General features: G+C 60.6%; 50 protein-coding genes and 1 tRNA gene (1 of these 51 cut by a window edge). 25 read left to right on the top strand and 26 right to left on the bottom strand.

The annotated features are described in order from the left end of the window. Positions 1-178: 178 nt before the first annotated feature. From RNA01_RS07850 to RNA01_RS07840, 3 genes are all read right to left on the bottom strand, one after another. Positions 179-664, bottom strand: coding sequence for a CoA-binding protein (locus RNA01_RS07850; protein WP_147179408.1), 486 nt, complete (start codon positions 662-664; stop codon positions 179-181). 135 nt (positions 665-799) lie between these two features. Further along, the gene (locus RNA01_RS07845) at positions 800-1,231 is read right to left on the bottom strand and encodes a VOC family protein (protein WP_147179407.1); all 432 of its coding nucleotides are present in this window, start codon (positions 1,229-1,231) and stop codon (positions 800-802) included. Positions 1,232-1,410: 179 nt separating this feature from the next. Further along, on the bottom strand, positions 1,411-2,220 hold the full coding sequence (locus RNA01_RS07840) for an enoyl-CoA hydratase (RefSeq protein ID WP_147179406.1): 810 nt from the start codon (positions 2,218-2,220) through the stop codon (positions 1,411-1,413). An 88-nt stretch (positions 2,221-2,308) separates the two neighbouring features. Here RNA01_RS07840 and RNA01_RS07835 point away from each other — a divergent pair, with 88 nt between their 5' ends. The 8 genes from RNA01_RS07835 (at position 2,309) to RNA01_RS07800 (ending at position 8,326) form a co-directional block, all read left to right on the top strand. Beyond that, positions 2,309-2,734, top strand: a complete 426-nt coding sequence (locus tag RNA01_RS07835) for a PaaI family thioesterase (RefSeq protein WP_147179405.1) — start codon at positions 2,309-2,311, stop codon at positions 2,732-2,734. Between the two features lie 284 nt (positions 2,735-3,018). Next, positions 3,019-3,483, top strand: coding sequence for a 50S ribosomal protein L13 (rplM, locus tag RNA01_RS07830; RefSeq protein WP_147179404.1), 465 nt, complete (start codon positions 3,019-3,021; stop codon positions 3,481-3,483). Between the two features lie 2 nt (positions 3,484-3,485). After that, complete coding sequence (rpsI, locus tag RNA01_RS07825) at positions 3,486-3,956, top strand: 30S ribosomal protein S9 (protein ID WP_147179403.1); 471 nt, start codon at positions 3,486-3,488, stop codon at positions 3,954-3,956. 235 nt (positions 3,957-4,191) lie between these two features. Further along, positions 4,192-4,782, top strand: coding sequence for an outer membrane protein (locus RNA01_RS07820; RefSeq protein WP_147179402.1), 591 nt, complete (start codon positions 4,192-4,194; stop codon positions 4,780-4,782). Between the two features lie 175 nt (positions 4,783-4,957). Further along, positions 4,958-5,911 (top strand): agmatinase, encoded by a 954-nt coding sequence (gene speB / locus RNA01_RS07815; protein WP_147179401.1) that lies wholly within the window; start codon positions 4,958-4,960, stop codon positions 5,909-5,911. 69 nt (positions 5,912-5,980) lie between these two features. Further along, entirely contained in the window at positions 5,981-6,916 is a 936-nt protein-coding gene (gene argC, locus RNA01_RS07810; protein WP_147179400.1) for an N-acetyl-gamma-glutamyl-phosphate reductase, read from the top strand. A 40-nt stretch (positions 6,917-6,956) separates the two neighbouring features. Next, entirely contained in the window at positions 6,957-7,346 is a 390-nt protein-coding gene (locus RNA01_RS07805) for a VOC family protein (protein WP_147179399.1), read from the top strand. Positions 7,347-7,498: 152 nt separating this feature from the next. After that, complete coding sequence (locus RNA01_RS07800; protein ID WP_147179398.1) at positions 7,499-8,326, top strand: DODA-type extradiol aromatic ring-opening family dioxygenase; 828 nt, start codon at positions 7,499-7,501, stop codon at positions 8,324-8,326. Between the two features lie 9 nt (positions 8,327-8,335). Here RNA01_RS07800 and RNA01_RS07795 read toward each other — a convergent pair whose 3' ends face one another. Then, positions 8,336-9,439 carry a COX15/CtaA family protein gene (locus RNA01_RS07795; protein WP_147179397.1) on the bottom strand — a complete coding sequence of 368 codons (1,104 nt, stop codon included), beginning with the start codon at positions 9,437-9,439 and terminating at the stop codon, positions 8,336-8,338. A gap of 127 nt (positions 9,440-9,566) precedes the next feature. Here RNA01_RS07795 and RNA01_RS07790 point away from each other — a divergent pair, with 127 nt between their 5' ends. Beyond that, positions 9,567-9,776 carry a DUF2842 domain-containing protein gene (locus RNA01_RS07790; protein ID WP_147179396.1) on the top strand — a complete coding sequence of 70 codons (210 nt, stop codon included), beginning with the start codon at positions 9,567-9,569 and terminating at the stop codon, positions 9,774-9,776. Between the two features lie 240 nt (positions 9,777-10,016). Next, a complete protein-coding gene (locus RNA01_RS07785; RefSeq protein WP_147179395.1) occupies positions 10,017-11,192 on the top strand; it encodes a GNAT family N-acetyltransferase in 1,176 nt (391 codons plus the stop codon). On the opposite strand, the gene RNA01_RS07780 is transcribed toward RNA01_RS07785, so the two are convergent. After that, positions 11,193-13,415 (bottom strand): exopolysaccharide transport family protein, encoded by a 2,223-nt coding sequence (locus tag RNA01_RS07780; protein WP_147179394.1) that lies wholly within the window; start codon positions 13,413-13,415, stop codon positions 11,193-11,195. Positions 13,416-13,616: 201 nt separating this feature from the next. Between RNA01_RS07780 and RNA01_RS07775 the strand changes: the two genes are divergently transcribed. After that, positions 13,617-14,192 (top strand): polysaccharide biosynthesis/export family protein, encoded by a 576-nt coding sequence (locus RNA01_RS07775; RefSeq protein ID WP_147179393.1) that lies wholly within the window; start codon positions 13,617-13,619, stop codon positions 14,190-14,192. A 3-nt stretch (positions 14,193-14,195) separates the two neighbouring features. Next, complete coding sequence (locus tag RNA01_RS07770) at positions 14,196-15,338, top strand: glycosyltransferase family 4 protein (RefSeq protein ID WP_147179392.1); 1,143 nt, start codon at positions 14,196-14,198, stop codon at positions 15,336-15,338. A 28-nt stretch (positions 15,339-15,366) separates the two neighbouring features. On the opposite strand, the gene ftsH is transcribed toward RNA01_RS07770, so the two are convergent. Continuing rightward, positions 15,367-17,193 carry an ATP-dependent zinc metalloprotease FtsH gene (ftsH, locus tag RNA01_RS07765; RefSeq protein WP_147179391.1) on the bottom strand — a complete coding sequence of 609 codons (1,827 nt, stop codon included), beginning with the start codon at positions 17,191-17,193 and terminating at the stop codon, positions 15,367-15,369. A 224-nt stretch (positions 17,194-17,417) separates the two neighbouring features. On the opposite strand from ftsH, the gene RNA01_RS07760 reads away from it, so the two are divergent. The 5 genes from RNA01_RS07760 to RNA01_RS23660 all read left to right on the top strand — a co-directional run bounded on the left by RNA01_RS07760 (position 17,418) and on the right by RNA01_RS23660 (position 21,939). Continuing rightward, positions 17,418-18,980, top strand: coding sequence for an undecaprenyl-phosphate glucose phosphotransferase (locus tag RNA01_RS07760; protein WP_147179390.1), 1,563 nt, complete (start codon positions 17,418-17,420; stop codon positions 18,978-18,980). Beyond that, positions 18,977-20,227: an O-antigen ligase family protein gene (locus RNA01_RS07755; RefSeq protein WP_147179389.1), complete on the top strand. Its 1,251-nt coding sequence runs from the start codon at positions 18,977-18,979 to the stop codon at positions 20,225-20,227. The genes RNA01_RS07760 and RNA01_RS07755 overlap by 4 nt, the downstream gene beginning before the upstream one ends. Positions 20,228-20,232: 5 nt before the next feature. After that, positions 20,233-21,378 carry a glycosyltransferase family 4 protein gene (locus RNA01_RS07750; protein WP_147179388.1) on the top strand — a complete coding sequence of 382 codons (1,146 nt, stop codon included), beginning with the start codon at positions 20,233-20,235 and terminating at the stop codon, positions 21,376-21,378. Between the two features lie 43 nt (positions 21,379-21,421). Continuing rightward, a complete protein-coding gene (locus RNA01_RS07745) occupies positions 21,422-21,718 on the top strand; it encodes a hypothetical protein (RefSeq protein WP_147179387.1) in 297 nt (98 codons plus the stop codon). A gap of 71 nt (positions 21,719-21,789) precedes the next feature. Further along, a complete protein-coding gene (locus RNA01_RS23660; protein ID WP_170253392.1) occupies positions 21,790-21,939 on the top strand; it encodes a hypothetical protein in 150 nt (49 codons plus the stop codon). A gap of 114 nt (positions 21,940-22,053) precedes the next feature. Here RNA01_RS23660 and RNA01_RS07740 read toward each other — a convergent pair whose 3' ends face one another. Further along, positions 22,054-23,070, bottom strand: a complete 1,017-nt coding sequence (locus RNA01_RS07740) for an extracellular catalytic domain type 1 short-chain-length polyhydroxyalkanoate depolymerase (protein ID WP_147179386.1) — start codon at positions 23,068-23,070, stop codon at positions 22,054-22,056. Between the two features lie 213 nt (positions 23,071-23,283). Continuing rightward, positions 23,284-23,360, bottom strand: a tRNA-Pro gene (locus tag RNA01_RS07735). 318 nt (positions 23,361-23,678) lie between these two features. Between RNA01_RS07735 and RNA01_RS07730 the strand changes: the two genes are divergently transcribed. Beyond that, positions 23,679-24,005 carry a hypothetical protein gene (locus tag RNA01_RS07730; RefSeq protein ID WP_147179385.1) on the top strand — a complete coding sequence of 109 codons (327 nt, stop codon included), beginning with the start codon at positions 23,679-23,681 and terminating at the stop codon, positions 24,003-24,005. Between the two features lie 92 nt (positions 24,006-24,097). On the opposite strand, the gene RNA01_RS07725 is transcribed toward RNA01_RS07730, so the two are convergent. The 6 genes from RNA01_RS07725 to RNA01_RS07700 all read right to left on the bottom strand — a co-directional run bounded on the left by RNA01_RS07725 (position 24,098) and on the right by RNA01_RS07700 (position 28,451). After that, positions 24,098-24,634 carry a MerR family transcriptional regulator gene (locus tag RNA01_RS07725; protein ID WP_147179425.1) on the bottom strand — a complete coding sequence of 179 codons (537 nt, stop codon included), beginning with the start codon at positions 24,632-24,634 and terminating at the stop codon, positions 24,098-24,100. A 129-nt stretch (positions 24,635-24,763) separates the two neighbouring features. Further along, the gene (locus RNA01_RS07720) at positions 24,764-25,102 is read right to left on the bottom strand and encodes an integration host factor subunit alpha (RefSeq protein ID WP_147179384.1); all 339 of its coding nucleotides are present in this window, start codon (positions 25,100-25,102) and stop codon (positions 24,764-24,766) included. Positions 25,103-25,210: 108 nt separating this feature from the next. Next, the gene (locus RNA01_RS07715; protein WP_147179383.1) at positions 25,211-26,182 is read right to left on the bottom strand and encodes a beta-ketoacyl-ACP synthase III; all 972 of its coding nucleotides are present in this window, start codon (positions 26,180-26,182) and stop codon (positions 25,211-25,213) included. A gap of 20 nt (positions 26,183-26,202) precedes the next feature. Further along, the gene (gene plsX, locus RNA01_RS07710) at positions 26,203-27,249 is read right to left on the bottom strand and encodes a phosphate acyltransferase PlsX (RefSeq protein WP_147179382.1); all 1,047 of its coding nucleotides are present in this window, start codon (positions 27,247-27,249) and stop codon (positions 26,203-26,205) included. 91 nt (positions 27,250-27,340) lie between these two features. Further along, positions 27,341-27,904, bottom strand: coding sequence for a YceD family protein (locus RNA01_RS07705; RefSeq protein WP_147179381.1), 564 nt, complete (start codon positions 27,902-27,904; stop codon positions 27,341-27,343). 1 nt (position 27,905) lies between these two features. After that, a complete protein-coding gene (locus RNA01_RS07700) occupies positions 27,906-28,451 on the bottom strand; it encodes a ubiquinol-cytochrome C chaperone family protein (protein ID WP_147179380.1) in 546 nt (181 codons plus the stop codon). A gap of 266 nt (positions 28,452-28,717) precedes the next feature. Between RNA01_RS07700 and RNA01_RS07695 the strand changes: the two genes are divergently transcribed. Then, the gene (locus RNA01_RS07695) at positions 28,718-29,212 is read left to right on the top strand and encodes an outer membrane protein assembly factor BamE (RefSeq protein WP_147179379.1); all 495 of its coding nucleotides are present in this window, start codon (positions 28,718-28,720) and stop codon (positions 29,210-29,212) included. 104 nt (positions 29,213-29,316) lie between these two features. Here the strand turns inward: RNA01_RS07695 and RNA01_RS07690 are convergent, their stop codons facing one another. The 10 genes from RNA01_RS07690 to RNA01_RS07645 form a co-directional block, all read right to left on the bottom strand. Continuing rightward, complete coding sequence (locus RNA01_RS07690; RefSeq protein WP_147179378.1) at positions 29,317-31,455, bottom strand: sodium-translocating pyrophosphatase; 2,139 nt, start codon at positions 31,453-31,455, stop codon at positions 29,317-29,319. Positions 31,456-31,604: 149 nt separating this feature from the next. After that, positions 31,605-32,831 (bottom strand): MFS transporter, encoded by a 1,227-nt coding sequence (locus RNA01_RS07685; protein WP_147179377.1) that lies wholly within the window; start codon positions 32,829-32,831, stop codon positions 31,605-31,607. Positions 32,832-32,847: 16 nt separating this feature from the next. Then, complete coding sequence (gene nusB / locus RNA01_RS07680) at positions 32,848-33,327, bottom strand: transcription antitermination factor NusB (protein WP_147179376.1); 480 nt, start codon at positions 33,325-33,327, stop codon at positions 32,848-32,850. Positions 33,328-33,333: 6 nt separating this feature from the next. Then, positions 33,334-33,792, bottom strand: a complete 459-nt coding sequence (gene ribH / locus RNA01_RS07675; RefSeq protein ID WP_147179375.1) for a 6,7-dimethyl-8-ribityllumazine synthase — start codon at positions 33,790-33,792, stop codon at positions 33,334-33,336. A 188-nt stretch (positions 33,793-33,980) separates the two neighbouring features. Beyond that, the gene (gene ribD / locus RNA01_RS07670; protein ID WP_147179374.1) at positions 33,981-35,108 is read right to left on the bottom strand and encodes a bifunctional diaminohydroxyphosphoribosylaminopyrimidine deaminase/5-amino-6-(5-phosphoribosylamino)uracil reductase RibD; all 1,128 of its coding nucleotides are present in this window, start codon (positions 35,106-35,108) and stop codon (positions 33,981-33,983) included. 3 nt (positions 35,109-35,111) lie between these two features. Then, complete coding sequence (gene nrdR / locus RNA01_RS07665; RefSeq protein WP_147179373.1) at positions 35,112-35,588, bottom strand: transcriptional regulator NrdR; 477 nt, start codon at positions 35,586-35,588, stop codon at positions 35,112-35,114. Positions 35,589-35,597: 9 nt separating this feature from the next. Further along, complete coding sequence (gene glyA / locus RNA01_RS07660) at positions 35,598-36,887, bottom strand: serine hydroxymethyltransferase (RefSeq protein WP_147179372.1); 1,290 nt, start codon at positions 36,885-36,887, stop codon at positions 35,598-35,600. A gap of 289 nt (positions 36,888-37,176) precedes the next feature. Next, positions 37,177-38,508 carry a L,D-transpeptidase family protein gene (locus RNA01_RS07655; protein WP_147179371.1) on the bottom strand — a complete coding sequence of 444 codons (1,332 nt, stop codon included), beginning with the start codon at positions 38,506-38,508 and terminating at the stop codon, positions 37,177-37,179. 368 nt (positions 38,509-38,876) lie between these two features. Further along, positions 38,877-39,386 carry a transcriptional regulator LdtR gene (gene ldtR / locus RNA01_RS07650; protein ID WP_147179370.1) on the bottom strand — a complete coding sequence of 170 codons (510 nt, stop codon included), beginning with the start codon at positions 39,384-39,386 and terminating at the stop codon, positions 38,877-38,879. A gap of 129 nt (positions 39,387-39,515) precedes the next feature. Continuing rightward, a complete protein-coding gene (locus RNA01_RS07645) occupies positions 39,516-39,899 on the bottom strand; it encodes a DUF6163 family protein (RefSeq protein ID WP_307725726.1) in 384 nt (127 codons plus the stop codon). Between the two features lie 185 nt (positions 39,900-40,084). Between RNA01_RS07645 and hemB the strand changes: the two genes are divergently transcribed. From hemB to RNA01_RS07630, 3 genes are all read left to right on the top strand, one after another. After that, positions 40,085-41,101 carry a porphobilinogen synthase gene (gene hemB, locus RNA01_RS07640; protein WP_147179368.1) on the top strand — a complete coding sequence of 339 codons (1,017 nt, stop codon included), beginning with the start codon at positions 40,085-40,087 and terminating at the stop codon, positions 41,099-41,101. Between the two features lie 75 nt (positions 41,102-41,176). Continuing rightward, entirely contained in the window at positions 41,177-41,635 is a 459-nt protein-coding gene (locus RNA01_RS07635) for an RDD family protein (RefSeq protein ID WP_147179367.1), read from the top strand. 151 nt (positions 41,636-41,786) lie between these two features. Continuing rightward, complete coding sequence (locus tag RNA01_RS07630; RefSeq protein WP_147179366.1) at positions 41,787-42,587, top strand: arginyltransferase; 801 nt, start codon at positions 41,787-41,789, stop codon at positions 42,585-42,587. 101 nt (positions 42,588-42,688) lie between these two features. Here RNA01_RS07630 and RNA01_RS07625 read toward each other — a convergent pair whose 3' ends face one another. Then, the gene (locus tag RNA01_RS07625; protein WP_235916487.1) at positions 42,689-43,792 is read right to left on the bottom strand and encodes an Acg family FMN-binding oxidoreductase; all 1,104 of its coding nucleotides are present in this window, start codon (positions 43,790-43,792) and stop codon (positions 42,689-42,691) included. Positions 43,793-43,990: 198 nt separating this feature from the next. Further along, complete coding sequence (gene parC / locus RNA01_RS07620; RefSeq protein ID WP_147179365.1) at positions 43,991-46,267, bottom strand: DNA topoisomerase IV subunit A; 2,277 nt, start codon at positions 46,265-46,267, stop codon at positions 43,991-43,993. 206 nt (positions 46,268-46,473) lie between these two features. Here parC and RNA01_RS07615 point away from each other — a divergent pair, with 206 nt between their 5' ends. The 3 genes from RNA01_RS07615 to RNA01_RS07605 all read left to right on the top strand — a co-directional run. Then, a complete protein-coding gene (locus tag RNA01_RS07615; protein ID WP_147179364.1) occupies positions 46,474-47,667 on the top strand; it encodes an aq_1923 C-terminal domain in 1,194 nt (397 codons plus the stop codon). 149 nt (positions 47,668-47,816) lie between these two features. Continuing rightward, positions 47,817-49,232, top strand: a complete 1,416-nt coding sequence (locus RNA01_RS07610; RefSeq protein ID WP_147179363.1) for a cytochrome P450 — start codon at positions 47,817-47,819, stop codon at positions 49,230-49,232. A gap of 4 nt (positions 49,233-49,236) precedes the next feature. Next, positions 49,237-49,618, top strand: the 5' end (the start) of a protein-coding gene (locus RNA01_RS07605) for a lysophospholipid acyltransferase family protein (RefSeq protein WP_147179362.1). 626 nt of this gene lie beyond the right edge of the window; only the first 382 of its 1,008 coding nucleotides appear in the window; its start codon is at positions 49,237-49,239; its stop codon lies beyond the right edge, outside the window.

Here is a 49,618-nt window from a genome sequence, read left to right as displayed (position 1 = left end):
ATTCTCCACCAACGCCATGCGACTCTCACGAACACGTGGCCCGCACCTACCTTCACGCCGATGATAGTCTGCCTTGTCCAGTATTGGCCTGCGGGCTCCTCAGGGGCCAAGACTTCCCATGTCGCGGATTGGGGCCGTCGAGCCAGCCAACCAAATTCGGAGGATGCAAAAACTCTTATCAGGTAGCGTTCCATCCGCGCCCCGGAAGCGCCCCTCCGGCGGCATTGCCGTGGGTCAGTTCGTAGACCAGCGGGTATTCACTGACCAGCGCACGGTCCATCACGACGTTGATACCGGCCGCCTCGGCGCGCGCGGCTGCGGCTTCATCGCGCACGCCAAGCTGGCCCCAGATCGCGATCGGCATTTTCGGCAAGCGCAACACATCCTCGACCACTTCGGCTAGATGCTCGGCGCGGCGAAACACGTCAACCAGATCGACCGTTTCGGGAATATCCGCCAATCGGGCATGGACAACCTGGCCCAAAATTCTCTCACCGGCGTGATCCGGATTGACCGGAAAAACATGATAGCCTTTACCAAGAAGAAAGCCGGTCACCCAATGGCTGGGCCGGCTATCCCGGACCGAGGCGCCGACGACCGCAACCGTTCGAACGCGCCCCAGAATCTGAGCAATATAGGCATTGGAATAGCTGTCGTGCGCCATGAAGTCCTCCTCCCGGTCAAGCCGGATGAATGCCCCAGCCTTCGCTCCAGCAACAGCTATATAAGACCCATCTTAAATGAAGATGAAGGTAAAGCGGCAAATGCTGTGCTTTTGTCGCAAGCGCGTCTGGCACGCCTAGTCCGGCAGGACCACGTGCCCATGCTCGTCCATCGGGAAGAAGGGATTGTGGGCGACTTCCCACAAGTGACCGTCCGGATCGGCAAAATAGCCTGAATAGCCACCCCAGGCTACTTTTTGCGGCGCCTTGACCAACCTGGCACCGCAGGAGACCGCGAACTTGATCACCGCATCGACGCCTGTCGGGCTCGAGACATTATGCGCGAGCGTGACACCGGAGAAGCCCGGCGACGATTGATCGACGCCGGCGTCCCTGGCCAGAGCCTCACGGCCGAAAAGTGCCAATACAGTCCCCTTCATCTGAATAAAGGTTACTTCGTCCTGGGAGACGGAAGATTTCTTCCAGCCCAGCCGCTCATAGAAGGCGGTGCTTGAGGCGACGTCAGCTACGCCGAGCGTGATGATTGATACGCGCCTCTCAAGCGACATGCCTAGCCCTCACAATTAGGAGTAAAACCACTTTTGTTCACGCTATGAAATCCGTTCGTTCACGTCAATATCAGCATCACCTCATGATTGCATTGACGTAAAATACAATCATTTTAGGGTGAAGCTAACACTCTTGCGCGCGATTTGATCCCGATATTCAGCCGAGAGCGCCACGAGGATTACTCACCCGTCCAGGTCGGATGCCTTTTTTCCAAGAAAGCCCCGATGCCTTCCGCCGCATCGCGCGCCAGCATGTTCTCCACCATGACGCGGGCGGCGTAGCCATAGGCCTCCTCGAGGGGCATATCGACCTGACGATAGAAGGCCTCTTTGCCGATCTTCAGCGTCAGCGGTGATTTTGATGCGATATTGGACGCATATTTATCGACAACCTGGGTCAGATACTGCTTCGGCACAATACGGTTGACGAGGCCGAAGTCCTTCGCCGTCGAGGCGTCTATGACTTCACCGGTCAAGAGCATTTCCATCGCCTGCTTGCGATGGGCGGCGCGACTGACCGCCACCATGGGCGTTGAGCAAAACAGCCCGATGTTGACCCCGGGCGTGCAGAAGGTGGAGGTGTCGGTACAGATTGCCAGATCGCAGGAAGCGACGAGCTGACAACCGGCCGCAGTCGCCAACCCGTCGACTTCGGCGATCACGGGCTTCGACAAGCGGGTGATCTGGAGCATAAGGTGGGAGCAGAGACGTAAGGTCTTCTCGAAGAAGGCGCGACCACGGTCCGGGTCCCCCCGGTGCGAGGTCATCTCCTTCAGGTCATGACCGGCGGAGAACAGCTTACCCGCAGAAGCCAACACGACAACGCGAACGTCAGGATCCTCCTCGGCCTTGGCAAGTTTTGCCACTAGCGCCTCCATCAGCGCGATGGACAGAGCATTGGCCGGCGGATTGGCAAGCGTGAGGCGCAATACGCCATGGTCGAGCGACGACAGCATCGGCCCCCTGTTCAACGAAACGACTTCCGCCATCACCCATCTCCCTTGGCGTTTGCACTCGGCTCAAAGCCTGCCATAAAACGGGCACGCTTTGAAAGCCCATTCCAACAGAGATGTCGCCATGCAGCCGATCATGACCGCCGCCGAAATAAATGCCTTCCTCGATACGGATTTCCCGCAGATCCACACGGATGGGCGGGTTTTCCATGTAGCCGAGGTGACGGCCGGGCGTGTCACGATGACCTTCGATCCGGCCGAGCGACACTTGCGCCCCGGAGGCACGGTCTCTGGTCCGGCCATGTTCACGCTCGCCGACGTCGCAGCCTATGCTGCCGTTCTGGCCCATATCGGCCCCGTTGCGCTCGCCTTCACGACCAACCTCAACATCAATTTTCTGCGCTTGCCGAAGGCGCAACTGATACGTTGCGAATGTCGCGTCCTGAAGCTCGGGAAGCGCCTCGCGGTCGTCGACGCCCTCCTTTTGCAGGGCGACAGCGATGATCCGGTCGCCCAGGCGACCGCGACCTATTCCATTCCGCCCCGTTGACGAGAAGGCCTCTCCACCCGAAATCCTACCTGCCACGATGTTTTGGGGCTTCAAAATTGAGGTAAAATAACACCACACATCTATCTGCTTGTTTTTAAACTATATTTCGCAAAGAATGCAAATAGCGCCGATCTTGACCCTGCAAGGGGCTCGCCTTATACAGCAGCCAGTCTGCGACTTTCGGGTCAGCATTCTATTTCAGGCGCTCCGGTGCATGAAACAAAGCAACAAGAAACGCTCAGCAGGCTTCGTGCCAGCCGGGTCCCAAACGGAAAGTATCCCCCATGTCTACCTTCGTTCAGAAGCCTGCAGAGGTGGAGAAGAAGTGGATCATCATCGACGCCGAAGGCCTCGTTGTTGGTCGCCTCGCCTCCCTCATCGCCATGCGCCTGCGTGGCAAGCATAAGGCCACCTACACCCCCCACGTTGACGACGGCGACAATGTCATCGTCATCAATGCCGAGAAGGTCGTCTTCACCGGCAAGAAGTATTCCGACAAGAAGTACTACTGGCACACCGGTTATCCGGGCGGCATCAAGGAGCGCACCGCACGCGCCATCATCGAAGGCCGCTTCCCAGAGCGCGTCCTCGAGAAGGCCATCGAGCGCATGATCCCGCGCGGCCCGCTCGGCCGTCGCCAGATGAAGAACCTGCGCGTCTACGCCGGTTCCAACCATCCCCATGAAGCCCAGCAGCCCGTCGCTCTCGACGTGGCATCGCTGAACAGCAAGAACGTAAGGAGCGCCTGATAATGGCTGACCTCTCTTCCCTGAAGGATCTCGGCACGGTAGCTCCGGAAGCTTCTGCTCCGGTTCACGTCCGCAAGGTCGACGCCCAAGGCCGCTCCTATGCGACCGGCAAGCGCAAGAACGCCATCGCCCGCGTATGGGTCAAGCCGGGCTCCGGCAAGATCACGATCAACGGCCGTGACTTCAGCACCTACTTCGCCCGTCCGGTCCTGCAGATGATCCTGCAGCAGCCGCTTGTTGCTGCTGCCCGTACAGGTCAGTTCGACATCGTCGCGACCGTTGTCGGCGGCGGCCTTTCCGGCCAGGCCGGCGCTGTGCGCCACGGCGTTTCCAAGGCCCTCACCTACTTCGAGCCGGGCCTTCGCGGCGTCTTGAAGAAGGGTGGCTTCCTGACCCGCGACTCGCGTGTCGTTGAACGTAAGAAGTACGGTAAGGCCAAGGCCCGTCGTTCGTTCCAGTTCTCGAAGCGTTAATCGCTTCCGGTTTCCGGAATTTTGCAAAAGGCGGGGCTTCGGCGTCGCCTTTTTTTTATTTCAGGGCGCATGCCAAGCCACACGGCCAATTTGTGATGCCGACTTTCCACACACATGCGCTTCTGGCTGTCCGTCAGTCACTGCTCCCCCAGAAATGCCTTCGTGAACACATCGCGAGTATGTAAATTAACACGGCTGCATTGTCGCAGCTGACTGCGGATTCGAGAGGGGTGCGATGAACGCTGTATTGAAGATTCTTGGCGTGGTCGGCGCACTGAGCCTCGGAGCGGCCAACGCCCAGGCCGCAGACCCGGCGGCGGAGATAGCCACAGCCTACGACTGGAGCGGGGTTTACCTTGGCGGCGTCGGCTCCTACGGGTTCGGTAAGGACGACTGGTCGATTGACGGACATTACGACCTCGACGGCGCGGATTTCGGTGGCGGCGTCATCGGCTACAACCACCAACTCGGAAATTTCGTCGTCGGCGCTGAATTGGTCGGCCAATTCGGTCATATGCAAGAGAGCGGCTGGCCGGACTACACCTATGAAGCCCTCGTCGACGTCAAGGTGCGGGCGGGCTATGCCGCTGACCGCGCGCTGTTCTATGTTTCGGGCGGCTACAGCTTCGCGCGCTTCGATGAAGATGGTGATGCGTTTGACCTGCACGGCTACAATATCGGCGGCGGTATTGACTTTGCCCTGACTGAGAATGTGGTGCTCGGTGCCGAATACACTTTCCGCAGCCTCAATGGCGATGCTGCATCTAACCAGGACATGGACGGCAAGGTCTCGACCATCGCGGCAAAGCTGACCTACAAGTTCTGACCGTCGCGTCCAAGACGTACCGAATCCGTGAAACGCAAGTTCCGCGGTTTCGCGTTTATCGACCGCACAGCTGTCTATCCCTTCCTCCCATCGCAAAAACCTCTGGCAATCGACCGTCCCGACCGTAATATTGCGCCGCAACACCGGCAGTCCTAGCCGCAGGGGAGACCATTCCATGGCCGAGAAGACCATCGACCACGCCATCACAGCAACCGACCTCAAATCGACCGCGACCGATCCGACCCATGCCGGCGTGCTTTCCTTCATGCGCCGCCGCTACACCAAGTCGCTCGAAGGCGTCGACGCCGTGGTCTGGGGCATTCCGTTCGATGCGGCAACGTCCAACCGTCCCGGCGCCCGCTTCGGACCGCAGGCGATCCGGCGCGCCTCGGCGATCTTCGACAACGACCCGCAATATCCCTTCCAGCGCGATCTTTTCGCCGACATGGCGGTCATCGACTACGGCGATTGCCTGCTCGACTACGGCAACCACTGGCAGACTCCGGAGACCATTGAGACCGAGGCGACCAGGATCCTGGCGGACGCAGACTTTCTGCTGACGCTCGGTGGGGATCACTTCGTAACCTGGCCGCTGCTGAAGGCCCATGTTGCCAAACATGGACCGCTGGCCCTCGTCCAGTTCGACGCCCACCAAGACACTTGGTTCGATGATGGCAAGCGCATCGACCACGGCTCGTTCGTCGGCCGAGCCGTTCGCGAAGGCCTGATCGATCCGGATCGCTCGATCCAGATCGGCATCCGCACTCACGCGCCTGACGATTGCGGTATCCGCATCGTCTACGGCCATGAAGTCGAGGAGATGCGACCAGGCGACATCTCTTCCCTGATCGTCAGCCATACCGGTGGCATGCCGGTCTATCTCACCTTCGACATCGACTGCCTCGACCCGGCATTTGCGCCCGGCACCGGCACGCCGGTCGCAGGCGGCCCATCGAGCGCCAAGATCCTTTCGGTGTTGCGCGGGCTTCAACAACTCGACATTCGCGGCGCCGACGTGGTTGAGGTCGCGCCAGCCTACGACCATGCCGACATCACCGCCATTGCCGGAGCAACGGTCGCGATGTATATGCTGGGCCTCAACGCCGAGCGTCTGGCGCGTCGACGTTGAGATATTGTTTCACACGTTTGACAATCCGATTCCGGAAATTGACCCAAGCTCCTGACAGGAGAGGATAAAATGGCAGCAAAGATCTTCATCGACGGCGAACACGGCACCACGGGATTGCAGATCCGCACCCGCATGGCCGACCGCCGCGACGTCGAACTGTTGTCGATTCCGGAAGCGGAGCGGCGCAATGCGGCGCTGCGCGAGGACATGTTGAACAGCGCCGACATTGCCATTCTCTGCCTTCCAGACGCAGCGTCGATCGAAGCCGTCGCCATGGTTTCCGGCAACAACAAGGTGCGGATTATCGACACCTCGACCGCATTTCGCGTCGCGCCGGATTGGGCCTATGGCTTTGCCGAAATGGACAGGGCGCAGACTGACAAGATCCGTTCCTCCCGTTTTGTTGCCAATCCCGGTTGCTATCCCACGGGCGCCATCGGCCTCATCCGGCCACTGCGGGCCGCCGGCATCCTGCCGGACGGCTACCCCGTCACGGTCAACGCGATCTCGGGCTACACCGGCGGTGGCAAGCAGCTGATCGCACAGATGGAAGACAAGAGCCATCCGGACCATCTCGGCGCCAACAATTTCCTCTATGGCCTGAACTTGAAGCACAAGCATGTGCCGGAAATGACGATCCACGGACAGCTCGACCGCGCACCACTGTTTGCGCCTTCCGTCGGACGCTTCCCGCAGGGCATGATCGTGCAGGTGCCGCTCTTCCTCGAAGACCTCGCCAGCGGATACCAGACCGTCGAGAACGTGCATGCGGCGCTCGTCGCCCATTATGCAGGCCAGTCGATCGTCCATGTCGTGCCGATGGAGGAGAGCGCCAAGCTGGCGCGTTTGGATGCCGAGGAACTGGTCGGACAGGACACGATGAAACTCTACGTATTCGGCACGCCGGGCGGTGCGCATGTCAACTTGGTCGCCGTGCTCGACAACCTCGGCAAGGGCGCCTCGGGTGCTGCCGTACAAAATATGGATCTGATGCTCTCGGCGTGAAGTTGCCGGCCGGCATAGCAACGACGAGAAGGAGTCCACGATGCTCGACCATGTCGGTCTTTCCGTTTCAGACTATGCAAACTCGAAGGCCTTCTACGACGCCGTGATGCCTTCGATCGGCGCCGAATGTGTGATGGCGATGACCGCTGAGGAAACCGGCGGCACCTATGAGGGTTCCGGTTATGGCCTTGCCGGCAAGCCCTCCTTCTGGATCGGCTCCGGCGACCACAGCAAGGGACAAGTCCACATCGCCTTCACCGCGCCGAGCCGAGCGGCGGTAGACGCGTTCTATGCAGCGGCAATTGCGGCAGGAGCACGGGATAATGGCGGTCCGGGACTGCGGCCGCACTATCATCCAGACTACTACGCGGCCTTCGTGCTCGACCCGGACGGCCATAACATCGAGGCGGTCTGCCACACGCCGGAGTAAGCCGTCGAGAGGGATCGCTCCCGCTGTTCGCCATTCCCCCAATACAAGCAGGGTTGACGTTCGACAATGTCGAACGGTTCGTTGCTGGGACAGCGGATCGTCATGCCCCTGCTGGCGCGCTATATCTGTTTGAGAAACAGATGAGGCACGATATGAACAGCGAACGTTTTCCGGTCTATTTCATCCCTCACGGCGGCGGCCCTTGGCCATTCATGGATTTTCCGGTAGGTCCGGACGGCAAGAAGCCGTGGGCGGATCTCGCGGAATTCCTGAAAGCCTTGCCGGCAGGCGTCGGTCGCCGACCGAAAGCCATCCTGATCGTCTCGGGTCATTGGCACAACGAACCGGTTCCGACGGTGAGCACCGCCACCCATCCAGGCATGCTTTACGACTATTCCGGCTTCCCGCCAGAGACCTACCAGTTGTCCTATCCGGCTCCGGGAGCGCCGGCAGTCGCCCGGCGGGCCAAGCAGTTACTCGAGGTGGCCGGCATTCCCGCCGCCGAGAACGAGAGGCGCGGATTTGACCACGGCGTCTTCGTACCGCTGATGGTGGCCTATCCGGATGCCGATGTGCCGATCGTAATGATGTCGCTCAAGAACACACTCGACGTCGAAAGCCATGTGGCAATCGGCAAGGCGCTCGAACCGTTACGCGACGAGGGAATCCTGATTCTCGCCTCCGGCATGAGCTATCACAACATGCGAATGTTCTTCCACGACACGCCCGAGCACCGGCAGCAGGCGGTGCGCTTCGACGACTGGCTGAGCGCAGCGGTAGCGATCAAGGATCCAGACGAGCGGGCGGAACGGCTCGCCCTATGGGAAAAGAACCCCGACGCGCAGGCCTGCCATGTGCCTGACCATGACCATCTCGTTCCCTTGTTCGTGGCAGCGGGCGCGGCGGGCGACGACGCTGGCCAGCATGTCTTCCGCGGAGAATTCCGCGGAAAGCCCTATTCTGGGTACCGGTTCGGCTGAGCCTGAGGTTCAGTCACGCTCCACGACCAACACTTCCGGCGGATAGGCACCAAGAAAACCACGCCAATGGGCGACGGCAAAGCCGAGCACGATCAGCGCCCCGCCCTGATGGGCGAGCGCCACGTGTAGGGGCACCTGCAAGACAAGGGTGGTGATGCCAAGCCCGGCCTGAATTGTGATCAGCAAGAAAAGAACGACACTGCGGCGGGCGTGGGTGGTCGCTGGCGCCTGCCGCAGGCACTGGATCATGTGCCACAGCGCCACAGTAAACAGCACATAGGCACCCAGGCGATGGACGAGTTGTACCGTCTTCGGGTTCTCGAACAGATTAAGCCAGGCCGGGCTCTGCACGAAAAGATCGCCGGGCACCAGCGCCCCGTCCATTAACGGCCAGGTATTGTAGGACAGACCCGCGTCCAGACCGGCAACGAGGGCACCGAGGTAGATCTGGAAGAGAACGAGAAACGCCAGGGCTGCGGCCCAGCGGCGCGCCGTCTGCGACGGCACGGGATCATGGCTGTGCGGGGCAAGCGCCCGCATGATCCACATGCAACCGCTGAAGATCAGGCATGCGATAACGAGATGGGTGGCCAGCCGATACTGGCTGACATCAACCCGCTCGGCCAAGCCGGACGACACCATCCACCAGCCAATGAAGCCTTGAAAACCACCCAGTGCCAGAAGACCGAGCAAGGGCAACTTGACGCGCCGCTCGACGCGCCCGGACAGCCAGAAATACAGGAGTGGCAAGGCGAAGACGAGACCAATGCTGCGCGCCAGCAAGCGGTGAGCCCACTCCCACCAGAAAATCCCCTTGAACTCTTCGACCGTCATGCCCTTGTTGATCTGCTCATACTCGGGAATGCGCTGATAGAGGGCGAACTCCTCTTCCCATTCCGTGGCCGAAAGAGGCGGAATGACACCGTGTATCGGCTTCCATTCGGTGATCGACAGGCCGGAATCGGTCAGACGCGTCGCCCCGCCCAGCAGCACGAGACAGAAGAGTGTGAGAAGTACGACGCCCAGCCAGATGCGGATTGCCCGGCGATTGCCCTCAAGGCGGTCGACCTGCAGGCGTACGGCTGTTTCGTCGGCGGACATTGCACTTGTCATTCGTCAATCCTCGTTTCGGCTGTTGATTTGCATGACATGGCCGTGCAAAACAAGCCCGGAAAGAAGCGGCAAGCGGTCGCGCCCAATCTCGGGCGCAGCCGCCGTATCGCGAACAGGAAGATAGACGATGCCTCTCAGGTTGCGCAAATTCATCGGCACCATCCTCATCATCTTTCTTGTTCTGCTATACGCGATTCTCGCCGTGTCGATTGCCTCCGCCTATCTCGGCACGTCGCCCTGGTGGGTACACTTCCTCTACTTCCTCCTATCGGGCCTTCTTTGGGTCCTGCCGGCCATGGCGATCATCAAGTGGATGGCAGGTCCGGTCCAGAAGTAGCAGCACTTCCGGTACCATCGGCTGCACGCATTAACCCGCCGATAACCGCATCCTGAGAGAATTCCTCAAGGTAGTGCCTGAGCGAACCGTTTTTTCCCTCTGTCTTCACTAGAGTGAGCTCACCATTTTGTTCACCGGAGAAGCACTCGTGCAGGTATCGCAGCTGGACTTTGACAGCGTCAGGAGAATGTCGGAAGCCAATGTCGGGCGGAAATACCTGTGAGCCCGAGGGAGGGCTGCATGGCCAAGGCCGAGGATCTGGTTATCCACTTGTTCGAGCGCATGGAGCCGCTAGAAGCCGACTGGCGTAAGCTGGAGACCGACAATACAAACTCTCTGCACCAAGCTTATGATTGGTGCGCGGCCTGGGCAAAGACCCACCACAACCCGCTGGCGATCGTCCTCGGCCGTCGCAATGGCGAGGTTGCCTTTATCCTGCCGCTTGAAATCCTCAGACACGGCATGGTGAAGAACGCGCAGTTCATCGCGGCGCGATTTAACAACATCAACAGCGGACTGTTCTCCGCAGCCTTTCGGGCGAATGCGGGCATGGCTGAGGCGGAACAGATCAACCGCGCGCTCATCACGCTGCTCCGCGGCAAGGCGGATCTCGTCAATCTGACCAACATTCCGTTCGAATGGCGCGGCGAACGTCATCCCCTTTCCCCCCTGCCCGCGATTGAGAACCAGAACCATGCCTTCCAGTTGCCGCTGCTGGCCGATTTCGAGCAGACCATAGGTCAGTTGAACGCCAAGCGGCGGCGCAAGAAGTTTCGTAATCAGTGTCGCAAGCTCGATGCGGCTGGCGGTTTCGACCACATCATCGCCAACGCCACGACAGAAAAAAACGCGCTGCTCAATACCTTCTTCGAGCAGAAGGCAATCCGCTTCAAAGCTCTTGGCCTCCCGAACGTTTTCCACGCGCCCGAGACACAGGCGTTCTTTCGCCTTCTGCTCGACGTCCATGGCAGCGGCCACAACACGCCGCTTGAGTTGCACGCCATCCGGCTGAAAGGTGAATTCGACGGCAGGATCGCGGCAATTGCCGGATTGTCGCGTAAGGGCGACCATGTCATCTGCCAGTTCTGCTCGATCGACGAAAGCGTTATGGCCGATGCAAGTCCGGGCGAACTGCTGTTCTGGTTGATGATAGAGCGTGCCTGCAAGGAAGGGGCGGCTCTCTTCGACTTCGGCGTCGGGGACCAGAGCTACAAGCGTAGCTGGTGCACGCTGGAGACAATACAGCACGACATCCTGCTGCCGATCAGCATCATCGGCCGGCTGGCCCGACTGGCTCAGCGCGGTGTGACCCGGGCCAAAGTCGCGATCAAGAGTAATCCGAAGCTCTATGCCGCCGTCCAGCGACTGAGGGCGCGCGTCGACGAATTACCGCGCGCTTCCGGCGCGGACGATTGATCAGGCTGCGCTTCGATTGAGCGCCTTGTGGATGTTCGGTGCTCCGCCGCACATCAGAACCAGATCGACATAGCCGACCTTTTCGAAAGCGGCCATGATCTCCACCAGATCCTGCTCATCCGGCCTCGGCACGGAGAGAATGACCTCATGTGCACCGCTGTGGCTCAGTCGCGAGACGCTCTCGGCATTCGCGGGTCCACACTCCACCAGCACCAAGTCGTAGGCGTCCGCCAGCGCTTCGGCAGTCGCTGAGAAGCGATAAGCGCCACGCATTGCCTGACGAACGTCGGAATTGCCCTGCGGAATCACGTCTGCGCCCGACAACCGATCGGGATGGATGACCTCCGAGACTCCGGCCTCACCGCACAGGAGATCGGTGATGCCGGGAAGATCCTTGCCCGCCGCCATCAGCCTGGTCGGGCAAGCAGAACCTGTCATGTCGATCAGCACGACCTTGCGTCCACGCGCGTCAAGCTCACGGGCGAGCATCACGGACGCTGTGGATCCATCGTCGCCCGAGGGCGATACGGCAAAGGCGATACGCGCACCCGAATCGATCAGGTAGGCGGCAACCGACTCGATCGAGAACTCATCGTCGTCCTCGTCCACTTCGGGTTCTGCCTCCGGCACCAGTATCAGGCCCTCTTCCATGGACGCGGCCAGTTCTTCATCCGGTTCGACGGCAAGCAGACTCGCCGGAACTACATTACCGGCCGCGACCGCCCCGCGCCCTGGGGATGAAACCGGAACGAAACCGTCGCTCTTCGCCTGTGGCTCGCGACGGTTGCCCGGTTCGGGTCTTGCGGGCCCCAAACCCGGATCGACCGGGCGCAGGGCCCGACCACTGAAAAGCTCGGACAGCATGACGATAACCGCGCTCAGGATCAGTGTCGCCAGTGCCGCGACGACCGTGATCGGCACGACCTTTGGGAAGCTCGCCTCGCGCGGTTCGACAGCCTTGGATATGACGCGTGCGTCCGCCGGGCTAGCCCCCTTGTCAAGCCGGGTTGTCGCTTCACGGTATCGCGCAAGATAGGTTTCGAGCAGTTGCCGCTGAGCCGTCGCTTCGCGCTCCAGCGCCTTCAAGCCAACCTCGTCGTTACCGGCTCGCGCCGTGTCGGCCTTCACCGTGTTCAACTGCTGGATCAACTGCGTCTCGCGGGCCCGCGCGACATTGGCTTCATTTTCGAGGCCACTCGCGATCTTCGCGGATTCGGCGGTAATTTGATCGTGAATGCCGGCCAACTGCGCGCGCAAAGCCTTCATCTGCGGATGACCATCGAGCAGGGTCGTCGACAGGTCTGCTATCCTGCTGCGGATCTCCGACTCACTCGCCTTCAGCCGCTGGATGGATTCGTTACCGGTGATGGCCACCAGCGTATCTGTCGATTTCCCGGCCTTCAGCGCGTTGCGGACATTCTCGGCCTTTGCTTCGGCATCTGCACGTTCACCGCGGACACGCGCCAGTTCGGCAGAAATATCACTCAACTGCTGGGAGGAAAAATTGGTTGTCTCGTTGATCGGCATGAGGTCGGCAGAGGCGCGGTATTCCGCCACCTTTCCTTCAGCCTCCTTCACCTTCTCGCGCAGATTAGCGATCTCCGGTTCCAGCCAGCGCGCTGCCTGCGAATTGCTGTCGAGTTTCGCGCCGCTCTGCAGGGAGCGATAAACGGTGGCGATTGCATTGGGAATCTCGGCGGCAAGCTTCGGATCCTTGGAGGTAAACTGGATACCGATGACTCGCGACTTCTCCACCTGGTAGACCTGCAGATTCTCCTGGAACGTCTTGAGCACCCTCTCCTCGGGCGCCATGTCAAGCGGGTTTTCCTTCAACCCCAGCATGACAAGAAGATCAGACAGGGCCGAGGGACTGGTATCGGGATCGAACTCCCTGAGCTTATAGAGCTTGAGATCGCGCGCCACCTGCTTGATGAGATCGACCGATTGTAGAATCTGGACCTGACTGGCGATGTTGAGTTCGTCGGAAAGCTGCTCCGTGGGCGCCTGCACGTTCGTCTGCGTCGTGTAAATCGGCTCACGTGGTTCGATCAAAATGCGCGTTTCGGCGCTATACTGTGGCGAAATCATGCTGGCGCCCACGAAAGCCAGGGCGCCGACAAGCGCCGTCGCGGCAAGGATACGCGCCTTGCGATTCCATACAGCGCGAAACAGCTGCGAGAGATCGATATCCACATCCTGCTGATCGTTGCTCACGCTCGACATACTTAACTCCCGGTACAGTTCTCACGAGACCGTAAAGGATCATGGTAACCCAAGCGTTAATTGCAATAAATGACCCAATTGCTTGCCCACCTCATCGGAGCCACCGAAAGATCAAGGGTCGGCATGGCCCTTTACCGCCCGTTAACCTTACTTGAACGATAACAAGGGCTATCGAAGCTTGCATCGGGAGCGCGTTGGCGCATGTTATCGGCTGGTATCAGGGGAATAATGTTGCTTTTTGTCGTGGCTATTGCCGCGGCCCTGAGCGGCTGTGCGACCTACCGGCCGGCGCCGGAAGTCTTTCATGAAGCGACGATTCAGCCGTACCGCCTCGATAGCGGCGACCGGCTGCGCATCACTGTGTTCGAGCAGCAGAACCTGAGCAACACCTATACCGTCGACCAGGCCGGCTATATCGCCTTCCCGCTGGTCGGCCAGGTGGCCGCGCGCGGAACCACGGTCCCGCAGCTTGAGGGGGCCATTGCCCGCAAATTGAAGCAAGGTTATCTGCGCGATCCGGATGTCACCGTCGAGATCGACCGCTATCGTTCTATCTTCGTCATGGGTGAAGTCGGGCAACCAGGTCAATATTCCTACGTTCCGGGCATGACCGTGATGAACGCCATTGCGGCCTCCGGCGGCTTCTCGACCCGTGCCAACCAGCGCGACGTCGATGTCACCCGCAATGTCAACGGGAACATCATGACAGGCCGCGTGCCGATCACCGATCCGATCCTCGGCGGAGACACAATTTACGTCCGCGAACGGCTGTTCTGATCCATGCAGGATGAGTCGCCACTTCGCATCCTCCATTGCTTCCGCTCGCCGGTAGGCGGCATTTTCCGCCACGTGCGGGACCTCGCCGAGCAGCACAGCCGAGCCGGCCACCAAGTCGGATTCCTATGCGACAGCATGACCGGCAGCGCCCATGAAGACCGACTGTTCGAACAGATCACCCCCTATCTGTCGCTTGGCCTTCACCGTACGCCGATCGCTCGGTCAGTTGGCTTTGGGGACGCCTTGGCACTCTACAAAAGTTTCGAGAAAATCAAAAGTTTGCGGCCGGATGTCCTGCACGGTCACGGCGCCAAGGGCGGCGTCGTGGCGCGTATCATCGGCTCAGCCTTGCGGGCGAAAAGGTATCGCGTTGCCCGCATCTATTCCCCTCACGGAGGCAGTCTGCATTTTAGCCGGTCCTCCCTGTCCGGTTGCGGCGTCTTTGCCGCCGAGCGCTTGCTCGAGCATTTGACGGACGCGATCGTCTTCGTCTGCGACTTTGAGCGCCAGACCTATGAGGCAAAGATCGGCGTACCGCGCTGCGCCCAGAGGATGATCTATAACGGCATCAATGACCGAGACTTTGTTGCGATTCCAACCCGTTCGGACAGCGTCCATTTCATCTATGTCGGCATGCTGCGCGACCTGAAAGGACCGGACGTTTTCATCGAGGCCTTTGCCCGCACCGAGCGCAAGGTGGGACACCCCTTGAGCGCATTGATCATCGGCGACGGGCCGGACCATGACCGGTACAGGGACATGATCGAACAACGCGGCTTCGGACGCCGCATCGCGCTCCTCCCTGCGATGCCGGTGAAGGAAGCCTTTGCCATGTCTAGTATTGTCGTCGTTCCGTCCCGCGCCGAGGCTATGCCCTACATCGTGCTGGAGGCGCTTGCGGCCGGAAAATCGGTGATCGCCACACGGGTCGGAGGAATTCCCGAGGTTCTCGGTGCCAACAGCGATGCGCTGGTCGAGCCCGGCGATGCCGAGGACCTGGCAAACGTCATGGCGCGGGCCGTTACCGCGCCTGACTGGCATGGCGCGACCATGCCAGATCGCCAGGCCTTCAAGACCAAGTTTTCCGCCTCAGCCATGGCGGATCAGACGTTGACCGTCTATCGGGAGCACCTGACGCCGCATTGAGCGACAGAAGCGGCGTTCGCCCCACAGCTTATTCAGCCGCCTTCGCCTCGACCCGTTCAACCCGCCTCAACGGCGCATAGTCGTCCGGCGTCAGCGTTTCCCGCTCAAGCAAAAGTTTCGCTCCGGTCTCCAGCTCCTCCATGCGCTGTTCCAACGCTTGCTTGGCCGCGACATAGGCCTCGGCGATCATCTTGCGGACAGCCAGGTCAACCTCTCGTGCCGTCGCCTCGGAATAGTCCTTCGGCCGTGTGCGGAACTGGCCCTCGTCCAGCCATTGCTGGCGTTGTGGCTCAAGCACAGCCTGACCGACTGAAGGGTCCATGCCGAAACGGGTGACGATCTCGCGGGCGATGTCCGTCACCTTCGCCAGGTCATCGGCAGCGCCTGTGGAGATCTCGCCGAACACCAGATCCTCGGCGGCGCGCCCGGCAAGCAACACGACCATACGGTCTTTCAACTCGCCCGATGTGATCAGGAAGCGATCCTCTGTCGGCCGCTGCAAGGTGTAGCCGAGCGCGCCGATCGAACGGGGGATGATCGACACCTTCTGCACCGGATCCGCCGACGGCAGCCCGGCGGCCACAAGCGCATGACCCATTTCGTGATAAGCGACGCGGTGGCGCTCTTCGACATTGAGGATACGGCTGCGGCGTTCCGCACCCGCAATGATGCGCTCGACGGCCGCGACGAAATCCTGCATCGCCACCTCTGTCGCTTTACGACGGGTGGCAAGGATCGCTGCCTCGTTGATCAGGTTGGCGAGGTCGGCGCCGGTGAAGCCGGGGGTAAGCCCCGCGATCTCGTCTAAACTCACGCCCGGCGCGATGGTCACGTTCTTCACGTGGACCTTGAGGATGGCCGCCCTGCCCTTACGGTCCGGTCGGTCGATGATCACTTGACGGTCGAAGCGACCGGCGCGCGTCAAAGCGGCATCAAGGACCTCGGGACGGTTGGTGGCGGCCAGCAATACGATACCGACACGCGGATCGAAGCCGTCGAGTTCAGCCAGCAGCTGGTTGAGCGTCTGTTCTTTCTCGTCGTTGCCGCCGAAGCCACCGAATGAATTTCGCGCGCGGCCAAGCGCATCGAGTTCATCGATGAAGATAATGCAAGGGGCCGCCTGACGCGCCTGTTGAAACAGATCGCGGACGCGGGCGGCGCCGACGCCGACAAACATCTCGACGAATTCCGATCCTGAGATCGAAAAGAAGGGAACGCCTGCCTCACCGGCGACGGCCCGCGCCATCAACGTCTTCCCCGTGCCGGGGGGGCCTACCAACAGGATACCCTTCGGAATACGGGCGCCGAGCCGGCCGTAGAGGTCCTTGTCTTTGAGAAAGGAGACGATTTCCTGCAACTCGGCTTCCGCCTCGTCGATGCCTGCGACGTCGTCGAAGGTCACGCCGGTCTGGCGCTCCACGTAAATCTTGGCGCGCGACTTGCCGATATTGATCAGTCCGCCCATGCCTTGGCGGTCGGCAAAACCGCGAAAAAAGAATGACCAAAGGGCGAAGAACACGATGATGGGCAACACCCAGGAAAGCACCGAGGTCAGCCAGTTGCTGTCGCTTGCGCCGGTGATCTTGACGCCCGCCTTCTCGAACAGGGCGGCGAACGCGGGATCGACCCGGTTGGCGATGAAATACTTGCGTCCATCGACCGGATCCTTGAATTCCCCCTGGACCTTGCTCTCCGTCAGGGTCACCGAAGCGATACGCCCTTCGTCGACCATCCGCATCATGTCGCTGTAGCTGAGCTGAGCATAATCGCGATAGCCGATCCACGCCTGGAAGGCTATCAACATGGCAAAAGCGAAAAAGAAATAGCTGAAGTTAAAGACGTGTTTTTTTTCCATAGGCATGTATCCTGTTGCGCACCAACCAGCTGACAAAGCCGCTCCTCAACCCGATCCGTCTCACGCTTTCGTGATCCCTGTCAAACTAAGACGAATTCCGGCGCCTGCGTATTTGTGCCAAATTGGATCAATCTTGGCCCCCAGTCGGGCTTCCGACATCTCATTCTCAAACGTTTCTTAGCAAGTCGCGGTTATCCTCCCGCGTCAATGAGCGGAATATGGTAATGAAGCAGACGCAAAAGCCCGAACAATTCGATATCGATGCCTTGCGCCGCAAAGTCTCGGAGAGCCTAGACCCTATCACGGCGGCCGCGCCTGGCACCAGGGAAGAAGCTGAGATCAATCCGCTGGCGAAGCAGATCGCCAAGCAGTTTCGCGACGAAAACTACTCGCCGACGATCATCACCGGTCAACTGCGCCTGCTGGAATTCGCCGGTCTGTTCGTTCTTGGGCTTGCCATACACTACTTCCTGTTCGACAATTCAGTGACGCGCACCCTTATCGACCTCATGATCGCCCTGACGGGGTCCATCCTCGCTGTGCTGTTCAACCAAATAGCCGACAGCTATCAGATTTCGGCCCTGCGCGCCCCACTTCGTGCGCTGCCACGCACTATCGGCAGTTGGACTGTGGCGGCAGCCCTGGTCACTCTCGCTCTCTTCATCTTTCGTCCGGGCGGCCTCGATTTTCGCGACTGGCTGGTGACTTGGTATGGTTGCGGCCTTGCCTTTCTCTTCATCGAACGCAACCTCGTCGGCTTCGGTATTCGCCGCTGGGCACGCAACGGTATTATGGAGCGCCGCGCCGTGGTGGTCGGCGGTGGCAAACCGGCAAAGGACCTGATTCGCGCACTGGAACAGCAACCGGAGAACGACATCCGCATCTGTGGCATTTTCGATGATCGGGGTTCGACCCGCTCGCCGGACGTCGTGGCCGGCTATCCCAAGCTAGGGACGTTCGCCGAACTGGTCGAGTTCGCCCGCCTTGCGCATATCGACATGCTGATCATTTCGCTACCGCTCTCGGCCGAGGCCCGAATCCTACAGCTATTGAGGATGCTTTGGGTGCTGCCGGTCGACATCCGGCTTGCGGCACATTCAAACAGCTTGCGTTTTCGCCCACGCTCTTATTCGCATATCGGCGCTGTACCGATGCTGGACATTCTCGACCGTCCGATCCGGGACTGGGATTCGGTTGCCAAGCGCGGCTTCGACATCTTTTTTAGTCTCGTCGCGCTACTGCTACTCTGGCCAGTCTTCATCGGTGCGGCGATCGCCGTCAAGGCGACCTCCAAAGGCCCGATTTTCTTCGTCCAGAAGCGGCACGGCTTCAATAACGAGGTCATCAACGTATTGAAGTTCCGCTCGATGTACACCGAGATGAGCGATCCCACTGCGCGGCTTGCCGTCACCAAGGGGGACCCGCGCGTCACCCCGGTCGGGCGCTTCCTCCGCAAGTCTTCGATCGACGAACTGCCGCAGATATTCAACGTCTTGCGTGGCGATCTCTCCCTGGTCGGCCCGCGCCCGCATGCGGTTCAGGCCCAGACTCATGATCGGCTCTACGGGGAAGTCGTCGAAGGCTATTTTGCCCGCCACCGGGTCAAACCCGGCGTGACCGGCTGGGCCCAGATCAACGGCTGGCGCGGCGAGATCGATAGTGATGACAAGATCAAGTTCCGCACGGCATACGACCTCTACTATATCGAAAACTGGTCACTGCTGTTCGATCTGAAGATCCTGTTCCTCACGCCGTTCCGCCTGCTTAATACGGAGAACGCCTATTGAGCACGATCGGCGCCCACTCGACAGTGCCATTCAAGCCGCAACTCGCGGTTCTGACGCTGCTCGGCTCGGCCTTGGTCGCCTGCGGCGTCTTCCTCTCCGGCTTCGTCATCTCAGAACCCGCCCCCTATGAACTGCTTATGGTCGTTCAGGTCGCGGTTTGGTTTCTGCTCGGGCTGAAGATCTCTCGCGCAGTCGCGCCACTTCTCGCTCTCCTGCTCACGTTCAACGTCGGCGGCATCTTATCCCTCACGATGATGCAGGATCTCGACACCGGGCCGATGTATCTGGCGGTATCGCTCTTTCTCGCGCTCACCGCGGTATTCTACGCCGCAATCATCGAGGATCGCCATGAGCGGTTACGGCTGATATTCCAGGCATGGGTAGCCGCCGCGATCATCACCGCCCTTCTCGGCATCCTCGGCTATTTCCACGCCTTCCCCGGCGCGGAGGCTTTCACCCTTTATGATCGCGCCAAGGGTGCATTCCAGGACCCGAACGTCTTCGGTCCGTTCCTGATCTCCCCCGCCCTCTATCTGATGCATGGCCTTTTGACCGGAAAGCTGTTCGTAGCGCCGTTCAGGGTGGCAGGCCTCCTCGTCATCGCGCTCGGCGTCTTCCTTTCCTTTTCCCGCGCAGCCTGGGCCTTGTTTTTGTTTTCTTCCGTAGCCCTCGTATTCATAATGCTCCTGAAGGAGCGTACCGGCGCTTTTCGACTGAAAATTCTGCTCCTTTCGCTGACCGCCATCGTGGTCCTCGTCGTGGTTGTCGTAATCGCTCTGCAATTCGAACAGGTCCGCAGTCTGTTTCTCGATCGCACGACCCTGGCCAAGGACTATGACAGTGGCCATCTCGGCCGGTTCGCCCGCCACCGCCTCGGCTTTTTGATGATGATGGAGCGCCCGCTTGGTATCGGGCCAATGGTCTTCAGCAAAAGGCTCTTTCCCGAGGACGAACACAATATCTGGCTTAAATCGCTGACCACCTACGGCTGGCTCGGCTTCGTCTGCTACATAACAATGATGGCCTGGACACTTTCGATCGGCTTCCGATACCTGCTGCGAAACCGTCCATGGCAACCCTATCTGATGATCGCCTGGATCGTCATCATCGGCCACATGATCATCGGCAATGTCATCGACACTGATCACTGGCGCCACTTCTATATGCTGCTCGGCATCATCTGGGGCTGCGGCGCTCTCGAATGGCGCCACCAGCGGGCGCTTCGTCGCGCCGGCAGGCCGGGCTGACCCCCATGCAAGCAAACGAGTCACAATTGCGCATTCTCGAAGTGCTCGAACCAAGCGGCGGCGGCTCAGGCCGTCATTTCATCGACCTATGCCAGGGCCTCAAGGCCCGCGGCCATAGCGTGGTGGCAGTCTATTCGCCGGTGCGGGCCGAGGAGCGCTTCGTGCGCGAGCTTGCCGCACTAAACCTCGGCAATGTCATCGCCCTGCCGATGCTGCGGGCGGTGGGGCCGAAGGACCTTGGCGCGTGGATCACCCTCAGCCGGGTGATCCACGACCAAGGCCCGTTCGATATCATCCATGGCCACAGTTCCAAGGCCGGAGCGCTCACCCGTCTCCGGTTGCCCGGCCCGCATGTCCCGCGCATCTACACACCGCACGCCTTCCGCACGATGGACCCCAACCTCTCATCGAAGGGACGCATCCTCTTCGGCGCCATCGAAGGCTTTCTCGGCCGCTTCCTGACCGACCGGCTGATCTGCGTTTCGCAGAATGAGTATGACCACGCACTCAGCCTCGGCATTCCGGCCCGCAAACTCGAGGTTGTCGTCAACGGGGTTCCGGCTATGCCGACAGGACAGCGCTCGGCGATACGTGACCGCTTCGGCTTGCCGCAAGACGCACTGGTCTTCGGCTTCATCGGCCGGCTCTCCGCCCAGAAGGCTCCGGAACGGCTGATCTCCGCCTTCGCCACCATCGCCCGCGAGATGCCGCAAGCCCACCTGCTGATCATCGGAAGCGGCGAGCTTGAGACCGACGTGCGACAGCAGATCGGTGCGGCCGGCATCGCGGACCGTGTCGTCATCGACGCTGATCTACCGGGAGCGGAAGCGCTACAAGCCTTTGACGCGCTGGTCATGACCAGCCGCTACGAGGCCATGTCCTACGTCATGCTGGAGGCTGCTACGGCCGGACTGCCGCTCATCCTTACCGATGTTGGCGGCACGTCCAACGTGCTGGATCACGAGGTCAACGGGATTGTCGTGCCGAATGCGGATGATACAGCGCCCCTCGCGGCGGCTATGCGGAGGCTCGGAGACGGTCCCACACGAGCGCGCTTCGCGGATGCGGCCAGGCAACGCAGTGGCCGCTACAGCGTGGATACCATGGTCGAGCAGACCCTCGACATCTACCGACGGTCAATAGTCGGCTGAACGAGCGATTGATTTTTCGTGCATATTCGCCATATTCCTTTTCATGATCACAGCAGCACAAGTTCGCGCCGCCCGCGCGCTTCTCGGTCTAACCGTCGACCAGGTCTCGGCGCAAAGCGGCGTGTCCGCCTTTATGATCTTGCAGGTAGAGGGTGAGACATCTGCCACGATCGAACCGGCAGTCATTCTTGCCCTGCGTGCCGGACTGGAGAAAGCAGGGATCAGCTTTGTTGGCGATGGCGACTGCCCGCCCGGCGGCATGGGTGTGAGGCTTGCCGCGCGCCATGACACTGACGACGGTTTGCGGCCGGAAAATCTCAACGCCACCAACGACGGCTGATTGTCTGCGGCAAGGGAACAAAGAAAGTTCTGCCGCGTTATGCGCCTGTGAAATACCGACAGGAGCAACGCATGAATCGGAACAACGGCCTCTACCTCGTCATCGGTGCACTTACCGTCGTGGTCATCGGGCTGGGGATATACGTCTACCGCGAGGAGACGAAACCGCAGGGCGTGGAACTCAGCATCGGTCGTGATGGCGTTTCCATAGAGCAGAAATAAGTTCACGATTCGGCGGCAAGGTAACTTAGCCAGCTTAAGCGGAATGCAACTTTTAAAGAAAGCCTGGGGTCATCCCGGGCTTTCTTTTGTCGTGGCGAGAAAACAGCGCCTCGATCAGCGCAGGGCCATGAAAGTCCGCACCATATGGGCCGGCGCGCTGAGACCGCCCTCCAACATGAAGGGCATGCTGCTGGTCATCGCCGCTGTGCGCCGTGCCGCGATCGGCAGACCATGGGCGAGGCCATCGATCAGGCAGAACTCAACCAACGCCCTGCCCTTTGCGTCATACCAGGTCATTACGGTGTGACCTTTGATCGTCTTCGACGTTCCGGCCGCTTCGTCGAGGCCATAGAGGTCCAGCCATTGCAACAGCGTCGCTCGCGCATTGACGACTGATACGACCTGATCGGCCGTACCATGCCAGATCGACACCAGAGGCCGCTTCTTGATTTCGGGCGTAACGGCACGCACGAGGTCCCCCCATTCGCGGGGCGTGCGATTGACCCCTGACTTCATCACCGACAAGGCCGACATGGCATCGCGCGCGGCGCCGAAAGGAACGCCGGCGACGATCTGGCCGGCGGCGAACAGTTCCGGATAGGTTGCCAACAGCGCCGACGCCATGCCCCCGCCTGCCGACAGGCCCTGGACATAGATCCGCTTGCGATCGACACGATGCCGAACACAGGCGTTTTCGATCATCTGGCGCACAGACATCAGTTCGCCGCGATCACGCGCCACGGCGCTCGGCCGGAACCAGTTGAAACAAAGATTGGGATTGTTCGACTTGCGCTGCTCGGGATAGAGCAGCACGAACCCGTGCTCGCGCGCCAGCGTGCTCCAACCGCTTCCCTTGTCGAAATCCCCCGCCGTCTGCAGACAGCCGTGCAGGACGACGACCAAGGGCGCTCCCACCCGCGCCTTCGGTGGCACATATTCCAGCATGCGCAGATGACCTGGATTGGTCCCAAAGCCCTCCACTTCCCGTAAGCGTGGGCGCAAGACACGCACATTCCTCGGCTTCGCCGGCTCAACAAGCGGAAGGGACGGCACGGTCTTCAAGAGCTTCTTCTGTAGCTTTTTCTGCTGGCCAAGGACGAAGGACCAAGGCATGGGGATCTTGAGGCGCATGAAAAAGGAATTCCTTTTCGATAACTCGAAGTGTCACTCCCCTTGGAGATCCGTCGTTCGCTCCGGCTCCCAACCGACGGACATCTTGCGTATATAGTGCTGCGACGCAGCAATTATAGGGCAGAAAGCGCCAAGACTGAACGAAGCGCCCGGCGGGCGATGTTCCTCTTATTCCGGTGAATTGACTATTTTGCTGGGATATCAAGATTTTAATGGTCGGGGCGGCCGGATTTGAACCGACGACCCCTTGACCCCCAGTCAAGTGCGCTACCGGGCTGCGCTACGCCCCGACCTGCTCGAAAGCCTGTTCCCAATAGTCGCTCCGATCGCAGTGCGCAAGTGGTAAAAAACGAAGGCAGAAAAAAACGCGCGCATTGAGAAATTTTGCAGTGAGCGACGAAACTCCCGCACCGTCAGCCATTCGTCAGCTACGAGCAATTATGATCGACGGATCATGGTGGCTCCCAGTGCTTGAGGGCCCGGCGGACGGCGCCGTGGCAGCCTCGCCCTCGGCGCTTGCTGCGACAAGGCTTGCGTCGGGATGAGGCCGTCGCGTCAAACGTCCCGTCCGATCGCATGAGGCTGAGGCCGGGAGAGGTAGACTGACAATGAATGCAATTGAAACTGCCGGCTCTGTCGCGGCCTATGCGGCGACCAGACCAGCCCAGCCACAAGCACCGACAAAGGCCGGTGCATCCAGCGAGATCTCATCCCCAAGCGTCTCCGTCTCAAGCGCGAGCCAGTCGTTTTCCGGCTACGGCGACCTGATCCTTTCCTCCGCCTCCAAGGGATCGGACATGGCAGCAACTCCGGATGGAGACGAAAGCCCGAGCGGCAGCGAAGTAAACGATGGCGATGCCGATGACGCCACGGCGAACACCCCGTCGTTGTCCTTCAGTGATGCCGGGACCTACAGCTTGAGCGTAGCGGCCTGACGAGACACGTCAAGGCGGGCGGCCCCAAGGGCCGTCCGCTTCATTTGAGTGAGCCAGGCTGTAGCTCTCCTCCCGAAGGCCTAAGATAACGATCAGCGTACCTGGTCGAGCAGGCGCTTGCACTCCAGGAGATCAAAGAGGGCTTCCTGTAACAGGGCACGATCTTCTTTGCCCACCGAACTTCCCTTACCGACCGAGATCTCCGGCATGTCGTCGTCGCCACCGCCGAAGCCGAAGAAGCGACCGCTCGTCTTTGCCTTGGCACGCCCGACAATCTGGTCGTCTTCCGGCGGCCCCAGCGTCGGCTCATCCGTCTTGGCAGCCCCAGCAGCAACCAGCGCTTCCATGGTCGCCACATCGCCGCTGGCAACCGCCATGACGAACTTGTTGCCATTCGTCTTGAGAAGCTTCTGCACGCCCTTGATCGTATAGCCCTGATCATAAAGCAGGTGCCGGATCCCTTTGAGCAACTCCACATCATCGGGGCGATAATAGCGGCGACCGCCGCCGCGTTTCATCGGCTTTATCTGCGGAAAGCGCGTTTCCCAGAAGCGCAAGACGTGCTGTGGCAGATCAAGGTCATCCGCGACCTCGCTGATCGTGCGAAAGGCATCCGGGCTTTTGTCCAACTGCATCTTGCCGCTCCTGCACGGGCATCGTGCGGCATGTGCCGCGACTCGCCGGTTATTTCAACGATTTACAGTCAGGAATTCAAGTGCAACGGCAGGGCGCGCCAAACGGTCCACGGCTTTCGCGGCTCAGGCGGCTGGGTTCTGTGGCTTCTGTTTCGCCTTGCGCTGCAAATGTGAGCGCAAAATCCGCTGTTTGAGCACATTGGACGCCTTGAACGTCATGACCCGACGCGGCGAGATCGGCACTTCTTCGCCGGTCTTGGGATTGCGCCCAATTCGTTCGTTCTTGCTACGGACCTGGAAGGTGGCGAACGACGAAAGCTTGACAATTTCGCCGCGCACGATGGCATTGCAGATCTCATCGATCACCGTTTCGACCAGTTCCGCCGACTCGGTGCGGGAGAGCCCCACCTTGCGAAAGACCGATTCCGCCAAATCCGCTCGCGTCACTGTCTTACCGGCCATGGTTTCCGTCCGCCTAAATCAATGATCTTGTTGAATTGGCCAGAGAGTATTGCCCTTGGGCTTGACGGTCAAGCGCTTGTTAAAAATCCTTTATTTCGCATCCCGCAACTACCAGCGCAGCAGCACCGCGCCCCAGGTGAAACCGCCGCCCATGGCCTCGAGCATGACGAGGTCGCCCTGCTTGATGCGCCCGTCGGCAGCCGCGACCGAAAGGGCGAGAGGAATCGAGGCCGCCGAGGTATTGCCGTGAAGGTCAACCGTGACCACGACCTTTTCCAGCGGAATGCCGAGTTTCTTGGCCGACGCGTCAATGATGCGACGGTTGGCCTGATGCGGCACCAGCCAGTCGATATCGGCTGCGGTGGTGCCGGTCGCGGTAAAGGCCGCCTCGATTACATCGGTGATCATCCCGACCGCATGCTTGAAGACTTCACGACCTTCCATGCGCAAGTGACCGACCGTCCCGGTGGTCGAGGGACCGCCGTCAACAAAGAGCTTGTCCTTGTGCGCACCGTCCGAGCGCAGTTGCGACGTCAGCACACCGCGATCGGTATCGCTACCCTCACACTCCATTGCCTCCAGCACCAGCGCACCAGCGCCATCGCCGAACAGAACGCATGTGGTGCGGTCCGTCCAGTCAAGGATGCGCGAGAAGGTTTCGGCGCCGATTACCAGAACCCGCTTGGCCATGCCGCAGCGGATGTGCAGGTCGGCGGTCGACATCGCGAAAACGAAGCCCGAACAGACCGCCTGCAGATCGAAGGCGAAGCCGTGGTGCATGCCGAGGCGGTTTTGAATATTGACGGCGGTCGCCGGAAATGTGTTGTCAGGCGTGGAAGTCGCGCAGATGATCAAGTCGATGTCGGCAACTGTCAGCCCGGCATTGTCGAGCGCGTTCTGGGCGGCTTCAGCACCGAGCGACGCCGTAGTCTCCCCCTCGCCTGCGACATAACGCTGGCGAATGCCGGTGCGCTGGACAATCCACTCATCGGAGGTATCAACCGTTTCCTCCAATTCGCGATTGGTCACCACCCGCTTCGGGAGCGCTGCCCCGAAACCGCGAACTACAGAACGGATCATTGTCTTCCTTGCCTCGTCGATCATGCAGCTTCCGGTCCCGCCGAGGACGGATGCCGGGCATGATATTTCTTCAGATCATTTTCGATTTTTTGCGTCAGGCCGTTGCGCACCATGTCGTAACCGACATCGATGGCTGCGGCGAAGCCCTCGGCATCGGTCCCGCCGTGGCTCTTGATCACGATACCGTTCAGGCCAAGGAAGACACCACCGTTGACTTTGCGCGGATCCATCTTCTCGCGCAGTTGGTCGAATGCGCCCTTGGCCAACAGATAGCCGATCTTGGCCAGCAGTGTGCGCGACATGGCCGCCCGCAGATATTCGGCAAGCTGCCGAGCCGTGCCTTCTGCCGTCTTCAGCGCGATATTGCCCGTGAAGCCCTCGGTCACGACTACATCCACCGTACCTTTGCCGAGGTCATCGCCTTCGACAAAACCGTAATAGTCGATCGTGTCGAGGCCAGCCTCGCGGAGCATCCGCCCGGCCTCCTTGACCTCTTCCTGCCCCTTGATCTCTTCCACACCAACGTTGAGCAGACCGACGAGTGGCTTTTCCACCTCGAACAGGGCACGCGCCATGGCGCCGCCCATCAAGGCGAAGTCAAGAAGCTGCTGGGCATCGGCGCCGATCGTCGCGCCCACGTCGAGAACGATGCTCTCACCCGAGAGCGTCGGCCAGATGGCGGCGATCGCCGGGCGCTCGATGGTCGCCATCGTGCGCAAACAGAATTTGGACATGGCCATCAGCGCGCCGGTATTGCCGGCAGACACCACAACATCGGCCTGCCCTGTCTTCACCGCCTCGATCGAGCGCCACATGCTGGAGACATACCGACCGCGACGCAGCGCCTGACTTGGCTTCTCGTCCATGCCGACGGCTATGTCGCAGTGATGGAAGACCGATTTTTCCTTCAGCTTCGGATATTGGGCGATAAGCGGAAGGCACCGCTCCTGCTGACCGAACAGCACGAACTGGATGTCTGGATGCCGCTCCAGCGCTTTGGCAGCACCGGGGATGACGACTTCAGGGCCGAAGTCGCCCCCCATGACGTCAAGAGAAATTCTGATCACCTAAGCCTGATCCTTCTGCCGGGCGAAATTTCGGCCAAAATACCGTTTTCACCGTGCCGTACAACCCAATTCGCCGATGCCCTGGCCGCGGTCAGTCCTTTTTCCAGTCCTTCAGCGCGGCAAAAGGGGACGGACGACGATCATCGTCTTCGCCGCTCTCGATATGGCCGGAAAACTCAACTCCGGGCTTCTTCGGATAGGGATCGATATTGAGCGCGGCGAACTCAGCCACGACCGCACCCGCGTCGATCGTATCTCCAACGAAGGTTTCCGGAAGATCCGGCCCTTCCGGATCAAGCACCATTTCACCCGCCTCATCGGTGACGATACGCGCGAGCTTGGAGCCTTCGGGTACGAAAATCTGATCGATCTCCTGCGAGATCTGTCCGACCACAGGCTCGAGCGTTACCACGCATGCCTGCACGATTTCACCGTCGACCCGTCCTTTGATGCGGATGCCGTCCCTCTTCCACCGGTTGATCTGCAGATCGGCGGAAAGCCGGTTGACTGCCTCCACCTGCCACAGCTCGGCGAGCGCAGCGCATTCGCGCTCATCCGCTTCGACATGGACCTGGACCGGATTGGCCGACACGTGGCCGACCTTTACCAGATAGGAAAAAGCCGGACCACCGACATTATTTTTACGCGAACTCATTCTAGAGCGAACCTCCGGGAGGGGCGATACGGACATTGCCGGTTACGACGACCTCCTCGTCAACGGCGCTGAGCTTGCGCTCGGCGTCCACCATCCATCCGGCGAGACCTTCCATCTCTGGCGCTTCCTCACCCGTTTCCGGATATATATTGCGCCGCAGGGCGGACGCCAACAGCACGCGATCATCTTTATCAAGCGCCACCGAATAGGATTCCAGCCGACCATAAAACATCCCGGCCAGTTTTTTCATGCGCTTCGGCACGCCCTGATCACCGATCCCCAGCTCACGGATGGAGTGGTCGACGTCCTCGAAGAAGGCATCGACGATCTCCTGCGCGATCTCCTGACCGCTTCGCGCCGATTGCCGGGTCCGTCGGAAGTAGAGGATCAGCACGAGCGACAGCATTTCGAAACGGCCCATGACCGTGTCAGGAACGGCGAGTTCGGCGTAGAACACGGGCGTACGGGCCGCAGCAGTCAAGGCCGCATACTGGCGCTCGACGATAATCCGATTATGTTTTTTTTGCCGGAAGAATCCGAATAGCATTCATTTTACCAAAAAGAACCCAAGGAACAGGCTCGCCCGCTCCGGGTCGTGTTGCATGATTGCGAAAGCTGGTTTACCGAAGCAGACGTGAATTGCAATGCCGTTTTGCCGCCCGGTCCGAACCTCCGGGCCGTCGCCGGTGAGTTTCCGACCCGCCCGAGAGAAGGGTGATGCGGTCGAAGCTCCGTCCCCGGAAACGCCACAATGGTATGCGCATCAGGTTGGTGGCCGCGCCCTCCGGGCGGTCGATTAGAGTCATTGGAGACGTGTCGTTGGAAATGCGGTATCTCGGATCGAACAGAAAAGTTCTCGGCTGCACGGCCCTCGCCCTCGCCCTTTCGGTCGCCAGTCTTTCCGGCTGCACCACGTCCGAAGTGTTCCATAACGGCTATGTGGTCGATAAGGACGCGCTTGAGCTCGTGCCAGTCGGCTCCAGCCGTGAACAGGTATTGCTGTCGCTCGGCACGCCCTCTACCACGGCCACGTTCGACGGCGAGGTCTTCTACTATATTTCCCAGACACGGACGCGTTCGGTCGCCTTCATGAAACAGAAGCTGGTCGAACAGCAGGTCCTGGCGATCTATTTCGACAAGCAGGGCGTGGTTGCGCAGCGCGCCAACTACACGATGAAGGACGGCAAGGTCTTCGACATGATCTCGCGCACGACCCCGACGGGCGGCAAGGATCTGACCTTCCTGCAGCAGATCCTGTCCGGTGGCGGCGGCGCGGCCAACAGCATCAAGAACATGCTCGGCGGCTGACCGCCGCTCCGGAAGCCCCAGTCGGGCTTCCTATCCTTCAAAAGCAAAACCGCGGAAGTCGCCTTCCGCGGTTTTCTTTTTTGCGTTCTCCGCGGCTCCAACCGCTACCCGGCGAGAACGGCAAGCAGCAGCAAGGCAACAATGTTGGTGATCTTGATCGCCGGATTGACCGCCGGTCCCGCCGTATCCTTGTAAGGGTCGCCAACCGTATCGCCAGTGACTGAGGCCTTGTGCGCTTCAGAGCCCTTGAGATGCTTGACGCCATCCTTGTCGATGAAGCCATCCTCGAAGCTCTTCTTGGCATTGTCCCAGGCACCGCCGCCGGAGGTCATCGAGATCGCCACGAACAGGCCATTGACGATAACGCCGAGCAGAGAGGCGCCAAGCGCGGCAAAGGCCGAGGCCTTGGAGCCAGAGATCAGCAGCACACCGAAATAGACGACCAGCGGGGCGAGCACCGGCAGCAGCGAGGGAATGATCATCTCCCGGATCGCAGCCTTGGTCAGCATGTCGACCGCGCGGCCGTAATCCGGCTTGACCGTGCCGAGCATGATGCCCGGGTTTTCCCGGAATTGGCGGCGAACCTCTTCAACGATCGAGCCAGCCGCACGTCCCACCGCAGTCATGGCGATGCCGCCGAACAGATAGGGGATAAGCCCCCCGAAGATCAGGCCGGCGACAACATAGGGGTTGGAGAGGCTGAACGAAATATCGCCCATGTTCGCGAAGTATGGATACGTCTCGCCATTGGCGGCAAAATAGGCGAGATCGTTCGAATAAGCCGCGAACAGCACTAGGGCGCCGAGACCAGCGGAGCCAATCGCATACCCCTTGGTCACGGCCTTGGTCGTGTTGCCGACCGCATCGAGCGCATCGGTCGACTTGCGAACCTCCGGTGGCAGACCGGCCATTTCCGCAATACCGCCGGCATTGTCGGTGACAGGTCCGAAGGCGTCGAGTGCGACGATCATGCCGGCCAAGCCAAGCATGGTTGTCACGGCGATCGCCGTGCCGAACAAACCGGCCAGCTGATAAGTGGAGATGATGCCGCCGACGATGACGATCGCCGGGAGCGCCGTGGATTCCAGCGAGACGGCAAGCCCCTGGATGACATTGGTGCCATGGCCGGTGACCGAAGCCTGGGCGATCGAGATGACCGGCCGCTTATTGCTGCCGGTGTAGTATTCGGTGATGACAACGATCAGTGCGGTGACCACAAGGCCGAGAATGCCACAGATGAACAGGTTCCAGCCGGTGATGTCCATGCCTGCGACATTGCCGATCGAACCCCAACCGATGGTCAGCGAGGTCGCGGCTCCGAGGCCGAGGATCGAAAGCCCTCCGGTGACGATCAGGCCCTTGTAGAGGGCGCCCATGATCGAGCCGTTCGTGCCGAGCTTGACGAAGAAGGTGCCGATGATCGAGGTGATGATGCACGCCGCGCAAATGGCGAGCGGATAGATCATCGCGACGTCCAGAACAGCGGAACCGGCAAAGAAGATTGCGGCGAGCACCATGGTAGCGACGACCGAGACCGCATAGGTCTCGAACAGATCGGCGGCCATGCCGGCGCAGTCGCCGACATTGTCGCCGACATTGTCGGCAATGGTCGCCGGGTTGCGCGGATCATCCTCCGGAATGCCGGCCTCGACCTTGCCGACGAGGTCACCGCCGACGTCCGCCCCCTTGGTGAAGATGCCGCCGCCGAGACGGGCGAAGATCGAGATCAGCGAAGCGCCGAAGCCGAGCGAGACAAGCGCATCAATCACTTCGCGCGAACCGCCCTCATGACCCAGCACAACTGTCAGGACATAGAAATAGACTGACACCCCCAGAAGGGCGAGACCGGCCACCAGCATGCCGGTAATCGCGCCGGACTTGAAGGCGATGTCCAGGCCGGCGGCAAGGCTCTGGGACGAAGCCTGGGCCGTGCGGACATTGGCGCGAACCGAGACGTGCATGCCGATGAAGCCGGCGGCGCCGGACAGGACCGCGCCGATCAGGAAGCCGATAGCAGCGGTGACGGACAACAATAGCCAGGCAGCGATGAACACAACGACGCCGACAAGGGCAATGGTGAGGTATTGGCGCGCGAGATAGGCTTGGGCACCTTCACGAATATAACCGGCAATTTCTTGCATGCGGGCATTGCCCTGATCGGCGGCCAGAACCGAGCGCGTCGCCCAGACCGCATAAGCCACCGAAAGCAAACCGCAGAATATGACGCCTAAAAGCACTGTCATTCGCAATACCTCCCGTATTGCCCGCGCCTCACTTCCCGCGGGCGGTGACGTCCGGTCTGGCCCCTCCTCCAGAGGTCTCCGGACTTGCGGTGAGATTGCGTTGCGGTTTCCTTAACGTCAACCCCCGGTGGGGTCACAGCCCGCGGCGATCAGACGCGACCATTGCGGGCGGCGGCGCGCATTTGCAGGACTACCAGGATCAGACAGACGATGGCCACGGGCCATATGACGAGGTTCATCACCGACCAGCCGAAAGCGGAGAAGACCTTGCCGGACGAGAAGGACGACAGCGCCACGGTGCCGAACAGCACAATGTCGTGGAAGCCCTGGACCTTGTCTGCCTCTTGCGGGCGGTAGCTTGAGGCGACGATCGCCGTCGCCCCGATAAAGCCGAAGTTCCAGCCGATGCCAAGCAGGACGAGGGCAAGCCAGAAGTTCCACAAATCAACGCCCATATGGGCGACGATCGCGCAGCCCATCAGGATGATCAAGCCTGTTGCGACAACCTTCTCCGTACCGAAGCGGGAGATCAGCATGCCGGTGAAGAAGCTTGGCGCGAACATGGCGATGACGTGCCACTGGATGCCGAGCGTGGCAAGATCAGAGGAGAAACCGCAGCCGACGACCATGGCAAGCGGCGCGCCCGTCATCATGAAGGTCATCAGGGCGTAGGAGCTAATGCCGCATATCATGCCGGTGATGAAGCGCTGCGTCACCACGATTTCGCGCAGCGGCCGTGCCGGTTCGCCGCCAGCTGCCTTGGACGAGGTATCGGGCAGCCTGAGGAAGGCGAGCACGACGATGGCAAGAAGCATAAGCGGAACCAGGCCCATGAAGGCGCCGGCGAAGGTTACCGGCGCCATCCAATCCTTGAGCCAGATCGCCAGCTGCGGACCGACGATGGCCGAAACGATGCCGCCGGCGAGGATCCAGGAAATCGCCTTGCCCTTGAAGAAGGTCGGCGAGGCATCGGCGGCGGCGAAACGAATCTTCTGGGTAAAGCCGCCTGAGAGACCGATCAACAGAAGACCAAAAGCAAACAGCCAGAACTCGGAGCGGAACAGCGCCAGCGCCGCAACACTTCCGCCGATCGCGCCCATCAGCGCACCGACCATGAAGCTCTCGCGACGGCCAAGGAAACGCGATGCCGCCGCGACCACGATGGCACCCAGTGCCACACCGACATTGAAACCGGTAAGCGGTGCGGTCGCCAGCGACTTGTCGGCGCCGAGCAGTTGAAATCCGGCCAGGCCGCCGACCGAAAAACTCAAGGGAGCCGCCGACCCGAGGATCGACTGCGCGACAGTGAGGATCGACACGTTGCGCTTGGCAGCGCGCAGCTGGCCGTCCAACCCTTGCGACTCGTGAGCGGCCATGTCCTGTTCCTTGAGATTACTTCTTGGCGGGGCTGCGGACCTGCTTGGCGATCCGGTCGAGCACGGCGTTGACGAGCTTCGGCTCCTCGTCCTCGAAGAAGGCGCGGGCGATCTCGACATATTCCGTGACGATGACCGGAACGGGCACATCCTTGCGCTCGAGCAGTTCAAACGTGCCGGCGCGCAGAATGGCCCGCACCGTGCTGTCGATGCGCGACAGCGCCCAATCGTCCTGCAGTACGCCGGCGATCATCGGGTCGATCGCCTTCTGATCGCGAACGACGCCGGCAACAATCGAGCGAAACCACGAGGCGTCCGCCTTCAAATAGGTCTCGCCGTCGACTTCCTGCCCGAGGCGATGGGTCTCGTATTCGCTGACCACTTCCAGCACACCAGTGCCGCCAATATCCATCTGATAAAGCGCCTGCACCGCAGCGAGACGCGCCGCGCCGCGCTGATTGGCGGTCTTGATCGGCTGTTTGTCTTCCGTCGACATGTTCGTTCAGTTACCCAGTTTCTTCTTGAGCGCGATCATCGCCAATGCGGCGCGAGCCGCAAAACCGCCCTTGTCCTTGTCCGAACGCTGCGCGCGCGCCCAGGCCTGCGCCTCGTTTTCGACAGTCAGAATGCCATTGCCGATCGCGAGCGATTCGGAAACGGCGAGATCCATCAGCGCGCGGCAGGATTCGTTCGAGACAATTTCGAAATGATAGGTTTCGCCACGGATCACCATGCCGAGTGCGACGAAACCGTCATACTCGACGCCTTCCTCGTCGGCAGCGTCGAGCGCCATCGAGATGGCCGGCGGAATTTCCAGCGCACCGGGAACGGTGACGATGTCGTAGGTGGCCCCCGCTTCATCGAGAGCCGTCTTGGCCCCGTCCAACAGGGCATCGGCCATGTCGTCATAGAAGCGTGCCTCAACGATCAGGAGATGCGGTGCAGATTTCTTCTTCGACATGATCGGAACCCCGGTTTTCAGGAGAATACGGCGCAAAGCCGGACAGACGGCGGTCAAACCACGGCGCACCGGGCTTGGCAAGTGTTTTTCCGCATATCCGCCTATTGGCACTTCCAGCCGGGCAAATTCGCGCACGCCGGCCGACCATAGCAACGGATACGGCTGAGACAGCAGCCGGACCTTTTCCGTCAGTCCTTACGTACCCGCTCGAAAATATCGAGGCGGTCGGATCCCAGGTGCTGAGAGCGCAAGGGGCGGAAAGTTTGCGGAATGGTTTCGCGAGTCACGGGCGAGGCTATGCCATCAGGGCCCACCGAGACGTCACCCTGATAGAGGTCGATCTCATCGACCAGATCGGCCGCGAGGAAATCTGCTGCGACGCGCGCACCTCCCTCGACGAGCAGGGAGGAAATCCCGCGACTGGCCAAGCCCAGCAATAGGCAATCAAGATCCGGGGCTTCGAGCACCTCAACACCCATAGCCTCGAGCGCGGCCTTGCGCGCGGCGCGATTGTCTGGCCCAGCCGCTTCGGAAACCCTGTCTTCCGGGACTGGCGCTAACGCACCGCATACGACAATCACCGGGACCTCCCGCGCCGTCCTGGCAAGCTTTGAACCGATCGGCAGCTCGAGGCGCCGGTCGAGGACGATGCGGATCGGCGACCGATCCTCCAGCCCCTCAAGACGCACCGTCAGTTCTGGATCATCGACCATTGCAGTGCCAACACCGACAAGGATCGCATCCGTCACTGACCTCAGAAGCTGCACCTGGTTGCGGGCCATTGGGCCGGTGATCGCAACCTGCCCCTCTCCCCTTCGACCGATCATGCCATCGGCAGAAACGGCAAGTTTCAGAATCACATACGGCCGGCCCTTCGTCTGACGCGTAAGGTAGCCAGCAAGTGCGCACCGGCCCTCCTCCTCCAGCACGCTGCTCGTCACCTCGATCCCGGCGTCGCGCAGGATTTTCAGCCCCCGGCCGGATACGCGCTCATCTGGATCGGTCACGGCAACAACAACACGGGCGATCCCCGCCGCTACCAGTGCATTGGCGCAAGGCGGGGTTTTGCCGTGATGGGAACAGGGCTCGAGGGTGACATAAGCCGTTGCCCCCCTCGCCGCTTCCCCCGCATCGTTCAGCGCCAGCGCTTCGGCATGTGGCCGCCCGCCCTTGGCAGTCACGCCGCGACCGACGACCACTCCGTCCTTGACAATCAAACAGCCGACGGAAGGATTGGTGGAGGTTTGTCCCAGATGCTTCAGCGACAGTTCGATGGCAGCAGCCATGAAGCGCGCATCGTCTGCCGCCCCCGACATGGCCTATTCCATGCCGCTATCGCGAGAGATCTTGGCGTTGATCTCGGCGATAACGTTCTCAAAATCCTCTGCATGGGAGAAGTCTCGATAGACGGAAGCGTAGCGGACGAAGCCGACATCATCGAGACTCTTCAATGCCTCAAGCACCTGCAGGCCGATTGCCTCGGAGGAGATTTCCGACTCACCCGAGCTTTCCAAACGTCGGACTATGCCGGAGACGGCACGCTCAATGCGTTCGCTGTCCACCGGGCGCTTTCTGAGCGCGATCTGGAACGAGCGCACCAGCTTGTTGCGGTCAAACAGGACCTTACGTCCGGTCTTCTTGACGACCATGAGCTCACGCAGCTGCACGCGTTCGAACGTGGTGAAACGCCCTCCGCAATCCGGGCAAATTCGCCGCCGGCGGATGGAGGTATTATCCTCCGCCGGACGCGAATCCTTGACCTGGGTGTCTTCCGAACCGCAGAACGGGCAGCGCATGCGCTTTCCTTACATATAGGGGTACATCGGGAAGCGGCCGGTCAGAGCCACGACCTTCTCGCGCACCGCAGCCTCGACGGCGGCATTGCCTTCGTCGGAATTGGCGACCTTCAGGCCGTCAAGAACCTCGACAATCAGATTGCCGATTTCCCGGAACTCGGCCTCCTTGAAGCCGCGGGTCGTGCCGGCCGGCGTGCCGAGACGGACGCCAGAGGTAACGAACGGCTTTTCCGGATCGAAGGGGATACCGTTCTTGTTGCAGGTGACGTAGGCGCGGCCGAGAGCGGCTTCCGCGCGCTTACCGGTGGCGTTTTTCTTGCGCAGGTCGACCAGCATGAGATGGTTGTCAGTACCGCCCGACACGATGTCGAGGCCGCCGGAAACCAGGGTCTCGGAAAGCGCCTTGGCGTTCTTGACGACCTGGGCAGCGTAATCCTGGAATTCCGGCTGCAACGCTTCGCCGAGGGCCACTGCCTTGGCGGCGATGACGTGCATCAGCGGGCCGCCCTGCAAACCCGGGAAAACGGCCGAATTGAACTTCTTCGCCAGGGCCTCGTCATTGGTGAGGATCATGCCGCCGCGCGGACCACGCAGCGACTTGTGAGTCGTGGTGGTGGCGACGTGGCAGTGCGGGAACGGCGACGGATGCTGGTTACCGGCAACGAGACCGGCAATGTGGGCCATGTCGACCATGAGGTAAGCACCGACTTCGTCGGCGATCTCACGGAACCGCTTCCAGTCCCAGATACGGGAATAGGCGGTACCGCCAGCGATGATCAGCTTCGGCTTGTGCTTGCGGGCCGATTCGGCGACCGCATCCATGTCGAGCAGGTTGTCGCCTTCGCGAACACCGTAGGACACGACGTTGAACCACTTGCCGGACATGTTGACCGGCGAACCGTGGGTCAGATGCCCCCCGGAGTTCAGGTCGAGCCCCATGAAGGTGTCGCCCGGCTGCAGCAGCGCAAGGAACACGGCCTGGTTCATCTGCGAACCGGAATTCGGCTGAACGTTGGCGAAGTTCACGCCGAACAACTTCTTGGCGCGCTCGATCGCCAATTCTTCTGCGATGTCAACGTACTGGCAACCACCGTAATATCGCTTGCCCGGATAGCCCTCGGCATATTTGTTGGTCATGATCGAGCCTTGCGCCTCGAGAACGGCGCGAGAGACGATGTTTTCCGAGGCGATCAGTTCGATCTCGTGGCGTTGACGACCCAGTTCCTTCTCGATCGCGCCGAAAATTTCCGGATCGGTGTCGGCAAGCGTACGGGAAAAGAAAGCATCGGTATTCGACATGACTGCGGGCTCCTGACGGGTTGATGCCAAGGGGTCTTAACGTTCCATCTTGGCTAGGGCAATACAGGACGCGACATTTGCGCATCAAACAGCGCAGCCGCGTTTTCTTCACAGGTCAGCCGCCTGCCCTGGCCTGCGAAACCCCGCCAGGCAACCACCCAAGACCAGCGAGTGCCGATCGGGCCGAACCTGCGCGAAAGGCGAAATCCATGCCGACCACTCTGCGGATGCGTCGCCCGCCGGGTGACCTTATGCCGCAAGATCGACGGTCGGCCTGATACCGCACCGGTCACTGCGGCAGGATGTCATCCTCGACGGAGCCGGCCGGCTTCTCCACGCCGATATTGGTCTGGAGCGCGAGTTGTGCGTTGCCATCTTCTGCGTAGATATCGTCGCGGAACTGAACAATGTTGTCCTTGGCCGACCAGGCCGTGATGTAGACCCAGTGCACGCCGACCTCGTCTGCCAGCGGGATCGGCGTATTGACGCGAGTGGCGATGACGCGTTCGATTTCCTGGCGGCTCCAGCCGGGCGTGTTCTTCAGCAGCCAAACGACCAGATCGCGGACGTTCTGGACACGAACGCAGCCGGAGGACTCAAAACGCATCAGCTTGTTGAACAGCCCTTGAGTCGGCGTGTCATGCATGTAGACCGCGTCGGCGCTCGGGAAGTTGATCTTCGTCGAGGACATGGCGTTGATCTTGCCCGGGTCCTGGCGGAACATGAGGTTCGGCGCCTTGGGGGCGAACCAGTCGATGGTCTCCGGAGCGACTTCCTGACCTTGAGCGTCGATCAGGCGGATGCTGTTGCGCGCCAGATAGGTCGGGTCCTTCTGCATCAGCGGCATGATGTCCTTCTCGACGATCGAACGAGGCGAAGTCCAGTAGGGATTGAGGATGACGTCACTGACCTTGGAGTCGAGCGTCGGCGACGGACGGCTGATGCGACCGACGATCGCGGTGTTGCGCAGCGCAACGCGATCGTTCTCGACCGCCTCGACATAAGCGGCCGGAATGTTGACAACGATGTAGCGCTGCTCAAGCGGCTTGTTCATCATCGCCTGCAGGCGCTGCTGGTTGACGTTGAGCTGCATCAGTCGAGTGTCGGCCGGAACGTTAAGCGCCTTCAGGGTGAATTCTCCGAGAACCCCGTCCTGCGGCAGGCCATGGCGGGCCTGGAACCGCTTGACCGCGCCGTCGACATAGGAGTCGAACGAATTGGACATGCCGGCGGAGCGTGGCAGGTCGCCCGAGATCATCAGGCGCTGGCGCAATTGCTGCACCGACGGATCGATCACGCCGATCTTCAGCTTGACCGACGGAGTAACCTGCGGCCAGCCGCCGTTCGCAACGATAGCCTGATACTCGGTGATCGCCTGTTGGATGTAGATGAAATTGTTGGCGCTCAGCATCGGTGTATTGGACGTCACGGCAGCCGCTGTGCGCGACGCCTTGGCGTCAAACTGGTCATCCCAGTTGCCCCGCTTCGGCGCGCTGATCAGCTCATCGATGGCCGTCTGAGCAACTGCCTGGCCAGCAATGGCGACAGCGCCGGCTGCGGCAGCAGCCCCCGTCAGCAGTGCGCGGCGCGACAAGGCAACGATTCCAGACTTGTTCGACATTTTTCCTACCGTTTCCATATTCAACGTCTCACGCTATCCCATAGGATAGCATGGTTAATAAACAGGCGATGAACGCCCCGCGCCGTGGCACGGGATAAACTTCCACCACGGCAAGAATGCATCTCTGCATGCTTGGCCGGTCCCATATCAATATGGCCAATTCGTGGCTCGGTAACCCACACCATTTCACGAACACGTCATATGGACGGACCAGATCAAGGGCCGCGAATGCCGATCCGAGCAACCTACAGCGCGCGGCCGTTTCCCGCAACGCGAGCGGGCGCCATGACGGACATTGCTGCCGCCTGGCGCCATCTCGTGCTGCCGCATGACTGGAGGGAGTGCGGCAGAATGAGGTCTCTCGTGGATTAGAGACGGTACATGATGCTGTCGTTCCAGAAGCGATCGAGCCGCTGCAGCAGCTTGTTCATCTGGGTGAACTCGTCAGAGCCAATTCCGCCGACCTTGTGGATCGAACCGATGTGGCGCTCGTAAAGCTTGGCGACCGTTTCGGCGACGTCCTGGCCGGCTTCGGTCAGGCTGATACGGACCGAGCGGCGATCGATGCGCGAGCGCTGATGGTTGATGAAGCCGAGGTCGACCAGCTTCTTGACGTTGTAGGAGACGTTCGAACCGAGGTAGTAGCCCCGCGAGCGCAGTTCGCCGGCCGTCAGCTCGGAATTGCCGATATTGAACAGAAGCAATGCCTGGACGGCATTGACGTCATTGCGGCCCTGACGGTCGAACTCGTCCTTGATGACGTCGAGAAGACGGCGATGCAGGCGTTCAACGAGATGCAGGGATTCGAGATAGAGGTTCCGGATCGCGTCTTCCTGAGGATCGAGCGTTGCCGGCTGCGGCTTCATCTTGGTGTTCATATCGGTCTGCCTCACTGTTTGGGTGGCGGCTGTTGTTTTCTCCCGCCTTAGTGAGGACCATATCCAATGCGCATAAAATTCTATTTAAAACGCAGGCTTAACAGAGGCTTACCAAGTGCGCTCCTGCGATCAGGGTAAATCAACCCTTATCTCCTCGCCTTTGTGGCGCATTTCGAGCCAGAGCGCCAAGCGGAACACCATATAAACCAGCGCGACCACAGCATGCATGGTCACCACCAAGTTATTCAGGCCGAATATATCCGACCACACCCAGTACATCAGGATCTGTGCGATCGCCGCGAGCGCCCAGATGACCGGACCCCAGGAGACGGCCATCCACAGTCCAAGGGCGGCAACCGGGAAAAGCACAGCAAGGCTGACGGCGGCCACTTGCCAGGGCAGGTTAAGCAGGTCGAACCGTGACTGACCGTTGAGCGAATAGCCGACCAACATGGCCCAGTATTGCAGCGCGAACCACAGGCAGGCAACAGCGACCAAACGCAGAAAGACCACGAAGAGGATTTCGGTCAGACTGCGCCTTGGTCCATTTTGAGAATCAGGTTCCATGCGGCAAGGATAGCCGCAAGCACCATCTCCCCGCCAGCCACAGCGCGACCAAGCGTCGCCTTCCGCTTTGGCATTACCTGCCTTAAGTGCTATCCAGCCACAAATCACGCGACATCAACAAGGACTTCGCCATGCAGGACAAGACACATCTGGTCGACGACATCACCGGTCACCGCCGGATGCGTCGCAATCGCAAGGCCGACTGGACGCGCCGGCTCATGCTGGAGAACCGGCTCACTGTCGATGACCTGATCTGGCCAATCTTCATCATTCCGGGTGAAAACATCGTCGAGCCGATCGCCGCCATGCCGGGTGTCAACCGCATGACTGTCGACAAGGCCGTCGAGGCAGCGAAGGAAGCGGCCGACCTCGGCATTCCGGCACTGGCCACGTTTCCGAATGTTGAGATGAACCTGCGCGACGAAACCGGATCGCAGATCCTCGAGGCCAACAATCTGATCAACCGGACGACAGCCGCGATCAAGAAGGCCGTGCCGAATATCGGCATCATCACCGATGTGGCGCTCGATCCCTTCACCAGCCATGGCCATGACGGGATCCTGCGCGGCAATGAAATCGTCAACGACGAGACGGTCGACCAGATCGTGCGGGCTGCGGTGCTTCAGGCCGATGCCGGTTCCGACATCATCGCGCCGTCCGATATGATGGATGGCCGGATCGGTGCGATCCGTCGCGGCCTCGACGCAGCAGGCCACCAGTCGGTCGGCATCATGGCTTACGCCACCAAATTCGCCTCCTGTTACTACGGTCCCTACCGCGAGGCGATCTCGACCGGTGGACTGCTGAAGGGCGACAAGAAGACCTATTACATCGACCCGGCGAACGGCACCGAGGCCCTGCGCGACGCGGCCCTCGACGTCGAGGAGGGCGCCGACACGCTGATGGTCAAGCCCGGCCTTCCCTATCTCGACATCTGCTGGCGGATGAAGGAGGCCTTCGGCCTTCCGGTCTTCGCTTACCAGGTCTCGGGAGAATACGCGCAGATCAAGGCCGCGGCGGCCAACGGCTGGATCGACGGTGAGCGCGCAATGCTGGAAACACTGCTCTGCTTCAAGAGAGCGGGCTGTGACGGGATCCTGACTTATTTTGCCATGGACGTGGCGAAATATCTCGCCAAACAGGGCTAAGGATCGGACTGCCCGGATTGTATTTCCTCGGCACCGTCCCATATCAAATGCTCAAGACACCAGCGGGAGCCAAACATGACCCTCGATCCGAATCCGATCTATGCCGCACCGGACGACTGGCGCGCCTATAGCGGCGTGCTGTCGCGCCGAGTCTTCGCCTTCCTGATTGACTATCTGATTATCGCCGCACTCTGGATTCCCGCAGCAGTGCTGGTCTTTTTCCTGGGTGTGCTGACGCTGGGGCTCGGCTTCCTGCTTTACCCGATCCTGTTCTTCATCGTCGCAGGCCTGTACTTTGGCATGTCGCTGGCCGGCCCGTCGCAGGCGACGCCGGGCATGAAGGCGATGGGCATCGCCATGGTCCGCCTTGATGGCCGGCGCATCGACTTCGTGCTGGCGATCGCCCATCTGGCGCTGTTCTGGATCCTCAACTCGGTGCTGACTCCGCTCATCCTGCTCGCCGGCCTGTTTACCGAACGGTCGCGACTGGTACACGATCTCCTTCTCGGTACGGCTATCATTCGGACGGCCTGAAACGCTGGTAGCGGCGATGCCCGCCGCCTTTCTCCAGATACAGCCTTACCCGGCTTTGCTCGTATCGTTTTGTGACAGAGTGTTGACGTTTTCCAATCTTGCGCCATGCTGTCCCGAATATTCGTGACGAAAGGCTTCCGACCGGCGAACGATGAATACCCAGGCCTCTCCCTCCCCACAGTTCTATCTCACGGCGCCGGCGCCGTGTCCCTACCTGCCGGGCAACATGGAACGGAAGGTCTTCACCCATCTGATCGGACCGCGCGCCACCGAAATGAACGACCTGCTGACGCATGGCGGGTTTCGCCGGTCGCAGAACATCGCCTATCGCCCGGCCTGCGAAGCCTGCCGGGCCTGCGTCTCTGTCCGCATCCTGGTGGACGAGTTCGAGCCGAGCCGAGCCTTCAGGCGCGTGGCAGCGGCCAACAAGGACGTGGTCTCGACAGTTTTTCCCGCCCAGCCCTCCACAGAGCAGTTCTCGCTGTTTCGCACCTATCTCGATCATCGCCATCAGGAAGGGGGCATGTCCGACATGTCGGCGCTCGACTATGCCATCATGGTGGAGGACACACATGTCCAGACACGGTTGATCGAGTACAGGCTCCGCAGCCCCGGCGACGGGCTCGCCCTGCAGCCGAAGGGCGAACTGATCGCGGTTGCGCTCTCCGACCAGATGAGCGACGGTCTGTCGATGGTTTATTCCTTCTTCAATCCGGCCCTGACCAAGCGGTCCCTCGGCACGATGATGGTGCTCGACCACGTCAAGCGCGCCAAGACCCTCGGCCTGCCGCATGTCTATCTCGGCTATTGGGTCAAGGGTTCGCACAAGATGGACTACAAGACCCGCTTCCAACCGCAGGAGCATTTGACCAATCAGGGATGGGAGCGTTACGAGGCCGGTCAGGACGATATTGGCCAAGACAGGGCCGGGCAATCAGACGACGAATCCTGACCAGCAGACGGTCATAGAGCGCCTATTTCTTGCCACGACGAAAGCCCGTTCCCGGACGGACACCGCCCCGGAAAGCGCTCCCAGTCCGGACTCGCCAACAATCAGGATGTCGTCACGACCGCATCGACCGGTCTGCGGGGCGAGTAGACCATTGGCGGCGCCTGTCCGAAGCGCAAGACCAGATCGGGTCTGCGACCGGGGAAACCGGCAAGGCTTGCCATCTCACCGCGTAGGGACGCGACCTCGACCGGTTGGTTGACGAAGGCCGTCTTGAGACCGAGCGCGGTTGCCATCAGGCAGAGGCGCTGGCAGGCGCGTCCCACGGCGATCCAGCCAGCCGGCCCTTCATCGACGGCCGAGAAAACAGCGACACCGGCCGAGCTATCCATATGACGCGCGTATTTGTCAGCCTCGCTGGCGGACTTGAACGCCAGATCGAAGGCAATGGACCCTAGCCATTCTGGAAGCGCGGGATTGCCGCTTGTCGGCGCATAAAGCCCATCTCCCCTTGTCATCGCCGTCGATGGACTGAAGCGCAACCAGTCCTTCAACTCCCGCATAAAGGCAGGATCGTCCATCTGAACATCGTTACCGGCGATGACGAGGTCCCGCACGCGATCAATCGTGGACCGCTCCGTGACAAGGGCTACGTCGACACCATCCATCACAGCGCTCTGCGAGAGCCTGCGGAGATGGTCGGAGGCCACCGCTCTTCCGTCATAGAGACTGCGGGTCGACTGGCGCAGTGGAATGGCTTGAAAGAGTTCCGCGGTTGCCGGATCGACCGTTCCGGGCAGCGCGGAGAAAGAGAAGCTCGCTCCCTCCTCGCCATCGATCACCACGTCGCCAGACTGCCCCGTCGCCCTTGCCGCGACGGCGAGGTTCTCGATCGCGCAACCAAGGCTGACATAAAGATGGTGGTCGTCCGGATCGACGACCGGTGTGCGCCGCGAAACGTCCGGCAGGATCGCGATGCCTCTTGCGCTTTGGCGAAACAGCCATGGCTGCGTGTTATGCCCGTTGGGAGCCAGGGTTGCATAGCGGATGAGCTCACTGGGGCCAGCCGATTGCGTCAATGGCTTGCGCAAACGCCGCGCGAACTCGGCATAGCGCTCCGTCGCAAGCTTGGTTGACAGCACCGCCCCTGCCCCGCCAGCTGCAAGAACAGCAGCCCCTCCTATCAGTATCCCGCGTCGGTTCAGCATCGGCCATCTCCTCAGGTACGATAATGGAGCATAGAGCGGCGGAACAACGACGCGTTGACGGGGATCAATTGCGTGGCGCAGCTTCACGCATCGGGTGGCTGCAACTGGTGCCAGCGCGAGAAGGCGTGAAAAGCGATCAACGGGGACGGCACGCATCCCCGTCGATCATACTCTTATGCTCTCCTGCCCGGATTGAGATCAGCCGGAGAACTTGCCGCTGCGGGGAAAGCCTTTCGGCACTGTCCGGCCGGCAGCGGCGCGGTCGCCCTGCCATTCGACCAGTTCATCCTTGTTCTTGGTGAAGACCCGACCCGCACTGTCTTCCCAGGTGAGGCCGTCAGCGATGGAAAAGCACTTGATGTCGGAGACTCCGCCATCCTTGTAGCGCTGCAGGCGTACGCCCTTGCCACGTGTCATTTCCGGGATCTGAGCCAGCGGGAAGACCACCATCTTGCGGTTCTCACCGACCACAGCGACATGGTCGCCCAAGACAGGAACGACCAGCTTCGTTTCATCCGGCATGCCGACATTCATCACCTGCTTGCCCTTGCGGGTATTGGCGACGATCTCACTTTCGGCAACGATGAAACCATTGCCCGCCGTCGAGGCGATCAACAGCTTGCGACTCGGATCATGGACAAAGGCAGTCAGCACATCCTGGTCATTTTCCATGTCGACCATGATGCGTAAGGGCTCGCCATGACCACGACCGCCCGGCAGCTTGTCGCCGCCCAACGTGTAGACCTTGCCGCCGGTGGTGATCAGTAGGATCTTGTCGGTCGTCTGCGCCGGGAAGGCGACGCGCAATCCATCGCCTTCCTTGAAGGTCAGGCTCGACGTGTCGGATATGTGGCCCTTCAGTGCGCGGATCCAGCCCTTCTCCGAGATGACAACGGTAATGGGCTCCTTCTCGATCATCGCTTGCTGGATCGCCTCGACGTCGGCGACCGGCGCATTAGAGAAGGTGGTCCGGCGGCGACCGAGTTCAGTCGCCTTGGCATACTTCTTCTTGACCTCGCCGATCTCCCAGGAAACCGTCTGCCATTGCTTGTCGTCGGAGGCGAGCAGTGACTCGATCTCGGCCTTTTCTGCCGACAGAGCCTCATGCTCCTTACGGATCTCGAACTCCTCAAGCTTACGCAGATTGCGCAGGCGCATATTGAGGATCGCCTCGGCCTGGTTGTCGGTCAGATCCCATTTCGCGACCATCACCGGCTTGGGTTCGTCCTCCTCGCGGATGATACGAATCACCTCGTCAAGGTTGAGATAGGCGATCAGCAGGCCGTCGAGGATCTCGAGGCGGCGGTCGATCGCCGCAAGGCGGAACTTCGAACGGCGAACGAGAACGTCCTTGCGGTGATCGAGCCATTCGCTCAACACTTCGTTGAGCGCCATCACCTTCGGGACCTTGCCCTGCGACAGAACGTTCATGTTGAGCGGGACTCGGCTCTCGAGTTCGGTCAGCTTGAACAGCGATTCCATCAGAAGCGTCGCATCGACGGTCCGGCTTTTCGGCACCAGCACGATGCGGACATCCTCGGCCGACTCGTCGCGAATATCCTCCAGCAGCGGCAGGCGGCGCGCGATCAGCAATTCGGCGATCTTCTCGATCAGCCGCGACTTCTGCACCTGGAACGGGATCTGGGTGACGACGATCTGATAGCCGCCGCGGCCGAGATCTTCCGTTTCCCATCTGGCACGGACGCGGAAACCACCGCGTCCGGTGCGGTAGGTCTCCAGCATGCTCTCCCGGCTTTCGACCACAATGCCACCGGTCGGGAAGTCCGGTCCCTCTATACCGCCCCGCTGAGGATTAGCAGGATCGGCAAGCAATTCTTCGACGGTCGCGCCGGGATTCTTGATCAGGTAAAGGGCCGCATCGCAAAGCTCGTGGGCATTGTGTGGCGGGATCGAGGTTGCCATGCCGACGGCAATGCCCGAGGAGCCATTGGCCAGAAGGTTCGGGAAGGCGCCGGGCATGACGACTGGCTCGTCATCTTCCTCGTTATAGGTCGGACGGAAGTCGACGGCGTCCTGCTCTATGCCTTCGAGCAACAGCGCCGCGACATCGGTCATGCGCGCTTCGGTGTAACGATAGGCAGCTGCGCTGTCGCCGTCGATATTGCCGAAATTGCCCTGCCCGTCGACGATTGGATAGCGTTGGGAAAAGTCCTGCGCGAGACGCACCAGCGCGTCATAGACCGACTGGTCACCGTGCGGGTGGAATTTACCGATAACGTCACCGACGATACGGGCGCATTTCTTGAACGCCGAGTTCGGGCGGATACCCATCTCGCTCATCGCGTGGATGATGCGCCGATGCACCGGCTTGAGCCCATCGCGCACGTCGGGCAGCGCCCGATGCATGATCGTCGACAAGGCATAAGCGAGATAGCGCTCCTCGAGCGCCGCCTTCAGATCGATCGGTTGAATGTTGTCGCCATCGTCGCCGGGCGGAATAAGACTTTTCCCCATGGTTCTCAACTAGACGAGAACACCGCAAACAGCAAGGAATCCTGGCATTCCGGCTGTGGATTACCGACGGTGTGACAACAGTCACGGCAGCATGCGCGAACCGTCGCCGTTCGTTGGAAAGCAGTGGAAGTTTTCGTCCTTGCCCATATAAGGTTCGGAACAAATTTGCCGCGCGGAAATCCCCCATCCCACGAAAGGACAGTCTCATGATCCGACTTCGCACCAAAAGGCTCCTGCTGACCGGCGCCACATTCGCGGCTCTGTCCAGCCATGCCTTCGCACTCGATGGCCAGGACCTCCTGACCAAGATCAACGCCGCCTACGCCGCCGGAAGCGGTGTGCTGAAAGCAGAAGCCATCGAGGTCAACGGCAATGACGTCGTGCTGAAGGGCACGACCTTCACCGCCACCGGGCCGCACGAAAAATCGGTCTTGCTCGGCAATCTCAATCTGCAGGATGTGACGGAAGAAGCTGACGGCGCCTACCATATCGATCGCATCGAGTTCCCGGAGGTCAACCTGACCGAAGAGAAAAACAGCGTCAAAATCAAAGATCTCTACCTGGCCGGGGTGCGGGTCCCGGGCAATACGGCCGGTGAAGGCCTTGCCTCCATGATGCTCTACGAGGAAGCCCACAGTGGTCCGCTCACCGTCATCGCCGACGGCAAGCAGGTATTCTCACTCGAGGAAGCCAGCGGCACGATGGCCCTTTCCGACGATGAAAGCGCGCTCTCCTTTGACGGCAGCGTCACCGGCATCAAGGCCGACCTCACCGGCGTCGAGGATGCCAAGAGCAAGGATGCGATCGACGCGCTCGGTTTGCAGACTGTGACCGGCGAGATCAACGTCAGCGGCAGTTGGGACCCCTCCTCCGGAACAATCGACCTGGACGAATATGCCATTGATTTGAACCACGTCGGCCGTCTTTCCCTGTCCTTCGCCTTCACCGGCTACACGATGGATCTGGTCAAGCAGCTGCAGGAAACCGCCCGCACCATGCAGGCCGACCCGAACAACGAGCAGGCCCAGCAGGCCGCCGGCATCGCGATGTTCGGCCTGATGCAGCAGATGTCCTTCCAGAGCGCGCGGATCAGCATCGAAGACGCCGGGATCACCAAGCGCGGCCTCGATTATGCCGGCAAGCAACAGGGGTCGAGTGGCGAACAGATGGGCCAAATGGTCAAGGGCATGCTTCCGATCCTGCTCGCCCAAGCCAAGCTCGGCGCCTTACAGAACGAGATCTCAGAGGCCGTCAACACCTTCATCGATGATCCGCAGAACATTACCATCACCGCGGAGCCAGAAAAGGAGGTCCCCTTCCCGATGATCATGGGCGCGGCCATGGGGGCACCAGAAAGCCTCCCCACGCTGCTTGGCGTCAGCGTTTCCGCCAACGACTGACACTATCGACAAACGATCAGAGCGCCCGGCCAGCAACCGCCGGGCGCGACAGTCTAACTCATGCCGGAGGATTGACCCGAGCGGGACTTCCGTTAAGGCTAAAGCCCGGTTCAATCGCCTCGTCGGCTCAAATCGCGAAACGGACGATCATGTTCGGCTGGCTACAGCGCCCTGTCACCATATCCGAAAAGCTTGAAGGACACGACTTCGAGCCGGCCCATGCCGACTATTATGCCGGAGCGCCGAATCGCCCTCTCCACCTCCTCTTGCAGGCCCGCACCGACTTCCTTTCGGTCTGGCGAGTCGGCGATTTCAAGGAGAAGGTCAGCGCGCTCAGGATCATGGGGCGGCAGGTCGTGGTGATCAATTCACCCGACATGATCCGCCACGTCGTCGTCAATCGTCATGAGAACTTCGAACGCAAGTCGCCGCAAATGCGGCGCGCGCTGGAGTATCTGCTGGGCGATGGCCTATTCATTTCCGACGGAGAGACATGGAAACAGCGCCGTTCGCTGGTCAACGACATCGTTCACCGCAACCGGGTGCCGACCTTTGGGCCGGTAATGGAAAAAACAGCGAGCGAAATGGTCGAACGCTGGAGTTCCATGGCCGATGGAGCGGAGATCAACGCACTTCACGAAATGGCCGGACTGACCGCCGAAATCATCTCGCGCAGCGTCTTCGGCAATCAGCTCGGCCATGAAAGCGCCGATGCGATCACCGACAGTTTTTCGAGCTATCAGTCGCTGATCGATTCGGTCAATCTTGGCTATTTCATCGGTTTCGACGAGGGCTTGCCGGTGCTGCGCACCCCTTCACTCAAACGATCGGTCAAACGCATCCACGACCTGATCGACAAGGTGGTTGAGGATCACCTCGCCGGCCGCGGCGATCACAGCTCCATGGTGGACCTTCTGATCCGTCGCCAGCAGCGCAATCCGGAGCTCAATCTCGACATGGTCGCCCTGCGCAACGAGGCGGCGACGATCTTCATGGCCGGGCACGAGACGACGGCCGCCACCCTCACCTGGGCTTGGTATCTGCTTTCGCAGGCGACCTGGGTGGAAAAGGAAGTTCATGACGAGATCGCCCGCGTCTGCGGCGACCGCGTGCCGACGATCGATGACGTACCGCAACTCGACTGGTGCCGCGCTGTGATAGAGGAAACGCTCAGGCTCTATCCGCCGGTGCCGATCCTCGCCCGCCAGGCCAAGGAGAAGGACAGGATCGGAACTGTCGACATCGCGCCTGCCTCGCTGGTGCTGATTGTGCCATGGTTGCTGCACCGGACGCCCAGCCTGTTTCCCAAGCCGCATCACTTCAGGCCTGAACGCTTCCTCGGCGGCAACCGGCCGAAACCCTACAGCTATATTCCCTTCGCCAGCGGACCGCGCATCTGCCCCGGCATGCATTTCGGCCAAACCGAATCCATCCTCTGCCTCGCCATTCTGGCGCAGAAGTTCAGCCTGCGCCTGCGCCAAGGACACAAGGTCGAACCACTCTGCCGGCTGACGCTGCGCCCCAAGGGCGGATTGCCGGTGACGCTCCATCGACGGGAGGCATGATGCTATGAGTGACGACAAGATTCCCGCCAAGACCACTATTGCCAAACGCAAGGCTTGGCGTTTCCGCCCACCGGAAGCCCCCGGTCTCTCCGACCTCGCGGCCGGCGGCGACAGGCGCAAGGCTTTCCTTCGTTACTGGATCAACGACAATATCTGGAATGGCCTGCACCTTCTTGGCCACTTCGGCCTGAAACTCCTGCCTATGGATGCCTGTTCGCACTTTGGCGCTCGGCTCGGCATCTATGCCATTCCGCGCTATCATAAGGCTGCGGAGAAGAGGGCGCGGGCCACGATCGCCCAGCTCTGCCCTCACTTGAGCGCCGCAGAGCAGGACGCGCTTTTTCTCGAGAACTGCCGCACGCAGGGGCGCTTGATGACCGAGTTCT

The organism is Paenirhizobium naphthalenivorans (assembly GCF_007992095.1).
Lineage (GTDB): Bacteria > Pseudomonadota > Alphaproteobacteria > Rhizobiales > Rhizobiaceae > Allorhizobium > Allorhizobium naphthalenivorans.
Note: the sequence above shows the minus strand (reverse complement) of the source record. Positions and strands in the feature narration are given on the sequence as shown.

What these genes read in the sequence shown, in the direction of transcription:
- RNA01_RS07850 (WP_147179408.1), bottom strand. Translation starts at nt 664, where the DNA reads ATGGCGCACGACAGCTATTCCAATGCCTATATTGCTCAGATTCTGGGG.
- RNA01_RS07845 (WP_147179407.1), bottom strand. Translation starts at nt 1,231, where the DNA reads ATGTCGCTTGAGAGGCGCGTATCAATCATCACGCTCGGCGTAGCTGAC.
- RNA01_RS07840 (WP_147179406.1), bottom strand. Translation starts at nt 2,220, where the DNA reads ATGGCGGAAGTCGTTTCGTTGAACAGGGGGCCGATGCTGTCGTCGCTC.
- RNA01_RS07835 (WP_147179405.1), top strand. Translation starts at nt 2,309, where the DNA reads ATGCAGCCGATCATGACCGCCGCCGAAATAAATGCCTTCCTCGATACG.
- rplM (WP_147179404.1), top strand. Translation starts at nt 3,019, where the DNA reads ATGTCTACCTTCGTTCAGAAGCCTGCAGAGGTGGAGAAGAAGTGGATC.
- rpsI (WP_147179403.1), top strand. Translation starts at nt 3,486, where the DNA reads ATGGCTGACCTCTCTTCCCTGAAGGATCTCGGCACGGTAGCTCCGGAA.
- RNA01_RS07820 (WP_147179402.1), top strand. Translation starts at nt 4,192, where the DNA reads ATGAACGCTGTATTGAAGATTCTTGGCGTGGTCGGCGCACTGAGCCTC.
- speB (WP_147179401.1), top strand. Translation starts at nt 4,958, where the DNA reads ATGGCCGAGAAGACCATCGACCACGCCATCACAGCAACCGACCTCAAA.
- argC (WP_147179400.1), top strand. Translation starts at nt 5,981, where the DNA reads ATGGCAGCAAAGATCTTCATCGACGGCGAACACGGCACCACGGGATTG.
- RNA01_RS07805 (WP_147179399.1), top strand. Translation starts at nt 6,957, where the DNA reads ATGCTCGACCATGTCGGTCTTTCCGTTTCAGACTATGCAAACTCGAAG.
- RNA01_RS07800 (WP_147179398.1), top strand. Translation starts at nt 7,499, where the DNA reads ATGAACAGCGAACGTTTTCCGGTCTATTTCATCCCTCACGGCGGCGGC.
- RNA01_RS07795 (WP_147179397.1), bottom strand. Translation starts at nt 9,439, where the DNA reads ATGACAAGTGCAATGTCCGCCGACGAAACAGCCGTACGCCTGCAGGTC.
- RNA01_RS07790 (WP_147179396.1), top strand. Translation starts at nt 9,567, where the DNA reads ATGCCTCTCAGGTTGCGCAAATTCATCGGCACCATCCTCATCATCTTT.
- RNA01_RS07785 (WP_147179395.1), top strand. Translation starts at nt 10,017, where the DNA reads ATGGCCAAGGCCGAGGATCTGGTTATCCACTTGTTCGAGCGCATGGAG.
- RNA01_RS07780 (WP_147179394.1), bottom strand. Translation starts at nt 13,415, where the DNA reads ATGTCGAGCGTGAGCAACGATCAGCAGGATGTGGATATCGATCTCTCG.
- RNA01_RS07775 (WP_147179393.1), top strand. Translation starts at nt 13,617, where the DNA reads ATGTTATCGGCTGGTATCAGGGGAATAATGTTGCTTTTTGTCGTGGCT.
- RNA01_RS07770 (WP_147179392.1), top strand. Translation starts at nt 14,196, where the DNA reads ATGCAGGATGAGTCGCCACTTCGCATCCTCCATTGCTTCCGCTCGCCG.
- ftsH (WP_147179391.1), bottom strand. Translation starts at nt 17,193, where the DNA reads ATGGAAAAAAAACACGTCTTTAACTTCAGCTATTTCTTTTTCGCTTTT.
- RNA01_RS07760 (WP_147179390.1), top strand. Translation starts at nt 17,418, where the DNA reads ATGAAGCAGACGCAAAAGCCCGAACAATTCGATATCGATGCCTTGCGC.
- RNA01_RS07750 (WP_147179388.1), top strand. Translation starts at nt 20,233, where the DNA reads ATGCAAGCAAACGAGTCACAATTGCGCATTCTCGAAGTGCTCGAACCA.
- RNA01_RS07745 (WP_147179387.1), top strand. Translation starts at nt 21,422, where the DNA reads ATGATCACAGCAGCACAAGTTCGCGCCGCCCGCGCGCTTCTCGGTCTA.
- RNA01_RS23660 (WP_170253392.1), top strand. Translation starts at nt 21,790, where the DNA reads ATGAATCGGAACAACGGCCTCTACCTCGTCATCGGTGCACTTACCGTC.
- RNA01_RS07740 (WP_147179386.1), bottom strand. Translation starts at nt 23,070, where the DNA reads ATGCGCCTCAAGATCCCCATGCCTTGGTCCTTCGTCCTTGGCCAGCAG.
- RNA01_RS07730 (WP_147179385.1), top strand. Translation starts at nt 23,679, where the DNA reads ATGAATGCAATTGAAACTGCCGGCTCTGTCGCGGCCTATGCGGCGACC.
- RNA01_RS07720 (WP_147179384.1), bottom strand. Translation starts at nt 25,102, where the DNA reads ATGGCCGGTAAGACAGTGACGCGAGCGGATTTGGCGGAATCGGTCTTT.
- RNA01_RS07715 (WP_147179383.1), bottom strand. Translation starts at nt 26,182, where the DNA reads ATGATCCGTTCTGTAGTTCGCGGTTTCGGGGCAGCGCTCCCGAAGCGG.
- RNA01_RS07705 (WP_147179381.1), bottom strand. Translation starts at nt 27,904, where the DNA reads ATGAGTTCGCGTAAAAATAATGTCGGTGGTCCGGCTTTTTCCTATCTG.
- RNA01_RS07700 (WP_147179380.1), bottom strand. Translation starts at nt 28,451, where the DNA reads ATGCTATTCGGATTCTTCCGGCAAAAAAAACATAATCGGATTATCGTC.
- RNA01_RS07690 (WP_147179378.1), bottom strand. Translation starts at nt 31,455, where the DNA reads ATGACAGTGCTTTTAGGCGTCATATTCTGCGGTTTGCTTTCGGTGGCT.
- RNA01_RS07685 (WP_147179377.1), bottom strand. Translation starts at nt 32,831, where the DNA reads ATGGCCGCTCACGAGTCGCAAGGGTTGGACGGCCAGCTGCGCGCTGCC.
- nusB (WP_147179376.1), bottom strand. Translation starts at nt 33,327, where the DNA reads ATGTCGACGGAAGACAAACAGCCGATCAAGACCGCCAATCAGCGCGGC.
- ribH (WP_147179375.1), bottom strand. Translation starts at nt 33,792, where the DNA reads ATGTCGAAGAAGAAATCTGCACCGCATCTCCTGATCGTTGAGGCACGC.
- ribD (WP_147179374.1), bottom strand. Translation starts at nt 35,108, where the DNA reads ATGTCGGGGGCGGCAGACGATGCGCGCTTCATGGCTGCTGCCATCGAA.
- nrdR (WP_147179373.1), bottom strand. Translation starts at nt 35,588, where the DNA reads ATGCGCTGCCCGTTCTGCGGTTCGGAAGACACCCAGGTCAAGGATTCG.
- glyA (WP_147179372.1), bottom strand. Translation starts at nt 36,887, where the DNA reads ATGTCGAATACCGATGCTTTCTTTTCCCGTACGCTTGCCGACACCGAT.
- RNA01_RS07655 (WP_147179371.1), bottom strand. Translation starts at nt 38,508, where the DNA reads ATGTCGAACAAGTCTGGAATCGTTGCCTTGTCGCGCCGCGCACTGCTG.
- ldtR (WP_147179370.1), bottom strand. Translation starts at nt 39,386, where the DNA reads ATGAACACCAAGATGAAGCCGCAGCCGGCAACGCTCGATCCTCAGGAA.
- hemB (WP_147179368.1), top strand. Translation starts at nt 40,085, where the DNA reads ATGCAGGACAAGACACATCTGGTCGACGACATCACCGGTCACCGCCGG.
- RNA01_RS07635 (WP_147179367.1), top strand. Translation starts at nt 41,177, where the DNA reads ATGACCCTCGATCCGAATCCGATCTATGCCGCACCGGACGACTGGCGC.
- RNA01_RS07630 (WP_147179366.1), top strand. Translation starts at nt 41,787, where the DNA reads ATGAATACCCAGGCCTCTCCCTCCCCACAGTTCTATCTCACGGCGCCG.
- RNA01_RS07625 (WP_235916487.1), bottom strand. Translation starts at nt 43,792, where the DNA reads ATGCTGAACCGACGCGGGATACTGATAGGAGGGGCTGCTGTTCTTGCA.
- parC (WP_147179365.1), bottom strand. Translation starts at nt 46,267, where the DNA reads ATGGGGAAAAGTCTTATTCCGCCCGGCGACGATGGCGACAACATTCAA.
- RNA01_RS07615 (WP_147179364.1), top strand. Translation starts at nt 46,474, where the DNA reads ATGATCCGACTTCGCACCAAAAGGCTCCTGCTGACCGGCGCCACATTC.
- RNA01_RS07610 (WP_147179363.1), top strand. Translation starts at nt 47,817, where the DNA reads ATGTTCGGCTGGCTACAGCGCCCTGTCACCATATCCGAAAAGCTTGAA.